Source organism: Pseudomonas sp. F3-2 (genome assembly GCF_038804275.1).
Lineage (GTDB): Bacteria > Pseudomonadota > Gammaproteobacteria > Pseudomonadales > Pseudomonadaceae > Aquipseudomonas.
Map to the genome: position 1 here is coordinate 5,210,779 of NZ_CP152388.1, position 56,057 is coordinate 5,266,835.

The 56,057-nt window shown below is 60.4% G+C and carries 55 protein-coding genes and 1 pseudogene (2 of these 56 only partly in view); 22 read left to right on the plus strand and 34 right to left on the minus strand.

Features of this window, described 5'->3' with window-relative positions:
- A protein-coding gene (locus tag AAGQ88_RS23345; protein ID WP_342653714.1) for a PilC/PilY family type IV pilus protein crosses the window boundary here: on the plus strand, positions 1 to 2,137 show its final stretch. 2,183 nt of this gene lie to the left of the window's left edge; the window shows 2,137 of its 4,320 coding nt (coding positions 2,184-4,320); its start codon lies off the left edge, out of view; its stop codon occupies positions 2,135 to 2,137.
- A 59-nt stretch (positions 2,138 to 2,196) separates the two neighbouring features.
- A complete protein-coding gene (locus AAGQ88_RS23350) occupies positions 2,197 to 2,562 on the plus strand; it encodes a type IV pilin protein (RefSeq protein ID WP_342653715.1) in 366 nt (121 codons plus the stop codon).
- 8 nt (positions 2,563 to 2,570) lie between these two features.
- Here the strand turns inward: AAGQ88_RS23350 and AAGQ88_RS23355 are convergent, their stop codons facing one another.
- The 4 genes from AAGQ88_RS23355 to pilV are packed head-to-tail and all read right to left on the minus strand — an operon-like array spanning position 2,571 to position 4,631.
- Positions 2,571 to 2,993, minus strand: coding sequence for a type IV pilin protein (locus tag AAGQ88_RS23355; RefSeq protein ID WP_342653716.1), 423 nt, complete (start codon positions 2,991 to 2,993; stop codon positions 2,571 to 2,573).
- Between the two features lie 11 nt (positions 2,994 to 3,004).
- A complete protein-coding gene (locus AAGQ88_RS23360; RefSeq protein ID WP_342653717.1) occupies positions 3,005 to 3,493 on the minus strand; it encodes a PilX N-terminal domain-containing pilus assembly protein in 489 nt (162 codons plus the stop codon).
- Between the two features lie 11 nt (positions 3,494 to 3,504).
- Complete coding sequence (locus tag AAGQ88_RS23365) at positions 3,505 to 4,206, minus strand: pilus assembly protein PilW (RefSeq protein WP_342653718.1); 702 nt, start codon at positions 4,204 to 4,206, stop codon at positions 3,505 to 3,507.
- The gene (gene pilV / locus AAGQ88_RS23370) at positions 4,203 to 4,631 is read right to left on the minus strand and encodes a type IV pilus modification protein PilV (RefSeq protein ID WP_342653719.1); all 429 of its coding nucleotides are present in this window, start codon (positions 4,629 to 4,631) and stop codon (positions 4,203 to 4,205) included. Before pilV ends, AAGQ88_RS23365 begins: the two co-directional genes overlap by 4 nt.
- A gap of 195 nt (positions 4,632 to 4,826) precedes the next feature.
- Between pilV and AAGQ88_RS23375 the strand changes: the two genes are divergently transcribed.
- Positions 4,827 to 5,330, plus strand: coding sequence for a GspH/FimT family pseudopilin (locus AAGQ88_RS23375; RefSeq protein ID WP_285426226.1), 504 nt, complete (start codon positions 4,827 to 4,829; stop codon positions 5,328 to 5,330).
- 6 nt (positions 5,331 to 5,336) lie between these two features.
- Here AAGQ88_RS23375 and ispH read toward each other — a convergent pair whose 3' ends face one another.
- The 6 genes from ispH to murJ all read right to left on the minus strand — a co-directional run bounded on the left by ispH (position 5,337) and on the right by murJ (position 12,775).
- A complete protein-coding gene (gene ispH / locus AAGQ88_RS23380) occupies positions 5,337 to 6,284 on the minus strand; it encodes a 4-hydroxy-3-methylbut-2-enyl diphosphate reductase (RefSeq protein WP_093464704.1) in 948 nt (315 codons plus the stop codon).
- Positions 6,285 to 6,366: 82 nt separating this feature from the next.
- On the minus strand, positions 6,367 to 6,834 hold the full coding sequence (gene fkpB / locus AAGQ88_RS23385; RefSeq protein WP_285426225.1) for an FKBP-type peptidyl-prolyl cis-trans isomerase: 468 nt from the start codon (positions 6,832 to 6,834) through the stop codon (positions 6,367 to 6,369).
- Entirely contained in the window at positions 6,827 to 7,339 is a 513-nt protein-coding gene (gene lspA / locus AAGQ88_RS23390) for a signal peptidase II (RefSeq protein WP_342653720.1), read from the minus strand. Before lspA ends, fkpB begins: the two co-directional genes overlap by 8 nt.
- Positions 7,332 to 10,163: an isoleucine--tRNA ligase gene (gene ileS / locus AAGQ88_RS23395; protein WP_342653721.1), complete on the minus strand. Its 2,832-nt coding sequence runs from the start codon at positions 10,161 to 10,163 to the stop codon at positions 7,332 to 7,334. The genes lspA and ileS overlap by 8 nt, the downstream gene beginning before the upstream one ends.
- A gap of 13 nt (positions 10,164 to 10,176) precedes the next feature.
- The gene (gene ribF / locus AAGQ88_RS23400; RefSeq protein WP_342653722.1) at positions 10,177 to 11,112 is read right to left on the minus strand and encodes a bifunctional riboflavin kinase/FAD synthetase; all 936 of its coding nucleotides are present in this window, start codon (positions 11,110 to 11,112) and stop codon (positions 10,177 to 10,179) included.
- Between the two features lie 118 nt (positions 11,113 to 11,230).
- The gene (murJ, locus tag AAGQ88_RS23405; RefSeq protein WP_342653723.1) at positions 11,231 to 12,775 is read right to left on the minus strand and encodes a murein biosynthesis integral membrane protein MurJ; all 1,545 of its coding nucleotides are present in this window, start codon (positions 12,773 to 12,775) and stop codon (positions 11,231 to 11,233) included.
- Between the two features lie 250 nt (positions 12,776 to 13,025).
- Between murJ and rpsT the strand changes: the two genes are divergently transcribed.
- Positions 13,026 to 13,304: a 30S ribosomal protein S20 gene (gene rpsT, locus AAGQ88_RS23410; protein ID WP_007924739.1), complete on the plus strand. Its 279-nt coding sequence runs from the start codon at positions 13,026 to 13,028 to the stop codon at positions 13,302 to 13,304.
- Positions 13,305 to 13,479: 175 nt separating this feature from the next.
- Here the strand turns inward: rpsT and AAGQ88_RS23415 are convergent, their stop codons facing one another.
- From AAGQ88_RS23415 to rplU, 5 genes are all read right to left on the minus strand, one after another.
- Positions 13,480 to 13,950, minus strand: coding sequence for a CreA family protein (locus tag AAGQ88_RS23415; protein ID WP_285426221.1), 471 nt, complete (start codon positions 13,948 to 13,950; stop codon positions 13,480 to 13,482).
- Between the two features lie 28 nt (positions 13,951 to 13,978).
- Complete coding sequence (proB, locus tag AAGQ88_RS23420) at positions 13,979 to 15,097, minus strand: glutamate 5-kinase (RefSeq protein ID WP_285426220.1); 1,119 nt, start codon at positions 15,095 to 15,097, stop codon at positions 13,979 to 13,981.
- An 85-nt stretch (positions 15,098 to 15,182) separates the two neighbouring features.
- On the minus strand, positions 15,183 to 16,406 hold the full coding sequence (gene cgtA, locus AAGQ88_RS23425; protein ID WP_285426219.1) for an Obg family GTPase CgtA: 1,224 nt from the start codon (positions 16,404 to 16,406) through the stop codon (positions 15,183 to 15,185).
- Positions 16,407 to 16,619: 213 nt separating this feature from the next.
- Complete coding sequence (gene rpmA / locus AAGQ88_RS23430; protein WP_093464730.1) at positions 16,620 to 16,892, minus strand: 50S ribosomal protein L27; 273 nt, start codon at positions 16,890 to 16,892, stop codon at positions 16,620 to 16,622.
- A 37-nt stretch (positions 16,893 to 16,929) separates the two neighbouring features.
- Positions 16,930 to 17,244, minus strand: coding sequence for a 50S ribosomal protein L21 (rplU, locus tag AAGQ88_RS23435; protein WP_093464734.1), 315 nt, complete (start codon positions 17,242 to 17,244; stop codon positions 16,930 to 16,932).
- Positions 17,245 to 17,485: 241 nt separating this feature from the next.
- On the opposite strand from rplU, the gene AAGQ88_RS23440 reads away from it, so the two are divergent.
- Complete coding sequence (locus tag AAGQ88_RS23440; protein ID WP_093464737.1) at positions 17,486 to 18,454, plus strand: polyprenyl synthetase family protein; 969 nt, start codon at positions 17,486 to 17,488, stop codon at positions 18,452 to 18,454.
- Between the two features lie 198 nt (positions 18,455 to 18,652).
- Complete coding sequence (locus tag AAGQ88_RS23445) at positions 18,653 to 18,895, plus strand: hypothetical protein (RefSeq protein ID WP_093464740.1); 243 nt, start codon at positions 18,653 to 18,655, stop codon at positions 18,893 to 18,895.
- A gap of 96 nt (positions 18,896 to 18,991) precedes the next feature.
- Here the strand turns inward: AAGQ88_RS23445 and AAGQ88_RS23450 are convergent, their stop codons facing one another.
- From AAGQ88_RS23450 to AAGQ88_RS23465, 4 genes are all read right to left on the minus strand, one after another.
- On the minus strand, positions 18,992 to 19,609 hold the full coding sequence (locus tag AAGQ88_RS23450) for an FKBP-type peptidyl-prolyl cis-trans isomerase (protein WP_093464743.1): 618 nt from the start codon (positions 19,607 to 19,609) through the stop codon (positions 18,992 to 18,994).
- Positions 19,610 to 19,741: 132 nt separating this feature from the next.
- The gene (locus AAGQ88_RS23455) at positions 19,742 to 20,230 is read right to left on the minus strand and encodes a TIGR00645 family protein (RefSeq protein WP_093464747.1); all 489 of its coding nucleotides are present in this window, start codon (positions 20,228 to 20,230) and stop codon (positions 19,742 to 19,744) included.
- Positions 20,231 to 20,400: 170 nt separating this feature from the next.
- Positions 20,401 to 20,733 carry a hypothetical protein gene (locus AAGQ88_RS23460; RefSeq protein ID WP_342653724.1) on the minus strand — a complete coding sequence of 111 codons (333 nt, stop codon included), beginning with the start codon at positions 20,731 to 20,733 and terminating at the stop codon, positions 20,401 to 20,403.
- 184 nt (positions 20,734 to 20,917) lie between these two features.
- On the minus strand, positions 20,918 to 23,350 hold the full coding sequence (locus AAGQ88_RS23465) for an ATP-binding protein (RefSeq protein ID WP_285426218.1): 2,433 nt from the start codon (positions 23,348 to 23,350) through the stop codon (positions 20,918 to 20,920).
- Between the two features lie 274 nt (positions 23,351 to 23,624).
- On the opposite strand from AAGQ88_RS23465, the gene AAGQ88_RS23470 reads away from it, so the two are divergent.
- Complete coding sequence (locus tag AAGQ88_RS23470; protein WP_093464757.1) at positions 23,625 to 24,113, plus strand: DUF3015 domain-containing protein; 489 nt, start codon at positions 23,625 to 23,627, stop codon at positions 24,111 to 24,113.
- A gap of 74 nt (positions 24,114 to 24,187) precedes the next feature.
- On the plus strand, positions 24,188 to 26,047 hold the full coding sequence (locus AAGQ88_RS23475; RefSeq protein ID WP_342653725.1) for a DUF4105 domain-containing protein: 1,860 nt from the start codon (positions 24,188 to 24,190) through the stop codon (positions 26,045 to 26,047).
- A 371-nt stretch (positions 26,048 to 26,418) separates the two neighbouring features.
- Here the strand turns inward: AAGQ88_RS23475 and AAGQ88_RS23480 are convergent, their stop codons facing one another.
- On the minus strand, positions 26,419 to 26,628 hold the full coding sequence (locus tag AAGQ88_RS23480; RefSeq protein ID WP_342653726.1) for a heavy-metal-associated domain-containing protein: 210 nt from the start codon (positions 26,626 to 26,628) through the stop codon (positions 26,419 to 26,421).
- Between the two features lie 153 nt (positions 26,629 to 26,781).
- On the opposite strand from AAGQ88_RS23480, the gene AAGQ88_RS23485 reads away from it, so the two are divergent.
- The 3 genes from AAGQ88_RS23485 to cueR all read left to right on the plus strand — a co-directional run bounded on the left by AAGQ88_RS23485 (position 26,782) and on the right by cueR (position 29,903).
- Positions 26,782 to 27,162, plus strand: a complete 381-nt coding sequence (locus AAGQ88_RS23485; RefSeq protein ID WP_093464765.1) for a hypothetical protein — start codon at positions 26,782 to 26,784, stop codon at positions 27,160 to 27,162.
- Between the two features lie 111 nt (positions 27,163 to 27,273).
- Positions 27,274 to 29,484 (plus strand): heavy metal translocating P-type ATPase, encoded by a 2,211-nt coding sequence (locus tag AAGQ88_RS23490; RefSeq protein WP_342653727.1) that lies wholly within the window; start codon positions 27,274 to 27,276, stop codon positions 29,482 to 29,484.
- Positions 29,481 to 29,903, plus strand: a complete 423-nt coding sequence (gene cueR, locus AAGQ88_RS23495) for a Cu(I)-responsive transcriptional regulator (protein WP_342653728.1) — start codon at positions 29,481 to 29,483, stop codon at positions 29,901 to 29,903. The genes AAGQ88_RS23490 and cueR overlap by 4 nt, the downstream gene beginning before the upstream one ends.
- Positions 29,904 to 29,988: 85 nt before the next feature.
- Here the strand turns inward: cueR and AAGQ88_RS23500 are convergent, their stop codons facing one another.
- Positions 29,989 to 30,924 (minus strand): hypothetical protein, encoded by a 936-nt coding sequence (locus tag AAGQ88_RS23500; protein WP_342653729.1) that lies wholly within the window; start codon positions 30,922 to 30,924, stop codon positions 29,989 to 29,991.
- A gap of 275 nt (positions 30,925 to 31,199) precedes the next feature.
- On the opposite strand from AAGQ88_RS23500, the gene AAGQ88_RS23505 reads away from it, so the two are divergent.
- Positions 31,200 to 32,054 carry a hypothetical protein gene (locus AAGQ88_RS23505; RefSeq protein WP_342653730.1) on the plus strand — a complete coding sequence of 285 codons (855 nt, stop codon included), beginning with the start codon at positions 31,200 to 31,202 and terminating at the stop codon, positions 32,052 to 32,054.
- Between the two features lie 279 nt (positions 32,055 to 32,333).
- Positions 32,334 to 32,618: pseudogene (locus AAGQ88_RS23510) on the plus strand (MerR family DNA-binding protein); the annotation flags it as partial.
- Between the two features lie 220 nt (positions 32,619 to 32,838).
- On the opposite strand, the gene AAGQ88_RS23515 reads toward AAGQ88_RS23510, so the two are convergent.
- From AAGQ88_RS23515 to AAGQ88_RS23525, 3 genes are all read right to left on the minus strand, one after another.
- Positions 32,839 to 33,732, minus strand: coding sequence for a PA4780 family RIO1-like protein kinase (locus AAGQ88_RS23515; protein WP_342653731.1), 894 nt, complete (start codon positions 33,730 to 33,732; stop codon positions 32,839 to 32,841).
- A gap of 238 nt (positions 33,733 to 33,970) precedes the next feature.
- Positions 33,971 to 34,777 (minus strand): helix-turn-helix transcriptional regulator, encoded by an 807-nt coding sequence (locus tag AAGQ88_RS23520; protein WP_342653732.1) that lies wholly within the window; start codon positions 34,775 to 34,777, stop codon positions 33,971 to 33,973.
- A 115-nt stretch (positions 34,778 to 34,892) separates the two neighbouring features.
- The gene (locus AAGQ88_RS23525; protein WP_342653733.1) at positions 34,893 to 36,170 is read right to left on the minus strand and encodes an acetyl-CoA C-acetyltransferase; all 1,278 of its coding nucleotides are present in this window, start codon (positions 36,168 to 36,170) and stop codon (positions 34,893 to 34,895) included.
- A 468-nt stretch (positions 36,171 to 36,638) separates the two neighbouring features.
- On the opposite strand from AAGQ88_RS23525, the gene AAGQ88_RS23530 reads away from it, so the two are divergent.
- From AAGQ88_RS23530 to AAGQ88_RS23560, 7 genes are all read left to right on the plus strand, one after another.
- Entirely contained in the window at positions 36,639 to 37,994 is a 1,356-nt protein-coding gene (locus AAGQ88_RS23530) for a 3-oxoacyl-ACP reductase (RefSeq protein WP_342653734.1), read from the plus strand.
- Between the two features lie 63 nt (positions 37,995 to 38,057).
- Positions 38,058 to 38,915, plus strand: coding sequence for a MaoC/PaaZ C-terminal domain-containing protein (locus AAGQ88_RS23535; RefSeq protein WP_342653735.1), 858 nt, complete (start codon positions 38,058 to 38,060; stop codon positions 38,913 to 38,915).
- A 227-nt stretch (positions 38,916 to 39,142) separates the two neighbouring features.
- A complete protein-coding gene (locus AAGQ88_RS23540; protein WP_093464788.1) occupies positions 39,143 to 39,448 on the plus strand; it encodes a nucleotide pyrophosphohydrolase in 306 nt (101 codons plus the stop codon).
- Positions 39,445 to 40,194: a methyltransferase gene (locus tag AAGQ88_RS23545; RefSeq protein WP_285426206.1), complete on the plus strand. Its 750-nt coding sequence runs from the start codon at positions 39,445 to 39,447 to the stop codon at positions 40,192 to 40,194. The genes AAGQ88_RS23540 and AAGQ88_RS23545 overlap by 4 nt, the downstream gene beginning before the upstream one ends.
- A gap of 20 nt (positions 40,195 to 40,214) precedes the next feature.
- Positions 40,215 to 40,838 (plus strand): DUF4136 domain-containing protein, encoded by a 624-nt coding sequence (locus AAGQ88_RS23550; protein WP_093464794.1) that lies wholly within the window; start codon positions 40,215 to 40,217, stop codon positions 40,836 to 40,838.
- 43 nt (positions 40,839 to 40,881) lie between these two features.
- Entirely contained in the window at positions 40,882 to 41,448 is a 567-nt protein-coding gene (locus tag AAGQ88_RS23555) for a DUF4136 domain-containing protein (protein ID WP_093464797.1), read from the plus strand.
- Between the two features lie 158 nt (positions 41,449 to 41,606).
- Positions 41,607 to 43,469, plus strand: a complete 1,863-nt coding sequence (locus tag AAGQ88_RS23560; RefSeq protein WP_342653736.1) for a pilus assembly protein TadG-related protein — start codon at positions 41,607 to 41,609, stop codon at positions 43,467 to 43,469.
- 33 nt (positions 43,470 to 43,502) lie between these two features.
- Here the strand turns inward: AAGQ88_RS23560 and AAGQ88_RS23565 are convergent, their stop codons facing one another.
- Positions 43,503 to 46,256, minus strand: coding sequence for an ATP-binding protein (locus tag AAGQ88_RS23565; protein ID WP_342653737.1), 2,754 nt, complete (start codon positions 46,254 to 46,256; stop codon positions 43,503 to 43,505).
- Entirely contained in the window at positions 46,246 to 46,704 is a 459-nt protein-coding gene (locus AAGQ88_RS23570; protein ID WP_285426202.1) for a TadE/TadG family type IV pilus assembly protein, read from the minus strand. The genes AAGQ88_RS23565 and AAGQ88_RS23570 overlap by 11 nt, the downstream gene beginning before the upstream one ends.
- 75 nt (positions 46,705 to 46,779) lie before the next feature.
- Here AAGQ88_RS23570 and AAGQ88_RS23575 point away from each other — a divergent pair, with 75 nt between their 5' ends.
- Positions 46,780 to 47,250 carry a prepilin peptidase gene (locus AAGQ88_RS23575; RefSeq protein WP_342653738.1) on the plus strand — a complete coding sequence of 157 codons (471 nt, stop codon included), beginning with the start codon at positions 46,780 to 46,782 and terminating at the stop codon, positions 47,248 to 47,250.
- 150 nt (positions 47,251 to 47,400) lie between these two features.
- Positions 47,401 to 48,168, plus strand: a complete 768-nt coding sequence (locus AAGQ88_RS23580) for a response regulator transcription factor (RefSeq protein WP_342653739.1) — start codon at positions 47,401 to 47,403, stop codon at positions 48,166 to 48,168.
- Positions 48,169 to 48,951: 783 nt separating this feature from the next.
- On the opposite strand, the gene AAGQ88_RS23585 is transcribed toward AAGQ88_RS23580, so the two are convergent.
- The 8 genes in view from AAGQ88_RS23585 to cpaB are tightly spaced (at most 21 nt apart) and all read right to left on the minus strand, a layout consistent with a single transcriptional unit that may run on beyond the window.
- Positions 48,952 to 49,233 carry a DUF3613 domain-containing protein gene (locus AAGQ88_RS23585; RefSeq protein ID WP_342653740.1) on the minus strand — a complete coding sequence of 94 codons (282 nt, stop codon included), beginning with the start codon at positions 49,231 to 49,233 and terminating at the stop codon, positions 48,952 to 48,954.
- Positions 49,230 to 49,958, minus strand: coding sequence for a tetratricopeptide repeat protein (locus AAGQ88_RS23590; RefSeq protein ID WP_342653741.1), 729 nt, complete (start codon positions 49,956 to 49,958; stop codon positions 49,230 to 49,232). Before AAGQ88_RS23590 ends, AAGQ88_RS23585 begins: the two co-directional genes overlap by 4 nt.
- Before the next feature lie 9 nt (positions 49,959 to 49,967).
- Positions 49,968 to 50,855 carry a type II secretion system F family protein gene (locus AAGQ88_RS23595; RefSeq protein ID WP_285424165.1) on the minus strand — a complete coding sequence of 296 codons (888 nt, stop codon included), beginning with the start codon at positions 50,853 to 50,855 and terminating at the stop codon, positions 49,968 to 49,970.
- A gap of 1 nt (position 50,856) precedes the next feature.
- Complete coding sequence (locus tag AAGQ88_RS23600; RefSeq protein ID WP_342653742.1) at positions 50,857 to 51,741, minus strand: type II secretion system F family protein; 885 nt, start codon at positions 51,739 to 51,741, stop codon at positions 50,857 to 50,859.
- Positions 51,742 to 51,759: 18 nt separating this feature from the next.
- Positions 51,760 to 53,022 carry a CpaF family protein gene (locus AAGQ88_RS23605; protein WP_285424163.1) on the minus strand — a complete coding sequence of 421 codons (1,263 nt, stop codon included), beginning with the start codon at positions 53,020 to 53,022 and terminating at the stop codon, positions 51,760 to 51,762.
- On the minus strand, positions 53,022 to 54,218 hold the full coding sequence (locus AAGQ88_RS23610) for a pilus assembly protein (protein ID WP_342653743.1): 1,197 nt from the start codon (positions 54,216 to 54,218) through the stop codon (positions 53,022 to 53,024). The genes AAGQ88_RS23605 and AAGQ88_RS23610 overlap by 1 nt, the downstream gene beginning before the upstream one ends.
- Entirely contained in the window at positions 54,215 to 55,471 is a 1,257-nt protein-coding gene (locus AAGQ88_RS23615; protein ID WP_342653744.1) for a type II and III secretion system protein family protein, read from the minus strand. Before AAGQ88_RS23615 ends, AAGQ88_RS23610 begins: the two co-directional genes overlap by 4 nt.
- Positions 55,472 to 55,492: 21 nt before the next feature.
- Positions 55,493 to 56,057, minus strand: the 3' portion of a protein-coding gene (gene cpaB / locus AAGQ88_RS23620) for a Flp pilus assembly protein CpaB (protein WP_342653745.1). It continues 383 nt past the right edge of the window; only the last 565 of its 948 coding nucleotides appear in the window; the start codon falls outside the window, past its right edge — the gene reads right to left on this strand; its stop codon occupies positions 55,493 to 55,495.

Consider the following 56,057-nt stretch of genomic DNA (forward strand, 5'->3'; position numbering starts at 1 on the left):
TACCCGCTCCGTTACCAACCTCAATGATCCACTGTGGTATGCCGCCAAGTGGGGTGGTTTTGGCGACTCGAAGAACACCAGCAGCAGCGTCCCCGCAGCAGGACAGTGGGACTCGAACTCAAGCGGTACGCCAAATAACTACTTCCTGGTCAACAACGCTTCAACGCTGAAGGATCAGCTGTCGGCGGCCTTCAACCAGATCCTGCAAACCAACACGTCAGTGGCTACGCCTACTGTGCTACCTGCACTGGGCACCGGCAACTCGACAACCAAGTACCTGAACAGCCTGAACGTTGCGACCTGGAGTGGTGACCTGACCAAGACCACCACCTCCTATACCTCCACCAACTCGACCGGCAGCACGGTTCAGAACTGGCAGGCATCGCAGGTAGTGCCGCAGTGGAACCAACGAAACATCCAGATGGCGAATCAGGCTGGCAACGCTTTGCTGCCATTTACCTGGACTAACCTGGGAACGCGATCCTATGCAGGCATCACTAACCTGCAAACGACGCTAACGGCCAATCAGGTCGATTTCATCAAGGGTGATACAAGCAAGGCGACGTCGGACTACCGCCGCCGCGCGTCACTCATCGGTGACCTGGTTAACTCGTCGCCGGTGCTGGTCAATTCCGCGCTGTACGACGCAACGGTGGCCGATACGCTCAACGGCACCATCGGATCCAACACCAGCTATACCGCCTTCAAGACCGCGCAAGCGAATCGACGTGGTCAGGTTTACGTTGGCGCCAACGACGGTATGCTTCACGCATTTCGCGCAGACACCGGCGTGGAAACATTCGCCTTCATACCATCGGCGGTCATTTCGAACCTCAGCGCTCTGACCGACAAGAACTACAACAGCAACTCCGCACTGCACCGCTACTACGTCGACAACACACCCGTGGTCGCGGACGTTTTCATCTCCGGCGCCTGGCGTACGATTCTGGTCGGTACGCTCGGCGCAGGCGGCAATGAGATCTTTGCGCTGGATATCACCAATCCGGACAGCATTACGCTGCTGTGGGAATTTACCGCTCAAAACGACGCTGAACTTGGATCGACATTCTCTATTCCGGTCATTTCAAGGCTGCACACCGGAGAATGGGGCGTCATCGTCGGCAACGGCTATAACGGCAACAATGGAAAAGCTGCGCTGTTCGTACTCAACGCTGCCACCGGCGCGGTCGTCAGCAAGCTGCCCACTTCAGTGGTGGGCAACAACGGCTTGTCCTCGCCGGTGGTGCTGGACGCCAACGCAGATGGTATCGCCGACTATGTCTATGCCGGCGATCTGTTGGGCAACCTGTGGCGCTTCGACCTGATCGGGTCTTCGCTGACGGCCAATGCGACAGCAGCAAGCTTTAAAGTCGCGTTTGCCAACAAGCCGCTCTATACCGCGACGACCAGCGACACTTCCGGCGCAGCGCAACAGTCGATCACTGCGGCGCCGGCCGTTGTTGCGCATCCCTCTGCGGAGGGAACCATCGTCATTTTCGGCACGGGCCGTTATTTCACATCCGCGGATAAAACCAGTACCGATTTGCAGACGCTTTACGGCATATGGGACAAACAGACAGCGGGCCTGGCGGCGGCGTCCACGCCTGCTCTGGCGCGTTCGAGCCTGCAACAGCAGACCATCACTTCTCAGGTGAACAATGCCGTATTTGGCAGCGCTACCAATACCATTCGACTGGTGAGCACCAATGGGGTGGACTGGAGCACGAAATCAGGCTGGTACCTGAACCTGGCGGTAGGCAACTCACTGTTGGGCGAGCGTCTTGTCGATCCACTGAGCATCAGCGGCAGCGTATTGTTCGCGTCTACCCGCACGCCAGTGACTGATGTCTGCAGTCCGGGTGTGGCGGGTTGGGAGTACGGTCTGGACCCGACCACCGGTGGCAGAACCACCTTCACGGTGTTCAACCTGCGTCGTAACGGCACCATTTCGACGGCCGACAATTACAACGACAACGTGGTGAGTGGCATCAGCATGGCAGCTGGCGGCGTGGCTATCAGCTCCACGGGCGATCAGAAAACATCGACGCCTTCGGACGGCGATTCGATCATCGTCAACACTGGTACGGGCTACGTCGGTCGTCAGAACTGGCGCGTCATTCCTTATCCTGCGCAATGAGGCAGTATTCAATGCATCGTTCAAAACACTCGCAACGCGGTTTCACCCTGATCGAGCTGATGATCACCGTCGCCATCGTCGCGATTCTGGCGACCATCGCGTATCCGGCTTATACGAAATATCTGCAGCGCGGTTACAGATCGGAAGGGATTGCGATGCTCAACGATGCAGCGGCCCGGATGGAGCGGTTTTACGCGCAAAACAATAACTATGCACCGGCAGACCTCCTTGCGCTGGGGTTCACCAGTACGGCACCAACGTCACAGACTGGCCGATACCTGTTGAAAATGACCACCGCGACGTCCACAACGTATGCGTTTCAAGTACAGCCGCAGGGTCAACAGGCCAGTGATGCATGCGGTTCACTGACCATCATCCAGGACGGTACGAAAACCGCAGCAGGCGGCTCAGACTGCTTCAAATAAGCCGTCGTTCATCGCCCCCAACAACCCTGCACACTGGCACCGCCCGACATCCCCTCATTATCGCGCCTGCCCGTGTTATCCAGCACGAAGTTCGCGCAGCGGTCGCCAGCCATAGGCGTGCCCGCAATCGGTCGGGCCGTAAGGACGAAAGCGCGCTCGGAGCGCTCTGTCTCGATGGCGTAAAAACGGTTGCCCACGGAGGGTTGGTGGCTGAAAGCCGGCGGCCCCGTGACATCGGAATACTGCCCTGCCCGTGAGTGAAATCGCTCAAGCTTCTGCGCTTCGTCCACCAGCAAGGCGGCGATCTCGGTGCGACGCGCCTTCTTGCTGTACTCGCTGTACTGCGGATAAGCCACCACGGCGAGAATTCCGATGATGGCGACCACCACCAGCAGCTCGATCAACGTGAAGCCTCTGCTGCACACAGACATTGTGCCTCCCCTCATCGCCGTTGCCGCCACATGATGCGGCGCTGCTCGGTGTGCACGCTCTCCAGCACGGTTCGCGACGAGCCCTGAAGGCCCACGGCGGTGACGCGGTACAACGTCCACGGCCCTTCTCCAGGCGCCACGCCTGCCGGAATGTCAGTTTTGCCTAACTGCTGAATGCCATAGAAGCCGCCATTCGCAGCGACCCACTCCACGCCGGACCCACCGGCAGAACCGCCACTGACCAGCGTCAATGCCTCTGGCGGCGGCAGACAGCTGGCGGCAGTCGAGCATTGCTCACGCTCGAAATCGGGTCGGGTGACCGTGGCCTCGGCAATCCGCAGGATTGCTTCGGCGGACTGGAACGAGGCGACGTTCAGTCTGAGGCTGCCCGCGACCTTCTCCTGAAGCGTGGCGTTCTGCATCGACGACGTCGCCAACAGCGTCAGCATCAGCAGAAACACCAGACTGACGATCAACACGACGCCCCGTTGGGCACGCATCTTCAAGCCGCTCACCCAAGCCGGTTGCGAACAGCCGCAACCACGCTGAAGGTCTGCTCCGGCATCCGGGCGTCGGGGTCGAACAGCGTGAGCGTCAGGCGTACGCTGCGTATCAAGGCGCTGTCGGCGTCGGCCACATAGCGCGCGACGCTTTGCTGATCGCGGGAATGGGCCACGCCGAAGAGCACGCTGAACCCGCGAACATGACTGATCAACGGCTGTCCGTTCAGCGCCAGTTCGCCACGCGCCTTGTTGAACTGATAGACCTGTCGGCGGATTGGCAGCGCCAGCTCACCCGCCGCCACCCCGGGCGCCTTGCCACTGGAATACGCCGTCGCCGCCGACACGCAGTCCGTGTGCACCACCCAGGTGTGCCAGGCCCCGCCACCTTCAACCGCAGCGGTCGCCAGCGTCAGCGAACGTCGGTTAGCGTCCCAACTGACCGGCTCGTCAAACGCCTGTGAAAAACTGCCGCCGTTGCTGGCATCCGTCACGTTCGACAGGCAGCCGAACATGCCGGCCAGGCTGATTTCCCGCACGATTTTGCTGAGGATGAAACGGGCATCTTCCTGCATGGCCGCCGAAGACGTCTGACTCAAGTAGGTGCTTTTGGCGCTGACGAATACCTGCATCAGGGCCAGCGACATGACCAGCCCCAGCACCAGCGCCAGGAGGATTTCCACCAGCCCGAATCCTTTCAACCGCGCCTTCATGGTCGCGCTCCCGGCTCTGCGGAAACCCTGCTGCTCAGCGTCCAGGTCTGCGTGTCGGCCATGTCCTGCCCGGCTCGGGAGTCGTTCCAGGTCAGCGTCATGCGCACCGACGAGCCTTGCTGCGCAATGCTGGCTTGAGCATCGTCGCCGAGCCTTTGCCGCAACTGGGTGGCGAAATCGAACAGGTCCTGATCGCGAGGCACATCAGGATTTTCGGTGACGGGGGCCTGGTCCAGCGAGGCCAGCGCGTAATTGCCCTCAGGGTTGGCGCGGATGCGCTCGAATAAGTCATGGGCAATGAAACTGACCTGCAGGCTGCGCGCCGAGCTGTCGGTGTATTTCAGCGCGCCGAGCTGCAGCATCGCGCCCCCCAGTACGCCGAGGCTGAGGATCAACAGTGCGACCAGAACCTCAATCAACGTCATCCCAGTCTGACTCGATGCTGCCTGCATTCAACACCTCCAATTCCCTGTGCAGCCCCCAGTGAAGTCGACACACGGAAACTTGCCCGATGGATGTGTAACGGCGGCTTGCGGACATATCGGCTGACACCCTCAGGGTTGCCAGGGCAACGGCAGTGACGTCTGCTTGGGCGCGCCACGGTCAGGGAGATCGGTCACATGAAGCAACGAGGTCTGACGCTCATCGAGCTGCTTGCAGGACTGCTCATGCTCGGGATTCTGGCGACGCTTGCCGTTCCCGCATTCGGCGCGCTGGTCGATTCACAGCGACGGCAGGACACCGCCCATCAGTTGGCGAGCGGACTGCGAATGGCCCGCTCCGAAGCCATCGTGCGCAGTCAGCCGGTGATCATGCAGGCACTGGAGAATGACTGGAGCCGAGGCTGGCAGGTTTTCGTGGATAACAATCAGAATCAGTTTCGCGACGATGATGAAACGTTGCTGGCCGAGAAAGCAGGCCAGCGCAACGTAAGGGTGGTGGGCAACAGCAAGGTGATGACGCGCATCGGTTTCGACAACACCGGGCGCTTGCTCAATAACGCTAACGGCACGCTGGCGGTGTGCTTGAAAGAATCAGCCGCCAGCCATTATCAGGTAGCGATCGCCGTTACCGGGCGGGTCAACCTGCGCAAAGAGGGTTTCACCCGTGACCCGTGCGCATGACGCCGATTACTGAACCTGCTTGACGCGCAGTTCCTTGGGCATGGAGAACGTGATGTTTTCTTCACGTCCCGCCAGCTCGTCGGCCCCTGTCGCACCCCACTCGTGCAGCTGCTGGATCACGCCGCGCACCAGCACTTCCGGAGCCGAAGCACCTGCCGTAATGCCGATGCGCTCGACACCGTCGAACCAGCTGCGCTGCATGTCTTCAGCGCCATCGATCAAATAGGCCGGAGTCGCCATGCGCTCGGCCAGTTCGCGAAGACGATTGGAGTTAGAGCTGTTCGGACTGCCGACCACCAGCACGACGTCGCACTCGTCAGCCAGTTGCTTGACCGCGTCCTGACGGTTCTGGGTGGCGTAACAGATGTCGTCCTTGCGAGGACCGCCGATCGCCGGGAAACGCGACCGAAGGGCGTCGATGACCCGACTGGTGTCGTCCATGGACAGCGTCGTCTGGGTCACGAACGCCAGTTTCTCAGGGTTGCGCACGTTGAGCCTGGCGACATCGTCCTCGTCCTCGACCAGATAGATCGCGCCGCCATTGCTGGCGTCGTACTGGCCCATCGTGCCTTCGACTTCAGGATGGCCTTCGTGCCCGATCAGGATGCATTCGCGCCCGTCACGGCTGTAGCGTGCGACCTCGATGTGAACCTTGGTGACCAGTGGGCATGTGGCGTCGAACACCTTCAAGCCACGGCCGGCGGCTTCGCTGCGCACCGCTTGGGACACGCCGTGGGCACTGAAGATGACGATGACGTCGTCAGGCACTTGATCCAGCTCTTCGACGAACACCGCGCCACGGCTGCGCAGGTCTTCGACGACGAATTTGTTATGAACCACTTCATGACGCACGTAGATCGGCGGGCCAAACACTTCCAGCGCACGATTGACGATTTCGATCGCACGGTCCACCCCGGCACAGAATCCACGTGGGTTGGCGAGCTTGATTTGCATGATGTGCCTCGTATCTACGCGCAATGAAACATAAAAACGAAAAGGCCCCGAGCCATGTCGGGGCCACAGACTCCCTGATGTCTCAGAGCGCCCTCACCTCGAAGATTTCCACTTCGAAGGTCAACGTTTTGCCGGACAGCGGATGGTTGAAATCGACGGTGACCTGCTCATCGTCGAACGTTTTCACCACACCTGGCAATTCAGTATTGGCCGCATCGTTGAAGATCACCAGCAGCCCTTCGGCCAGCTCCATGTTCTGGAACTGCGAGCGGGGCATGATCTGCACGTTCTGCGGGTTGGGCTGACCGAAGGCGTTTTCCGGCTGGACCTGGAGGGTGCGCTTGTCGCCGGCCTTGAAGCCGAAGATGAGCGCCTCGAAGCCAGGCAGCAGGCTGCCATCGCCGACTTTGAAGGTGGCCGGCGCCTTGTCGAACGTACTGTCGACCGTGTCGCCATTCTCCAGGTGCAGCGCGAAATGCAGGGTGACTTCCGTGTTCTGACCGATGCGTGTTTCCTGTGCAGCGTTGTCGGTCATCGACTGTTCAGTCATTGACGGTTTCTCCAGTTTTCTTGCTTTTGAACATGTCCAGAGCAAGCATGATCGCGCCGACGGTGATGGCGCTGTCCGCGACATTGAAGGCCGGGAAGCCGTGTTCTTTCCAATGCACGAAGATGAAGTCTATGACGTGGCCGATGAAGATCCGGTCGTAAAGATTGCCGAGCGCTCCGCCCAGTACGAGGGCAAGGGCAATCGCAAGCCAGGTCTCGTGACGCCCCAGGCGCTTGAGCCAGACGACCAGCACAATGCTCACCACCACGGCGATCAGCGCAAACAGCCAGCGCTGCCAGCCGGAACTGTCGGCCAGAAAACTGAACGCAGCGCCCGTGTTGTAAGCCAGCATCCAACTGAAGTAACCAGGAAGGATGACGATCTGCTCGTACAACTCCAAGCGGTTCTCGAAGTAGAACTTGCTGGCCTGGTCAATGACCACGACCAGCACGCTCAACCACAGCCAGCTCAAGCGACCCATACGGCCAGCCGACGCATTAGGCATAGTGACGAACCTCGCCAGCACCGCTGATGTTGTCGACACAACGACCGCAGATTTCCGGATGCTCGGCATGAACGCCGACGTCCTCGCGGAAGTGCCAGCAACGTGCGCACTTGGTGTAACCGGACTTGACCACTTTGAGCTTCAAGCCGGCCACTTCGGTGACCACGGCGTCGGCCGGTGCGCTGACGAACGGCGCAACGCTGGCCTTGGAGGTGATCAGCACGAAACGCAGTTCGTCACCGAGCTTGCCCAGATCGGCGGTCAGGTCGTCTTCGGCGTAAAGAGTCACTTCAGCCTGCAGGTTGCCACCGATGGCTTTCGCCGCCCGCTGGTTTTCCAGTTCCTTGTTGACCGCGGTCTTGATTGCCATGATCCGATCCCAGTAGGCGCGGTCCAGCTCGAAGCCTTCCGGCAGCTCGCTCAGGCCTTCATACCAGGTGTTGAGCATGACCGACTCGTTGCGCTCGCCCGGCATGTATTGCCACAGCTCGTCCGCAGTGAATGCCAGGATCGGCGCGATCCAGCGCACCAGCGCTTCGGAGATATGGAACAGCGCGGTCTGGCAGGAACGACGCGCCTTGCTGTCGGCGCCGGTGGTGTACTGGCGGTCCTTGATGATGTCCAGATAAAAGCCGCCCAGCTCCTGCACGCAGAAGTTGTGCACTTTGGAATAGACGTTCCAGAAGCGGTATTCGCTGTAATGCTCTTCCAGCTCACGCTGCAGCAACAGGGTGCGATCCACCGCCCAGCGATCCAGCGCCAGCATCTCATCGGCAGGCAGCAGGTCGGTGGCCGGATTGAAACCGGTCAGGTTCGAGAGCAGGAAACGTGCAGTGTTGCGGATACGACGGTATGCATCGGCGCTGCGCTGCAGGATGGTTTCCGACACGGCCATTTCGCCCGAGTAATCGGTGGCCGATACCCACAGACGCATGATGTCCGCGCCCAAGGTGTCGTTGACCTTCTGCGGCGCAATGACGTTGCCCAGCGATTTGGACATCTTGCGGCCATTCTCGTCGACCGTGAAGCCGTGGGTGAGCAGTTCGCGATACGGTGCATGCCCGTCGATCGCGCTGCCGGTCAGCAGCGAAGAGTGGAACCAGCCACGATGCTGGTCCGAACCTTCCAGATACAGGTCGGCGCGAGGACCGGTCTCGTGGCCCATCGGATGCGAACCGCGCAGAACGTGCCAGTGCGTGGTGCCCGAATCGAACCAGACATCCAGGGTGTCGGAAATCTTGTCGTACTGCGAGGCTTCGTCGCCCAGCAGTTCAGCGGCGTCCATCTTGAACCAGGCTTCGATGCCTTCGTTCTCGACGCGCTTGGCGACTTCTTCCATCAGCTCGACGGTGCGTGGGTGCAGCTCGCCGCTCTCCTTGTTCAGGAAAAACGGGATCGGCACGCCCCAGTTGCGCTGACGGGAGATGCACCAGTCCGGACGGTTGGCGATCATCGAATGCAGGCGCGCCTGGCCCCAGGCCGGCACGAACCGGGTTTCTTCGATGGCCTTGACTGCGCGGTTGCGCAGCGTGTCGCCCGAAGTCGGCTGTTTGTCCATGCCCACGAACCACTGCGCAGTGGCGCGGTAGATCAGCGGCGTTTTGTGGCGCCAGCAATGCATGTAACTGTGGGAAATGGTTTCGGTATGCAGCAGCGAACCGACTTCCTGCAGTTTTTCGATGATGGCCGGGTTGGCTTTCCAGATGAACTGGCCGCCGAAGAACTCGAGCGATTGCGCGTAGACGCCATTGCTCTGAACCGGGGTCAGGATGTCGTCGTTGACCATGCAGTAGCGCTTGCAGGTCACGAAGTCGTCTTCGCCGTAGGCGGGCGCGGAATGCACCACGCCTGTGCCGGCGCCCAGTTCGACGTATTCAGCCAGATACACCGGCGACAGACGATCGTAGAACGGGTGGCGGAAATTGATCAGTTCCAGGGCCGAACCCGGAGCGGTGGCCAACACCGTGCCTTCGAGGTTCCAGCGCTTGAGGCAGGCTTCGACCAGCTCTTCGGCCAGCACCAGCAGGCGCTCACCGGTGTCGACCAGCGCGTAGTTGAACTCGGGGTGGACGTTGAGCGCCTGGTTCGCCGGGATGGTCCACGGGGTGGTGGTCCAGATCACGATCGCGGCAGGTTTGCTCAGGCTCGGCAGGCCGAACGCGGCGGCGAGCTTGTCGGCGTCTGCAATCGGGAAGGCAACGTCGATGGTCGACGACTTCTTGTCCTGATATTCGACTTCGGCTTCGGCCAGTGCCGACGCGCAGTCGAAGCACCAGTTGACGGGCTTCAGGCCCTTGAACACGAAACCGTGCTTGACCATTTCCGCCAGCGCGCGGATTTCTCCGGCTTCGTTGGCGAAGTCCATGGTGCGGTACGGATTGGCCCAGTCGCCCAGCACACCCAGACGGATGAACTCGGACTTCTGGCCTTCGATCTGTTCGGCCGCGTAAGCACGGCACAGCTCGCGGGTCTTGTCCGCAGGCAGGTTCTTGCCGTGGGTGACCTCGACCTTGTGCTCGATCGGCAGACCGTGGCAGTCCCAACCCGGAACATAAGGCGCGTCGAAGCCCGAAAGGGTCTTCGAACGGACGATCATGTCCTTGAGAATCTTGTTGACCGCATGACCGATGTGGATATTGCCGTTGGCGTACGGAGGGCCGTCGTGCAAGACGAACTTTGGACGATCCTTGCCAATTTCACGCAGCTTCTGGTACAGGCCAATGCTGTCCCAGCGCTGCAGAGTTTGCGGCTCGCGCTGGGGCAGGCCGGCCTTCATCGGGAAGGCGGTGTCCGGAAGATTAAGCGTGGCTTTGTAGTCGGTCATTTCAAGCTCTAAGTTAGCGGTTGACCATGCCCCAATGGGCACGGGCGGCAGCGACATCCGCATCGATCGCCGTCTTCAGCGCCTCAAGGGAGGCGAAACGCTGCTCATCACGCAGCTTTTGGTGGAATACCACCGTCAAACGCCGGCCATAGATATCGCCGGCAAAATCCAGAAGGTGAATCTCAAGGTGAGGACGTCCGTCCCCTGCCACGGTCGGGCGCACGCCGATGTTGGCGACGCCGGGCCATACCTTGCCGTCGATTTCGGCACTGACCAGATACACACCGGTCAACGGCACGCGACGACGCTTCAATTGCACGTTGGCTGTAGGCGTGCCCAACTGGCGCGCCAGTTTCTGCCCATGCAGCACACGTCCGGATATCTCGAACGGTCGGCCCAACAGACGCGCGGCCAACGCGAAATCGGCGGCAGCCAGGGCGTTGCGGACCTGAGTGCTGCTGACACGGCCGCCGTCGATCTCCACGGTCTGCGCCGCTTCGACGGTGAATCCCTTTTGCGCGCCGACCTTCATCAGAAAGTCGAAATCGCCGACCCGATCACAGCCAAATCGGAAGTCGTCACCCACTTCCAGGTGTTTCACACCCAGGCCGTCTATCAGCACCGTGTCGACGAACTCGGCGGCGCTGAGCTTGCTCAGGCGATGGTTGAATGCCAGACAGAGCACCAGATCGACGCCTTCGGCGGCGAGCAGATCGAGCTTGTCACGCAGCCGGGCCAGACGCGCAGGAGCGGTCTCGGGCGCGAAGAACTCACGCGGCTGCGGTTCGAAGATCACCACGCAACTGGGCAGGCCCAACTCCACGGCACGCTCACGCAGTCGCGCCAGGATAGCCTGGTGACCACGGTGAACACCGTCGAAATTGCCAATGGTGGCGACGCAGCCCCGATGCTGGGGGCGCAGATTGTGAAGGCCTCGAACCAGCTGCATAACGCGCTTCTTGCTCATAAAGTGGCCGATTATAACCACACACCGTCGTCAACGACAGGCGACAGATCCGGGCAAACCGCAACAATCGACGTTAACCGGCAAAAACCGACGACTGATCCTACAAGATCGCCTTGCGGGCGAAATGCCTGAGGCGGAAACCCAACAGCAGCAATGTCCCGAAATACGCGCCGATACCGGCAGCCACCAGCGCGCCCAGCCGCAGGAAGCGCTGGAGCATCTGCCCGTCTGACCAGGAAGGCATCACCTGCATCAGCCCCAGCAGCACGGCAGACATCACCGACACCGCAACGACCAGCTTGATCAGGAAAATCGCCCAGCCTGGCTGCGGCTGGAACAGATCCTGCCGACGCAACTGCCAGAACAACAGCGCTGCATTGAGGCAGGCCCCCATGCTGATCGCCAGCGCCAGACCGGCGTGGGCCAGGTGAATGACATAGACGAACAGCACGTTGAACAACTGGGTCACGATGAGGGTGAAGATCGCGATCTTCACGGGCGTGCGAATATTCTGCTGCGCATAAAAGCCCGGCGCGAGGACTTTGATCACGATGATACCGAGCAAGCCGACCGAATACGCCACCAGCGCCCGCTGAGTCATCGCCGCGTCTTCGCCATCGAATTTGCCGTACTGAAACAGCGAAACGGTCAGCGGCTCGGCGAGCAGGCCCAACGCCAGCGTACACGGCAGCACCAGCAGGAAGCACAGGCGCAGCCCCCAGTCGAGAATCCGCGAATATTCATGGCGATCCTTGCTGGCGTAGGTCTTGGAAAGAATCGGCAGCAGAATTGTACCCAGCGCAACACCCAGCACGCCCGATGGCAGCTCCATCAAACGGTCGGCGTAATACATCCACGACACTGAACCGGCCACGAGAAACGATGCGAAAATCGTGTTGATGATCAACGATATCTGGCTGACTGACACGCCGAGCATCGCCGGCAGCATCTGTTTCATCACCCGCCACACGCCGGTATCGCGCAGGTTGATGCGCGGCAGAACGAGCATTCCGATCTTCTTCAGATGCGGCAGTTGATATAGCAGTTGAAGCAATCCACCCGCCAGTACGGCCCAGCCCAGGGTCATGACCGGCGGATTGAAATACGGGGTGAGGAACAGCGCAAAGAAGATCATCGCCAGGTTCAGCAACGTCGGCACGAACGCAGGGACCGAGAAGCGATTCCAGGTATTCAGGATGGCGCCGGCCAGCGAGGACAGCGAGATCAGCAATATATAAGGAAACGTCACGCGCAGCAGGTCGGACGTCAGCTGAAACTTTTCGGGGGTGTCGGCAAAGCCGGGCGCAGTCGCCCAGATGACCCACGGTGCGAAAATGATGCCCAACACCGTGACCAGCGCCAACGCCAGGGTCAGCATCCCCGTGACGTACGCGACAAAGGTGCGAGTGGCCTCCTCGCCCTGCTGGCTTTTATATTCAGCCAGAATCGGCACGAACGCCTGCGAGAAGGCGCCTTCGGCGAAAATCCGGCGCAACAGGTTGGGCAGTTTGAAGGCGATGAAGAAGGCATCGGTCGCCATTCCGGCGCCAAACGCCCGGGCGATGATCGTGTCGCGGACAAAGCCCAGCACCCGCGAAAGCATTGTGATGGAGCTGACGGCGGCTAGCGATTTGAGTAGGTTCATCTAAAGGTTGTGCGCCCGACCAAAGGAAGCGCCAAAGCGCGATCCATTTATGCGATACTCCGCGCCGCAAAACAGCACTGAGCCAAAAACCGCGAGTTTACAGGTCGTACGCCGGAAAGAAATCACCTCGGCATCACACTGCGACCACTCAGCGGAACGCATCAACTGCCCTTGACAAGCATCAAACTCATCGGCATGATTCGCGGCCTATTTTGTTAGCTATTTCCCAAGTCTTTCGAGGAGCTCGACGGTGGCAAACTCACCTTCCGCCAAAAAACGTGCAAAACAGGCTGAGAAGCGTCGCAGCCACAACGCCAGCCTGCGTTCCATGGTTCGTACCTACATCAAGAACGTAGTCAAAGCCATCGACGCAAAAGACGCTGAAAAAGCGCAAGCTGCTTATGTTCTGGCCGTGCCAGTTATCGACCGTATGGCCGATAAAGGCATCATCCACAAGAACAAAGCTGCTCGCCATAAAGGCCGCCTGAATGGCCACATCAAGGCTCTGAACCTTGCTGCTGCAGCCTAAGCGACCCGCTTGTTAAAAAACCGACCTCAGGGTCGGTTTTTTATTGCCTGCGATTCTTGCGCCTGATCAGCTCATGACTTGCTGCAACACATGGAGAAACGCGACTTGCCTGCGCCAGGCCCGAAGGCCTCAGCCAGCTATTGATGCAAGCCGCGGCCTCCATTCGAGCACGCCATCAAGGCGCGGGCGCTGGGGACCACGGCAGAATCGGAATTGCCGTCACCGCATTCTGTGGACTGCCCTCGATCACACGATCGCTGTAAACAAGGTACACCAGCGTATTGCGCTTCTTGTCCAGGAAACGCACCACCTGCATGGTCTTGAAGACCAGCGATGTGCGCTCCTTGAAGACCTCATCGCCATCCTTGAGCTCTTCCCTGAAGTGAATCGGCCCAACCTGGCGACAGGCGATGGACGCCTCGGCCCGATCTTCCGCAAGACCCAGCCCGCCTTTGAGCCCGCCGGTCTTGGCGCGGGACAAGTAGCAAGTCACCCCGTCCACCTTGGGATCGTCGAATGCCTCGACGACGATCCGGTCATTCGGCCCGACAAACTTGAAAACCGTCGACACCTGACCGATCTCTTCGGCCGATGCCAGCAAGGGCAGCATCAACAATGCACCCACCATCCCTTTCAGCGCTCGCATCACAACTTCCTTCTATCAGTGACCGGATTCAGACCAGAATCAGGTTGTCGCGATGAACCAGCTCCGGCTCGGCCATGTAGCCCAGCTCCTTGACGATCGCATCGGACGGCAAACCGATGATCTTCTGCGCTTCCAGCGCACTGTAATTGCTCAGGCCACGCGCGATTTCTCGCCCGTCGGCCGCCACGCACACCACCATTTCACCGCGGCGGAAACTGCCCTGCACAATCTTCACACCCACGGGCAACAAGCTTTTGTTGCTCTCGGTGAGGGCCTTCACGGCACCATCGTCGAGCACCAGCGTGCCTCGGGTCTGCAGGTGCCCTGCCAGCCATTGCTTGCGTGCGGCGAGCATGCCGCGCTCAGGAGACAACAACGTACCCAGACGCTCCCCAGCCTTCAGACGCGCCAGCACCCGCTCGATGCGGCCACCAACGATCACCGTGTGCGCGCCTGACCGCGCTGCCAGCCGCGCCGCACGCAGCTTGGTCTGCATGCCACCACGCCCCAGCGCCCCACCAGTGCCACCGGCAACGGCGTCCAGCGCAGGATCATCGGCACGCGCCTCGTAGATCAGTTGTGCCTCGGGATTGTTGCGAGGATCGGCGTCGAACATGCCGTCGCGGTCAGTCAGAATGACCAACAGATCAGCCTCGACCAGGTTGGCGACCAGCGCAGCCAAGGTGTCGTTGTCGCCGAAACGAATCTCGTCAGTAACGACAGTGTCGTTCTCATTGATCACGGGCACGACACCCAGCTCGACCAGCGTGCGCAGCGTGCTGCGTGCGTTGAGGTAGCGCTTGCGGTCGGAAAGATCGTCATGGGTCAGGAGAATCTGCGCCGTATGCCGCTGGTATTCCGCAAAGCTGGACTCCCACGCCTGCACCAAGCCCATCTGACCGATAGCCGCAGCCGCCTGAAGCTCATGCATGGCACTCGGTCGTGCAGCCCAGCCCAGACGACTCATGCCGGCAGCCACCGCGCCGGAGGAGACCAGAACCAGTTCGACGCCCGCCTCGTGCAGCGCCACCATCTGCTCGACCCAAACACCCATCGCGTTGCGGTCCAGACCCTTGCCGTCCGCCGTCAGCAGCGCACTTCCGATCTTGACAACCCAACGCTGGGCACCTGTCACCTTGCTCCGCATGATCTTTCAACCTTAAGCCAGAGAATCCGAATTCGACATACTAAAACGCCGCTATCAAAGCGGCGTTGTAGTTTACTTCACTCGATCATTCACGGACGTAAATGATTTCCGGACCATCTTCATCGTCTTCGAAATCATCATCCCAATCGTCATCGCCCATGTCGTGCACGCTCTTCACGCCACTGCGGCGCAGTGCACGCTTGTCGTCCAGCGCTTGCAGCTGAGCACGCGCCTCGTCTTCGATACGCTGATCCAGCTCGGCCAGCTCTTCGGCGTAGGCCGGATCATTGGCCAGACGGTCGGCGCGATCTTCGAGGTAACGCATGATGTCGTGGCTCAGACGCTCGGTGCCCTGTTTGGCAATTGCCGAAATCATGTACACCGGGCCAGTCCATTGCAGACGCTCGACAATCTGCGCCTTGACCGCTTCATGCTGATCTTCCGGCAGCATGTCGCACTTGTTCAGCACCAGCCAGCGATCGCGATCCGACAGCCCCGGGCTGAACTTGACCAGCTCGTTGACGATGACCTCGGCAGCATCGGCCGGATCGGACTCGTCCAGCGGCGCCATGTCGACGAGGTGCAGCAACAGGCGAGTACGCGCCAGGTGCTTGAGGAAGCGAATACCCAGGCCTGCACCATCGGACGCACCCTCGATCAGCCCCGGAATGTCAGCGATCACGAAGCTTTTCCAGCGATCGACACTGACCACACCCAGGTTCGGCACCAGCGTGGTGAACGGATAGTCGGCAACTTTCGGCTTGGCGGCCGAGACCGAACGAATGAAAGTACTTTTGCCTGCGTTCGGCAAGCCCAGCAGGCCAACGTCCGCCAGCACTTTCATTTCCAGTTTCAGGTCACGCTGCTCGCCCGGCTTGCCCGGCGTGGTCTGACGCGGCGCGCGGTTGGTACTGGATTTGAAGCGGGTGTTACCCAAGCCGTGCCAACCGCCTTGCACCACCAGCAGACGCTGACCGGCTTTGGTCAGGTCACCGATGATTTCCTGGGTGCTGGCATCGATCACGGTCGTGCCGACCGGCACGCGCAGGATCAGGTCTTCACCTTTGCGACCTGTGCAATCGGTGCTGCCGCCATTGGAGCCACGCTCCGCATCGAAGTGACGGGTGTAGCGATAATCGACCAACGTGTTGAGGTTCTCGTCGGCGACCATGTAGATCGAGCCGCCGTCACCACCATCACCGCCGTTCGGGCCACCGTTTTCGATGAACTTTTCGCGACGGAAGCTCATGCAACCGTTGCCGCCGTCACCGGCTTTCACCCGAATGGATACTTCATCAACAAATTTCATAACGCACGCCTCCCGTCACAAAGACGAGCAAACAACATAAATTCATAAGGCTCTTGCAAAGATGAGCGTTGCGGTACCGATCAAAAACCAGCGCTTCACACCACAACGGCCCACACAAACAGCTTTGCAAGAGACTCACCCAACCAATTTTGCACAGTCCCTACAAACGAAAAAGCCCTGTCGCGAGACAGGGCTTGATCTGCTAACGCAAGATTATGCCGCGGCTTGAGCCTTTGGCACGATGCTTACGTAGCGACGACCGAAGGCGCCTTTAACTTCGAACTTGATCACGCCTTCGACTTTAGCGAACAGGGTGTGATCCTTGCCCATACCAACGCCGTAGCCAGCGTGGAATTGGGTGCCGCGCTGACGCACGATGATGTTGCCCGGAACGATTACCTGGCCGCCATACATCTTCACGCCAAGGCGTTTGGCTTCTGAGTCGCGACCGTTACGGGTACTACCACCAGCTTTTTTGTGTGCCATGAGTTCAATACTCCTATTAGGGTATCAGGCTGAAAAATCAGGCCTGGATACCGGTGATTTTGATCTCGGTGAACCACTGGCGGTGGCCCATACGCTTCATGTGGTGCTTACGGCGACGGAACTTGATGATGCGGACTTTATCGTGACGACCCTGGGAGATCACTTCAGCCACAACGGTAGCACCGGCAACGACTGGAGCGCCGATATTGACGTCGTCACCATTGGCAACCAGCAGAACGCGGTCGAAGGTAACGGTTTCGCCAGTAGCGACTTCCAGTTTTTCAATTTTCAGGTATTCACCTGGGGCGACTTTGTACTGCTTGCCACCAGTAACGATTACTGCGTACGACATGGTATATCTCCGAAAATCCTGCTCACCCAGCTCTTTATAAGAAGAGTATCGGCTGGCATGGCTGCATGAGGCTGGAAAGGCTCGTCATGCAATTGCGTAAGGCAGGTGCTGCCCAGGAAAGTTAGGGTGCGCGATTGTACGCAAGCCGCGAACGCCTTGCAAGCTGCGTTACGTCACGCCTTGACAGGGTGGGGCCTGCAACCTAGCATGCCGCGCAACCCTTCTGGAGCACGCCTCGCTGATGCAACCCCAAGCCTTCTACCGCGCTGTGGCGGACGACTTTACAGCCGTCGACCACATTATCAAGAAGCAGCTGACGTCGCGCGTGCCGCTGGTCTCGAAAATCGGCGACTACATCACTTCCGCTGGCGGCAAACGCCTGCGCCCGCTGCTCGTTCTGCTGTGCGGCAAGGCACTGGGAAGCGGCGGTGACCATCTGCGCCTGCTGGCGGCAACCATCGAATTCCTGCACACCGCGACCCTGCTGCACGACGACGTCGTCGACATGTCCGGGATGCGCCGTGGCCGCTCGACCGCCAATGCGATGTGGGGCAACGCGCCAAGCGTGCTGGTCGGTGATTTCCTCTATTCGCGCTCGTTCGAAATGATGGTCGAACTGGGTTCGATGCCCGTGATGCAAATCCTGTCCAAGGCAACGCGCGTCATCGCTGAAGGCGAAGTCCTGCAGTTGTCCAAGGTGCGCGATGCCAGCACCACCGAAGAAACCTACATGGAAGTGATTCGCGGCAAGACAGCCATGCTGTTCGAGGCCTCGACTCACAGCGCCGCTGCACTGGCCAACGCCAGCGCCGAACAAAGCGAAGCGCTGCGCACGTTCGGTGATCATCTGGGCGTTGCATTCCAGTTGGTCGACGATCTGCTCGACTACCGTGGCGACGCCGAGACCCTGGGCAAGAACATCGGCGACGACCTTGCAGAAGGCAAACCGACGCTGCCTCTGATCTACACCATGCGCGAAGGCACGCCGGAGCAGGCGGCTCTGGTACGCAAGGCGATTCAGAAAGGCGGCCTGGAAGATCTGGAAAGCATTCGCGAAGCGGTCGAGCAGTCAGGCTCGCTGGATTACACCGCGCAACTGGCTCGTGATTATGTCGCCCGCGCCATCGCCTGCCTGGATGTCCTGCCAGCCAGCGAGTACCGCGATGCGCTGATCGAGCTGAGCGAGTTCGCCGTCGCCCGCACTCACTGATCCCGCTCGGCACCTAAAGAAGCCCGTCCAAGCGACGGGCTTTTTTGTACCCGCACGGATCATCGACCTGCGGCACGCCGCAGCAGCGAACAGCTGACCCACATCAACACCGGCGCAAAGATGCGAATTAATCTCAAATAGATCCTTGCTATTCTTCAGATAAGAATTATTCTCATTGAAACCTCAAGGAGAACGAACATGACTTATTTGATAGACGCCTGGCTGGATCGTCCACACCCTTACCTGCGAATCCTGCATCGCGAAACGGGTGAAGTGTGTGCGGTATTGCATGAGGACGCGCTGGATGAATTGCGGGATCAGGGTGACCTGGATGTGATCAGCCTGAGTTCGTGCGAACCTGGCATTCAGAAGGAAATGGTGCGCAATCTGTTTCTGTTCTGCTACGCCCGGGCGTTGCGCCCGACGCTGGAACTGCATTGATCATGACGACGGCGCCAACATTGCCGAGCGAGCCCTGCAGCCTGCTCGGCAATCATTCAGCCTGACGCTTGAGCCGTACGGCTCAGCTGTCCCGCCTTACAGAACGTCCAGCAGCTCGACGTCGAATACCAGAACGCTGTGTGGAGGGATGCTGCCCACGCCCTGTGCGCCGTATGCCAGCTCGCTCGGAACGTACAGGCGCCACTTGCTGCCGGCCTTCATCAGTTGCAGGGCTTCGGTCCAGCCAGCGATCACGCCACCGACCGGGAATTCAGCTGGCTCGCCACGATCGTAGGAGCTGTCGAAGACAGTGCCATCGATCAGCATGCCGTGGTAGTGGGTGCGCACGTTGCTTTCGCGCGTCGGCTGAGCGCCGTCGCCTTGGGTGATGACTTCGAATTGCAGACCGGATTCCAGGGTGGTCACGCCTTCACGCTTGGCGTTGTCGGCCAGGTAAGCCTTGCCAGCGCCGGCGGCGGCTTCAGCCTTGGCAGCCGCTTCGGCTTGCATGATGTCGCGAATGACTTTGAAGCTTGCAGCCATTTCTTCCTGGCTGACGCGGCTCGGCTTGCCACCGAATGCATCGGTCAGGCCCGCGAGAATGGCGTCAAGGCTGACACCCGGTGGCGGGTTGTCGCGCAGCTGGTCACCCAGCTGACGGCCGATGCCGTAGCTGACGCGAGTTTCGTCGGTGGACAGATTGACTTCGGACATGACACTGCTCCGCTTATGGAGCACCCGCAGGTGCCCCGAACCAAAAGGCCGAGCAGCCTAGCACAAGGAGGCCGGAGCGGTAATGGTCAACCCGCGCTGCGCACGGCATCACGCCGCGCACAGGCCGGGCCGTCAGTGCTTGGTGACTTTATCCAGATAGCCCATTGCAAACGCCGAGACCACAAACGTCATGTGGATGATCACGTACCACATCAGGTACTGAGGCTCGATGTTCTTGGCATCCATGAACACCCGCAACAGGTGGATGGAGGAGATAGCGACGATGGACGCGGCGACTTTCATCTTCAGGGAGGATGAATCCATCTTGCCCAGCCAGTTGAGTTTTTCCTTGTCCTCGTCGATATCCAGCTGAGAAACGAAGTTCTCGTAGCCGGAAATCATCACCATCACCAGCAGTCCCCCGACCAGCGCCATGTCGATCAGCGACAGCAGCACCAGAATCAGGTCTGACTCGGCCAGCGAGAAGACGTTGGGGATGACGTGGAAGATTTCCTGAAAGAACTTCAGCGCCAGCGCCAGAAGTCCCAGCGACAAACCGAAGTAGATGGGGGCCAGCAGCCAGCGCGAGGCGTACATGGCATTTTCGATAAAGCGTTCCATTGAAACTCACAGTTGATTGAAAGCTGCCGAGTATAGGGCGATCGCTGCGCGCTACAAGCCGCCCTGACAACACTCGAAACAATTAGCCGACATAACGCTCGCCGAAAGCGCCGTGGTGCCCTGCACGCGCAGGAACACATCCGGCGCATTCATCCTGCTGCCGGCACACCTCAATTGACGGGAGTGCTGCGCTGTTGTTGAGAGGGATCGCCGTTGATTCGTCGGAGTTCGCCCTGCAGATGCAGGCTCCAGATCGGGATTTCCTCAGCCGTCTGATAGCCATGAAGAGCAAGGCTTTCGGCAATCGCATCGAGCACCGACTCGGCAGCGACCGGACCATGAAACGGTCCCTGAGCCTTGAGCGCCGAAGGCTGCTCTCCTGACATTCCCGCTGCGAAGAGCAAGGTCCACATACCATTATCGCCAGACAGCGGGCGTACGACACATTCGATTCGGGTCACCAGACCCAGGCATTGGCGAGTAAGACAGAGGCTGCGCGGCATGGCGAGCTCCTCATTGATTGCAGTATTCACTCCCTTGAACGGCGAAGAGAGCGCGTCAGTCCCTTTGACAACTGCTGTAACACGACAATATCGAAGAAATGCCCAGTAAGAAAAGCGTGAAAATAAAAAGGGCGCCGAATGGTCATTTTGCCACTAGGCGCCCCTGTTAGTTGACGTCAAACAGTCAACTTTTCAGCTCTGGTTGTAACTGTGGCGCCTCTTTTTCGAGCTCCTTGAGGTCCTCTTCGCTGAGCATTTCGGCGATATCGCGCAGTCGATCCACCACGCGGCCGTTGACCGAGTTTTCCGGGAACTGGCCGTCTTCGTCCGCTTCGCCCACAGGCTCGCCCACCAGCAGGCTCAAGGCCTCGTCCACCTGGCGCACCGCGTAGACGTGGAACTGCCCGGCACGAACCGCCTGCAGCACACGCTCATCGAGCATCAACGTGGCGACGTTCGCCTGAGGGATGATCGCGCCCTGATCGCCCGTCAGCCCCCGCGCCTCACAGAGTCGGAAGAAGCCTTCGATTTTTTCATTGACCCCGCCCACCGCCTGCACTTCGCCAAACTGGTTGATCGAACCGGTGATCGCGAAACACTGTTTCAGCGGGGTCTTGGACAATGCCGAAATCAGCGTGCAGACCTCGCCCAGAGAAGCGCTGTCGCCATCCACATAGCCATAGGATTGCTCCAGCGCGATGCTTGCGGAAATCGCCAGCGGGAATTCCTGCGCGTAACGGCTGCCCAGATAACCGGTGAGGATCATCACGCCTTTGGAGTGGATCGGCTGGCCGAGGTTGACCTCACGCTCGATGTCGACAATCCCGCTGCCGCCCGGGTAAACCGTCGCGGAAATCCGCGCCGGCACACCGAACGCCGAGTCGCCGACCTCAAGCACCGTCAGGCCGTTGCACTTGCCAACGGCAGCGCCATCGGTGTCGATCAGAATGATGCCGGCGAGCATGTCGTCGAGAATCCGTGCCGACACCCGCCCGGTACGCGTGGCCTTGGCTTTGAGCGCGCGCTCGATATGGCCTGCATCGGTGCGCTCGTCATTGGCCAGGCTGCGAATGAAATCCGCCTCGCTGACCAGTTGAAAGAGGTCACCGATACGCGCCGACAACCGCCCCTGATGCTCGGCAAGCCGGGCACTGTAAGTGGCCAGACGCGCGACAGCGTCGGCAGTCAGCGGCGCCATGCCCTCCTCCGAAGTCCGGGTTTTGAGCAACTGGGCGAACTGCTCCAGGCTCTCATCGACCATCGGGATGTCTTCATCGAAGTCCACCAGCACGCGGAACATCTCCTGGAAGTCAGGATCCAGGTCTTGCAGCGTGTAATACAGCGACCGCGCGCCGATGATGATGACTTTGACCTGCAGTGGAATCATCTGCGGGGTCAGGGTCACGGTGGCGAGGCGACCCAGCTCGCCCAGCGGCGACTCCATCTTCAGCTTGCGCGATTGCAGCGCGCGTTTCAGAGCGTCCCAGACGAAGGGCTCGCTGAGCATCTTCTCGGCTTCGAGCACGAGGAAACCGCCATTCGCGCGATGGAACGCGCCCGGGCGCAGCTGCCGGTACGTGGTGTAGAGCGCGCCTTGATCGGTGCTGTATTCGATGCGGCCGAACAGGTTGTCGTAGGTCGGGTGTGGCTCGAAGACCACCGGCGCACCACCACTCGCCGAATGACCGACGACAAGGCTTGGGCAGTATTGCTCTTCGAGCAGCTTGCGCGCCTGAGCGTCGGCTTTGCTGTCGTCGACCAGTTGCTCGACCACGGTTTTCAGCAGATTGACCTGCACGGCCTGCAGGTAAGCGCAGACCGCGGCGTTCTCGGCGTACTGCTCGGACAACGGCGCCAGCAGCGGCTGCAAGGCCAGGATGATGGTCTCTTCATTCAACTGGCGCATCTGATTGTTGGACTCGCGCTTCCATTGTGGAAGGCTGGCGAGCTCTTCATTCAGGCGCTCTTCGAGTGCAGAGATGTCGCTGTGGAAACGCTCGCGCTCGGCTTCCGGGAGCTGTGAAAACTCGGCTTCATCCAGCGCTTTGCCATCCAGCATCGGGGTGAAGGCGATGTTGCTGCTGTCGCGGTACAGGGCGATGTCTTTTTCCAGCGCCAGACGCTCGATGACGTCCAGTGCGCGGTCGTACCGCTGATTGAAGGCGCGGTCGATCGAGCTTTTCTTTTGCTGGTAGGACGGATGCTCGAACACGGCAGGAAAAGTCGACAGCAAGTTGTCGATCAAACCATTGATGTCGGCGATGAACGAACTGGCGCTGCCGGGCGGGAGCTCCAGTGCGCGGGGCTCGCGCGGCTCATCGAAATTGTTGACGTAGACCCAGTCCGACGGGGTCTGCATGCGCTTGCCCTCAGCTTTGAGGTAGCGCTTGACGAAGGAGAAGCGGCCCGTGCCGGGCTCGCCCATGACGAATACGTTGTAGCCGGGGCGCGGCATGGCGACCCCGAACTGAAGCGCCTCGACCGCTCGTTCCTGGCCGAGCACGCCGCGAAAGGGTTCCAGATCGTTGGTTGTCGTGAAGCTGAACTGTTCAGCGGAAAAGGGACGGGTAAGCGCTTCGGGCGCGAGTCGCAGGCTGGCAGCAACAGGATCGGGCATCGGACATCCTTACATCAGGCGGGGCAGATGGGGGCATTCTGGCGCTCGCCGCACCAGACTGGCAAGGCAAGAGACGGCGGAATGTTTTTCTACCTGACGAACCCGCCTACTCTCCCCAACGGCGCTGGACTACATGCAACAATCTGCAATAAACCACGGAACGTTCAGAACGTGCCTAAACTCCAACCTGCGCGGTCGGTACAAATCGAATAACCGACCCGCCCTGGCGCTTGCCAGGATCCGACCCTTGGTTGAAACAACAGAGACTAAAGCTATGAAACGGATTCTTCTTGGTACTCTCTTCGCCGCTGTGTCCATCAACGCCATGGCTCAAGCGCCTGGCGGTCCGGACTGCGGTTGGGGCAACATGCTGTTTGAAGGGCAACGCGGCACTCCGGCTCACTTCCTCGCTTCCACCACCAACGGCACCTCTGGTAACGCCACATTCGGTATGACCTCGGGCACCAACGGCTGCTCCACCAACAGCGCGCTGACTTATGGCGGTAAATCCTGGTTTGCCATGAACGGCATGATGGACGAGCTTTCCAAAGACATGGCGATGGGCCAGGGCGAAGCACTGACGACCTATGCGGTCGTACTGGGCGTTGCACCGGAAGACCGTGCGCATTTCGCCGCAGTCACCCACGAGCACTATCAGCAAATCTTCAACAAGGCAGACGCCACCGCTGAAGATGTTCACAGCAACACCCTCGACGTACTGAAGAACGATCCGACTCTGGCTAAATACGCAAGCCAGGCCTAAAGTCGTGCCACCTGCCTTCCTCCCGGAAGGCAGGATTTCACTGTCATTGCCCACTTCTGATTAGTTGCCAATCTATGCTCAAACGCCTTGCCTGGCTGGCGCTCTGTGTCTGCGCCCCGCTGTATGCCGCGCCTCATGTCGACAATGATCGTTTGCAGCAACTGGCCCAATCCAGATTCTGGATTTCCATCGGCCATTACGAAGCCGGCAAGCTCGGTGGCTGGCGAAGCTACGTTGATGACCCGAAATTTTTCCTCGCTGCCAACGGTGCTCACGACCCGAAGGCCGAGCTGGCCGCGACCCTGGAGGCGATTTATCGCCCCGTGGTGCGAGGCAAGGAAGACCTGCATCCGCAATGTGTTTACCCCTCGCGCACACGCTTTCTGCGCGACGAATTGAAGCTTGCCGATCTGCCCGCCGTCGACTGCAAGGAGTTCAACAAATGGTTCTCCGACGTCGCCCCGGACAGCACGGTATTGATCTTTCCGGCTGCGTATCTCAACAGCCCGTCTTCGATGTTCGGCCATACGCTGTTGCGCATCGATCAGGCTGACGTGCAGGCCAACAAAACCGCGCTGCTCAGTTACGCGATCAACTTCGGCGCCTACATCGAAGGTTCGGACAACAGCATCCTGTACGCCTGGAAAGGCCTGATGGGCGGCTATCCCGGGCTGTTCGCGCTGGTCCCTTATCAGGAAAAACTCTCCGAGTACCGCAGTCTGGAAAACCGCGACCTGTGGGAATACCGCCTTAACCTGACGCCAGAAGAAACCCGGCGCATGGTCGAGCATGTGTGGGAACTCAAACAGATTCGCTTCGGCTATTTCTTCTTCGACGAAAACTGCTCGTATCGCCTGCTGGAGTTGCTGCAGGTGGCCCGTCCGAGCCTGAACCTGACGCCGCAATTTCGTCTGACCGCGATTCCGACCGACACCGTTCGCGCCGTCAAGGACGCAGGTCTGGTGGAAAAAATCGACTATCGGCCCTCCAAGGAGCGCGAGCTGCTCAGCCGTGCCGAGCCCTTGAACCATGACGAGCAACAGTGGGTGCTCAAGGTCAGCGCCGACCAGCAACAAATGCAGAGCGCTGATTATCTGGCCCTGCCCAAGGACCGACGCGCATTGATTCAGGACGCGGCGTATCGACTGGAGCGCTACCGTGCCAATGGTCAGGAGCGGGATTCGGCGCGAGCGCAGCGCAGTTATGACTTGTTGCGGGCCATCAGCACCAACCCGCCCCCGGCGCTGGAAATCGAGCGCCCCGGATTGCCTGAGGACGGTCACGAATCGCGAACCTGGCAACTGGGCGCAGGCACCCGTGACAACGAGGCTTTCGCCGAGTACGGCCTGCGCATGGCCTATCACGACTTGAACGACAACGCTTACGGATTTCCGTTGGGCGCTCAGATCGAGATCCTCCAATTGAAGTTGCGCCAGTACGAGGACAGCCGCTGGCAGGTGCAGCAACTGGACCTGGCGACGATTCGCTCGCTCACACCGCGCAATGACTTGTTGCAGCCGTGGTCATGGCAGGTCGCGGGCGGCCTGGAGCGCGTGCTGGGCAAGCACGGCGACGAGAATCTGGTAAGCCACGTCAACGGCGGTGCTGGCGGAACCTGGAAACTGGGTGACGACGTGCTGGGCTTCGCGCTGGGCACCGTGCGGATCGAGCACAACAACGACTTCGACGCGCTGGTCTCACCCGCCGCCGGTTTCGACACCGGCGTGCTGTGGCGCAACGGGCTGGGCAACCTCAGCCTGGAGACCAAGGGCGACTATTTCACCAACGGCGAAGTGCGACGCACGATCAGTCTGAATCAGCAGTGGGAACTGTCCCGTAACCTTGGGCTGCGCCTGAGTGCGCAACGCGAATTCAGTCAATTGAGCTCGCCGGTGAACGAGGTCATGCTGGAATTGAAGTGGTATCACTATTGAGTGGCAGGTTTCTGATTTTCAGCGCAACGACCGACGCCTTCCCGGCTGAAGCCGGTCCTACGAACGTACGCGGCGTTCAGTAGGACCGGCTTCAGCCGATCCTAGTAGGACCGGCTTTAGCCGGGAAGAGCCCAAGCCGGTTTCGCAGGTGTACGCGCGGTTGTAGCCGACCCTTAGTAGGACCGGCTTCCGCCGGGAAGAGGCCAAACTGGCCACGCAGTTTACGCGGTGTTTTAGCCGCCCCCAGTAGGACCGGCTTTAGCCGGGAAGAGCCCAAGCCGGTTTCGCAGGTGTACACGCGGTTGTAGCCGATCTTTAGTAGGACCGGCTTCAGCCGGGAAGAGGCTAAACCGGCCACCCTCAGTGCAAAGTCACAGCGCCTGCTGAGTATGCATCGCGCTATAGCCTTCCTCCTCGATCAGTCCGACCACCCGCTCCGCCGGCAGCTGGCTTTGCACCTTCACTTCTCCCTTCGCCAGATCGACCTGCACCTGCGCCGACGGGTCTTGACCCTGAATAGCATCGGTAACGGCACGCACGCAGTGCGCGCAGGTCATGCCTTTAACGTTGAATACCTGCATGGGTGACTCCTCATTCCAGTGAAAAACAGTGAATGACGGCATCTTCGACCTTCCCATCATAGGAAGGTCAAGTTTCTGGTCAATCTGCCGGGCTGGTATTCCGCGATGCCCTGAGCCAAAGTATTTCATCCACGAATATCAGGAGAATCGGCCATGCGCTGGTCAGCCTTCCGCATCGCAGGTTTCATCGGCCTGCTGGCTTCCGCTTCCTGGGCTCAGGCCGATCAGGACTACGGCGTGCTCATCATTTCCCGTGAGCGGCTGGAAGTCGCAACGTCCTGCGAGATCGGCATCTACATGCAAGACCAACTGGTCGGTCGCCTGTTCCAGGAAGAATCCCGCTCATTCAACCTGCCGGCGGGCGACCTGTCCGTTCGCCTGCGCGTACTGCCCGGCCAGATGCCCGGCTGTTCGCCAGGCATTGAGGCGCAGAACAATACGCGCCTGCATATCAATGCCGGCGACGTACTCAAATACCGCATCGCGTCCGGCCCACAGGGCATGTATCTGAAGAAGGCCGATCTGAATTACTGAGGGCTTGGGGCACACGCCGCCCTACTGCTAGCTCTGTGGAAAATCGGGACTTGACCTTGCCAACGTGGCAAGGTTGATCCTTGTGGGCAACAGCCTCAAGGAGTGATCTCCATGTCCAGTCCCGTCACCTTCGATCTGCCGATCACCGGCATGACCTGCGCCAGTTGCGCGGGTCGTGTCGAACGCGCGTTGCGCAAAGTCCCCGGCGTGCAGAGCGCCACCGTCAACCTGGCCAACGAACGCGCTCACGTCGAAATGCTCGAGCAGGTCGACCCTGCCAGCCTCATTGCCGCTGTCGACAAGGCGGGCTACGGCGCCAGCCTGGCGCAGGACCCTGCAACACAGGCTGCCGATCAGCGATTACGTCACGACAATGAGCGCTGGCATCTTTTGCTGGCCATCGCGCTGGCGCTCCCGCTGGTGCTGCCGATGTTGGTGCAATCTCTTGGCGTGCACTGGATGCTGCCGCCGTGGGTTCAGTTTCTACTGGCAACACCCGTGCAGTTTTTTCTCGGCGCGCGTTTTTACGTCGCGGCTTACAAGGCCGTTCGGGCGGCCGCCGGCAACATGGACCTGCTCGTTGCACTGGGCACCAGCGCCGGTTACGGCTTGAGCCTTTATCAATGGTGGGTCGCGACGCCCGGCAGCATGCCGCATCTGTACTTCGAAGCGTCGGCGGTGGTCATCGCGCTGGTACTGCTCGGTAAATACCTGGAAAGCAGCGCCAAACGCCAGACCGCCAGTGCAATTCGAGCGCTGGAGGCTCTGCGGCCTGAGCGGGCGATTCAAGTCATCGCCGGCCAAGAGCGTGAAGTGGCGATCAGCGCGTTGAAGGTCGGCGATCAGGTGCTGGTCAAGCCCGGCGAGCGATTTCCGGTGGACGGCGAGGTCATCGAAGGTCAAAGCCACGCTGACGAAGCGCTGATCAGCGGCGAAAGCCTGCCCATTGCCAAGCAGCCCGGCGACAAGGTCACCGGCGGCGCGATCAATGGCGAAGGTCGGCTGCTGGTGCAAACCCGCGCCCTGGGCGCCGAATCAGTCCTGGCGCGCATCATCCGGTTGGTCGAAGAGGCGCAGTCGGCCAAAGCGCCCATCCAGAAGCTTGTGGACAAAGTCAGTCAGGTGTTCGTACCGGTCGTGTTGCTGATCGCCGCAATCACATTGATCGGCTGGTTGCTCGCAGGCGCTTCGCTGGAAGCTGCGCTGATCAACGCCGTCGCGGTGTTGGTCATCGCCTGCCCTTGCGCACTGGGCCTGGCCACGCCGACCGCCATCATGGCCGGCACCGGCGTTGCGGCACGCTACGGGATTCTGATCAAGGACGCCGAGGCCCTGGAGCGCGCCCACAGCGTCACCGCGGTGGTCTTCGACAAGACCGGCACACTCACTTCCGGCACGCCGCGCATCGCCCACATGACGGCCGTCGACGGCGACGACGACATGCTGTTGCAACAGGCGGGAGCACTGCAGCGCGGCAGCGAGCACCCACTCGCCAACGCTGTGCTGGATGCGTGCAGTGCGCGCGGGCTCAAGCCTGAGCAAATCGAGAACAGCCGCTCGCTTGCCGGACGAGGCATCGCAGGCACGCTGGATGGCCGCGACCTGGCACTGGGCAACAGGCGCCTGCTGGAAGAAAGCGACCTCGGCATGGGCGCGCTTGCACACACCGCACAACAGTGGGAAGCCGAAGGCCGCACGTTATCGTGGCTGATCGAACTGAAACCCGCGCGCCGGGTGCTGGGCCTGTTCGCGTTCGGGGATACCCTGAAGCCTGGCGCCGCTCAGGCCATCGAACAACTGACCAGTCGCAACATCAGCAGTCATCTGCTGACGGGTGATAATCGCGGCAGCGCGAACGTCGTCGCACAAGCACTGGGGATCACCGACGTCCACGCCGAAGTCCTGCCCGCCGATAAAGCCGCGGCCGTCGTCGCACTGAAAAAAACCGGCGTGGTGGCCATGGTCGGCGACGGCATCAATGACGCACCGGCCCTGGCTGCGGCGGACATCGGCATCGCCATGGGCGGCGGCACCGACGTTGCCATGCACGCATCGGGTATCACCTTGATGCGCGGCGATCCAAGGCTGATTCCGGCGGCGCTGGACATCAGCCGCAGGACCTACGCGAAGATCCGTCAGAACCTGTTCTGGGCCTTCGTCTACAACCTCATCGGCATCCCGCTCGCGGCGTTCGGTCTGCTCAACCCGGTGCTGGCGGGCGCCGCAATGGCCCTGTCCAGCGTCAGCGTCGTCAGCAATGCCTTGCTGCTCAAAACCTGGACAATGACCGGGCACACGTCCGATCAAGGAGACGCGCCATGAACATCGGCCAAGCAGCAAAGCAAAGCGGCCTGAGCGCCAAGATGATTCGCTACTACGAATCCATCGGCCTTCTGCAAGCCGCAACCCGCACCGACAGCGGCTATCGCCTGTACAGCGCCAACGACCTGCACACCCTGGCCTTCATCAAACGCTCCCGCGATCTCGGGTTTTCCCTGGAAGAGGTAGGCAAGCTGCTCACCCTGTGGCAAGACCGTGGCCGAGCGAGCGCCGACGTTAAAGCATTGGCGCACAAACATATCGTCGAGTTGAACCAGAAGATCGAAGAGCTCGCCGGACTGCGGGACACGCTGCAGGACCTTGTGGAGCATTGCCAGGGCAATGACCGACCGGACTGCCCGATATTGAAGGATCTGGAGTCGGGTGGGTGTGGTCGCCCAAAGATTCCTTGTGACGACTGATCTCGCAATGGCTGTAGGCAGTGAGGCAGTCAAGACCTGCTGACGATTGCGCGTCAGCAATGAATCTAGACTTGACTGGAGGTTCTCACTTATTGGGACTAACCGGCGGCATAGTCTCCGTCTGATCCCCAGGCAGATATTGGAATGTGGTCGACTCCCCTGCATTCCTTGACAACCTGATACTGATAATCGGGATCCATCTGCCGTCGGTAGTCCATAAGTCCTGCTGGTTTCGTTGCGCCACCGTCTTACCGTCGCTGCCATCAAGATAGAAAAACGCCTCCAAAGGCAGAGTTTTTCCTAGATTATCTTTCCAAGCGTCCACAATGAATTCGTTTTGCTCGTTAAAAGATTCTGCTCCCATCAACTTCATCGCGCCGACCCCTGCGGCAAATGCCGGACCGGCTAGCGAATTACGGTTATCGGTGACATCAAAACCGCATTGATAAGAATGTCGACTAGACGAATGGGCATTGTAATGCGTCCAGAATTGCGCGGCGGTGGTCACATTCTGCAAGTGACAAGGTCCACTTCCCGCAAAACCCGGAAACTCTCCACATCCGTTGTCGGCCCGAAGGCTTGTACCAGCATCTATAGGGAAAAAACAGAAAATTTCCGGATGCAGCGAAGTGTTCGCATAAAAATACGCGTTAAATATGAAACCATTAGTGTATTCATAAGCGAGCTTGTTAAAGGTGGAATCAGCCCTCAGGTAAGAAAAGGACACGCCGCCCTTTGCGATTGAAGCTGGGCTATTATTCCATACGTGATAAGTCGGATTGCTGGAGGTTCCTCTAATCATCACGCCACTGCACAGGAAAGCGGGCTGCGAGTCAGTGCCGCAATTCGTTCGCACATCAGCGTAACGACTGGTGAGATGGCGGGCAACGTCCTCCCCCGAATCCTCCTGGATGACCGGAGTTTGTGGAACAGGTTTAGGCTGAGTGGCGTTATCGATCGTTGCGCACGATGCAATTAACGCAATGAAAAAGCAACCAAACAAAGCTCTTATTTTTAACATGATGCGGGCCTCCTGGCGCCTGATCATAGTCATCTAGCATCGACTTGAAATAGTCGCATGCAACTTAGTGGTTAATTTAAAACTTCAAACCCGACTCCATCTTTCACTTAAAGCCCATCAAAAGCCACTGTCGCAATTGACAGTATTCAAATCCTTTCGAAATAAACATCGACAGCCTAATTTCGAATAGCTCTATTAAAAATTTGCCACATCAAAAAATTGACAACCTTAGACCCCCGGCTTATACCTTCATTACCACAGAGGAGGGATGCATCATGAAACAACCGACTCCAATTATTCACCAGCCACCCACAGCAGAAACAGTTGACCTATACGATGGCGATAAACTTTTAGGCGCCGCGACGTTAGACGGAAATGACTGGTCGCTGATCGTAGAAAACCTTCCCCCTGAACTGCACACTTTCACCGCACACTTTGCCGGTGCCAAGTCAAATAAATGGACTGTGACAGTGACGGAGAGTAATTTGAATTTGCCGGTACCTCATGTAAATGGGGCGACCCCAGGCCTGCCCAATAGTGAGCGATTAGATTACTACACGATCAACGACGACATTCAGGTTGTTATTCCTGACTATGGTATCAAGCTTGGGGATTCAGTCGGTCTATACTGGACGGGCAGGGGCGGCATCAACCTTTTTTCGGAACAAACGGCGGCGGAGAACCCGCCTGCACTCCTGCCATTTTCAATATCAAAATACCAAGTCATTGATGCCATTCTCACAACTGCAGTAATTTACTACACCGTGAAACGTAAAGATGAAGCGCAAGTGCATCCTTCGCCGACACTGATCCTTACAGTCGAGGGACATACATTTCCGGTAAATGCCCCGACTATCAATGGTGCCCACGACAATCTCAGGGTATGGAAGCAAAATGAGTTCAATAACGGAACCACTGCAGGCGTTCGCGCTATTGGCCCTGACGGCGACGAGTGGTCGGCAGACTCCACACCGGCGTTTGGCGGTAATGACTATTTAAACTTCGAAATCGATCCTTCATGGCTGGCCCGGAATCGAGGGAGGTCGGCGATCTTCAACTGCTCCATCAGGTTAAATCCATCGGATCCCCATTACCTTTTTTCGCAACTGCTGAGAATTCAGGCTGTGTAGAATACCTGAACGGCCCACATGAAATTTTTATCAAACTCTCTTGGCGTAATTCAAAAGCAAACACCAGAAGTGTAGTATAGATGTCTTCAGGCGATATCAATTAAGCTTTACCCCATGCATCGCTCACACACAGGTAAAGTTAAACCGTCTACCTTGCTGAGAGTCACTCAAGACTCAGGGCCCAGCCTAGTGCACTTTTTAATTTATGAGCCATAAACGGGGTACGGCTGAAAGGATTTAGGCATCACCGGCGCCCCTGTCGAATTTCTGCCGATCGCCAACGACCTGCACACCCTGGCCTTCATCAAACGCTCCCGCGATCTCGGGTTTTCCCTGGAAGAGGTCGGCAAGCTGCTCACCCTGTGGCAAGACCGTGGTCGCGCGAGCGCCGACGTTAAAGCATTGGCGCACCAACATATCGTCGAGTTGAACCAGAAGATCGAAGAGCTCGCGGGACTGCGGGACACGCTGCAGGACCTCGTGGAGCATTGCCAGGGCAATGACCGACCGGACTGCCCGATATTGAAGGATCTGGAGTCGGGTGGGTGTTGCGCTCCAAAGTGAGCGGAGAATATACCGAGCGTTAAAACACTTCGCGATAACCACTATCGCCAATCAATATGAAGCGCGGGCGCAATAACGCCAGCGCTGGTCTATCCCTTTAACTCAGGGAGCAAAACTGACATCGACTCCAGGCTGTGAGGGCTATATAACCGTCGTTCCAAAATGGATTAAGGCCTTGATATGAAAAAACGCCAAGCAGTGATGACTTGGCGTTTTCGGTTTACTGCATCCACGGCGGAGGCGGTTCTTCGGCTTCATCGGACGGGGCGTCATCGGCGTTGCGGGCGGCCTGGCGGCGCGCTTCGTCACGTTGCGCCGCTTCGATCTCGCGCAGCACGCTGTTGACGTCGGCGACGTCATCGGGATCTGCGAACACACCGGTCAACACCGTGGCCGGGGACAGCGTGCCTGCCTCGTAATAGGACCACATTTCCCGAGCGAAACGGGTTTGCTTCAATTCAGGCGCAAAGCGACCGAAGTACGAAGCCATGTTGCCGACGTCGCGCTCCAGCATGCTGAATGCGTGGTTGTTGCCTGCGGCGTCGACCGCCTGAGGCAGATCGATGATGACCGGGCCGTCCGGAGACAGCAGCACGTTGAACTCGGAAAGGTCACCGTGCACCAGTCCGGTACACAGCATGAGCACGATCTGCTGAATCAGAAAGGCGTGATACTCGCGCGCCTGATCGGGCTCGAGGGTCACATCGTTCAGACGCGGCGCCGCATCGCCATACTCGTCACTGACCATTTCCATGAGCAGCACGCCTTCAAGGAAGTCGTACGGTTTGGGGACTCTCACACCGGCATTGGCGAGCCTGAACAGCGCGGCCACTTCGGCATTTTGCCACGCGTCCTCGGCCTCCTTGCGGCCGAATTTCGACCCTTTGGCCATGGCTCGAGCATCACGGCTGTTGCGGACCTTACGGCCCTCCTGATACTCCGCAGCCTGACGGAAACTACGTTTGTTCGCCTCCTTGTAAACCTTCGCGCAGCGCAGCTCTTTGCCACAGCGCACCACATAAACAGCTGCCTCTTTGCCACTCATCAGTGGGCGCAGCACCTCGTCTACCAGACCGTCCTCGATCAGGGGTTCAATGCGTTTTGGAGTCTTCATCAGCTTTTATTCTGGGTCCTTCGTTGCCAAACACGCGATTGCTGCTCGTTATACGGCAATCCTTTGCCAGCGAGTAGGGGGTCAGGCCGATTGAATCCGTTCGGTTGGTCCCAAGACATGACCTACTCCTTGGCAAGCAGCTTTCATGCCCGCAGATCGATACCGGCCGAATTGAAACGCCAAATTTCGACGATCGACAGACAGCGGTAGTTTTTCGGCCACACGGGCACTGTATGGTTCAGATGCTGAAGAGCTCCCCTGGTGTCGTACCAAAAAAACCCTTGAAAGCGGCAATGAAAGCAGAGGTTGAATCATATCCGCACATCAGGGCCGTGTTTGTCACACTCTCACCCGCCTGCAGCGGATTGAGCGACGACAATAGCCGAGCTCTCTGGCGCCAACTGCGAAAGCTAAGTCCGGTTTCACGTTGAAACAATCGCGTCACGGTTTTTTCCGACATGTTTAACCGTACCGCCCAGCTGGAGAGCGAGGACGATAGATCGGGTGTCTTGATCAATTCGTCACACAGCTTCAACAAATGTGGGTGACGAGGCAACGGCAGCGAAAACCCTACCTCGGGTAGAACAGCAAGCTGGTCGAGCAATACTCGAACAAGCCGAGACTCACTGCTGCCAGCCTCAGGATAATCAGCCGGCAATTGGCAGAACGCCTTGATCAATTCCCGTGCAAGAGGCGTGACTTCCAACACTCGACAGTGCGACTTCGCCCAAAGGCAGTCCTGCTTGCGCACGTACAGGCTACGCATCTCGGCACGCGTCGACGTCACCACCTCATGATCCAGTCCAGCCGGAATCCACACTCCCCATTGCGGCGGCGCGAAAAAGCTGCCTTGTTCGGTATGTACCCCCAAAACGCCACTGATAGCGTAGGAAAACTGCACCCATTCATGACGATGAGTCGGCGTCCACGAACCAGCGCTCAGGCTTTCGGCCCTGGCGTAAAGCGGGCGCGGCAGATCAGTCAGCTCAGGAAGCTGGCGCTGAGTTTCGGGGTTACGCGATAGGCGAAGTCCGCTGTGGGGCATATGTGTGCCTTTTGTCAGAAGACGAGAGTTTACGCCCCCGCTCCAAAATTTTGGCGGTCGCAGGACGCCGTATCGTGCCTGGAGTGAGACAAGCGCATCTGGTGTACGAACGCCCTCAACGCTCAAGTATCGCCGTCACCCCCTGCCCGCCCGCCGCACAGATCGAAATCAGCCCGCGTCCCTGCCCCGCCACGCTCAGTAACTTGGCGAGGTTGGCGACGATGCGGCCGCCGGTGGCGGCGAAGGGGTGGCCGGCTGCGAGGGAGCTGCCTTTCACATTCAGCTTGTTGCGATCAATCGCCCCCAACGGCGCGTCGAGACCTAGCCGGGTTTTGCAGTAGTCCGGGTCTTCCCAGGCCTTCAAGGTGCACAGCACTTGAGCGGCGAAGGCCTCGTGGATTTCGTAATAATCGAAATCCTGCAGCGTCAGGCCGTTGCGCGCCAGCAAGCGTGGAACGGCGTAGACCGGCGCCATCAGCAAGCCCTCTTCGCCGCGCACGAAATCCACTGCCGCGGCTTCGCCGTCCCGCCAGTAAGCCAGAACCGGCAAGCCGCGCTCGCGCGCCCAGTCTTCGCTGGCCAACAGGACGAGCGAGGCGCCATCGGTCAGAGGCGTCGAGTTGCCGGCCGTTAACGTCCCTTTCGCGCTGCGCTCGTAGGCAGGCTTGAGCGAGGCGAGCTTGTCCAGCGAGGCGTCGGCGCGCAGGTTGTTATCCCGTGTCAGGCCGCGAAAGGGCGTGAGCAGATCGTCCTGCCAGCCTTCCGCATAAGCGGCGGCCATTTTCTGGTGGCTCTCCAGCGCCAGCTGATCCTGTGCATCGCGCGGAATGTGCCAGGTCTGAGCCATCAGCTCGCAGTGCTGGCCCATGGACAAACCGGTGCGCGGCTCGCCGTTGCGCGGGAGTTCGGGCTTGAGGTTATGCAGGCGCAACTGGCTCAGCGCCTTGAGCTTGTCTGCCGTGGTCTTGCTGCGGTTGACCTGCAGCAGTATTTGCCGAAGGTCTTCATTCACGCCAATCGGCGCATCGGACGTCGTATCGACGCCACCGGCAATACCGCACTCGATCTGGCCGAGGGCAATCTTGTTGGCCACCAACAGCGCTGCTTCCAGGCCCGTGCCGCAGGCCTGCTGAAGGTCATAGGCTGGCGTTTGCGGGGAAAGGCGTGAGCCGAGCACGCACTCGCGGGTCAGGTTGAAATCGCGGGAATGCTTGAGCACTGCGCCCGCCACCACCTCCCCCATGCGCAAGCCGTGCAGGTTGAAGCGTTCGATCAGGCCCTCCAGCGCGGCGGTCAGCATGTCCTGATTACTGGCGGTGGCGTACGCGCCATTGGAACGGGCGAACGGGATGCGATTGCCCCCGACGATGGCCACGCGACGTGTCTGACTCATTGAAATCTCCTTTTTCTTTTCTGGATATTGCAGGCATCGGTGACGCAAACACGGCCGTATCGGGCCAGACGCTGTGCAGCCTGTCCAAGAGCGATCGCGAGCAAGCTCACGCCCACCGGATATCAGTTGGTTGAAGGTCCAATTTTTCCCAGACCCTGAGTTGTTGCACCTGCCGTAGGAGCGCGCTTGCCCGCGATCTGCCGGGGACCGGCAGCAAAACCGAAGAACGCGGTGTGTCAGGCATAACGCGGTGGTTGATTTTGCGACTGCTGCGCAGCCTTCCCGGCTGAAGCCGGTCCTACAGACGCTGCAAGCTTCCCGTAGGACCCGCCGGGTGTTATGCCGTAGGTCGTAGGGCGTGTTAAAGACAGCTGGCTCACCCTACAAGCTTTGGCAGCTAACAGCGTAGGACCTATTACCTACCAGCGTGGTCCACTGGTTTGAACCCAGACTCAAGGAGAGTGTTCCATGGCATCCGATCGCTACATTGACTTCGCCAACTCGGACATCGGTCGCAAGCTGGTCGGAGCTGTCGGGCTGCCCGCCCCTGCACGTCTGGAACGCTGGCAGGCCGGGCGTCTGCGGCCGGTGGAAGGGGCCTTGCTGTTGAGTGGTGGCCCGCTGGCCGAACACGTGAGCAGCTTTGCGCCGCGCATGACCGACGTGCTGCTCAGCTTCGGCGGGGCGTTGACGGGCGCTCATCCTTGGTCCGCGGAGCAAGGATCCAAGGTCAAGGCCGTGGTCTTCGACGCGAGTGAATTGCGCCACGCCTCACAACTGTCACAGCTGCGGGAGTTCTTTCAGCCGATCCTGCGCAAGCTGGAGAGCAGCGCGCACATCGTGATTCTCGCCCGCGCCCCTGATACGCAGAGCGATCCCCTGGCAGCCAGCACTCAGCAAGCCATCGAAGGCTTCAGTCGCTCGCTGGCCAAGGAGATGCGCAACGGCAGCACGGTTCAGCTGTTGCAAGTGGAAGACGGCGCCAAAGACCAGCTCGAAGGGGCACTGCGCTTTTTCCTTTCGCCTAAAAGCGCGTTCATATCCGGGCAGGTGATCCGCCTGAGCGCCTGTTCTCATCAGGTGCAGGACTGGAGTCGCCCGCTGGCCGGACGCAAGGCACTGGTGACCGGCGCCGCACGAGGCATCGGCGCCGCGATTGCCGAGACCCTTGCCCGGGATGGCGCCAATATTGTGTTGCTGGATGTTCCACAGGCCAAGTCGGACCTGGAAGCCCTCGCCGCACGTCTTGGCGGTCAGGCGTTGGTGCTGGATATCTGTGCGCCGGACGCCGCCAGCCAGTTGATCGAACACATTCCCGGCGGGCTCGACATCGTCGTGCACAACGCCGGCATCACGCGGGACAAAACGCTGGCGAACATGACGAGCGACCTCTGGGATTCGGTCCTCAATGTCAATCTGAACGCCCCACAGGTGCTGACTCAGGCGCTGATCGATGCGGGTGCATTGCACGACAACGGCAGCGTGATTCTCATGGCGTCGATCAGCGGGCTGGCGGGCAATCGCGGGCAGACCAACTACACCACCAGCAAAGCCGGACTGATCGGGCTTGCACGTGCATTGGCGCCATCGCTCAAGGCCCGCGGCATCAGCATCAACGCAGTGGCGCCTGGCTTTATCGAGACCAGCATGACGGCGCACATGCCATTTGCCCTGCGTGAGGCCGGGCGGCGCATGAGTTCGCTGGGCCAGGGCGGCTTGCCGCAGGACGTCGCCGAGGCTGTGGCGTGGTTGAGCCAGCCGGGTTCAGGCTCAGTCAGCGGGCAAGTGCTCCGCGTCTGCGGCCAGAGCGTCATCGGCGCCTGAACCTTCTATGCTGCAACTGCAGCGCAGCCGCTGATAACGAGTCTGTAGAACGGGAGAAACTCGATGAGTGCACATTGGCGCTATCTGGACGCCCCACCGGCATTGCCCGGGCTGTTCATGCAGGCCGCGCTGCGCCGCAAGGTCAGCGGCACGCAACTGCCCGACCAGGGCCTCAGATGCTGGGTGTCGGTGGATCCGGAGAAGGTCAGGGCCTTTTCCAAGGTCTGCGATTACGTGCCCGGCAGCCTGCTGCCGCCGACGTATCCCCATGTGCTGGCGTTCCCGTTACAGATGAAACTGCTGACGGACAAGGAATTCCCGTTTCCTTTGCTGGGGCTGGTGCACCTGCATAACCGCATCAGTATCCGCCGCCCGCTGGGGAGCGTGATCAAGGCGCAGGTCAGTGTGCGGGTGGCCCATCTCAAGCCCCATGCAAAGGGGGCGACGTTCAGCCTGATCACGCAGATCGAAGACGCGCTGGGCCTGCTTTGGGAGGAAGATAGCACGATGTTGTGTCGCGGCGTGCATATCGAGGGTGAACCCGAAGCGGTGCGTGAGCCCGAGCCACTGCCGATGACGGAGTTGGCGACGTGGTTCGCGCCGTCCGACATCGGGCGCCAGTACGCCAAGGTGAGCGGCGACTACAACCCGATTCATCTGAGCGATGCCAGCGCGAAACTGTTCGGTTTCCCCAAGGCCATCGCTCACGGGCTGTGGATAAAAAGCCGGGCACTGGCCGCATTGGATGATCACCTGCCCGCTTCGAATGTGGACATCTCGGTCGAATTCCAGAAGCCCGTGCGTCTGCCCAGCGAAGTGACGCTGTCGGCCAGCGCGGCCGGATCCCATGGTCAGTTGAAGGTTGAAGGCAAGGAAGGGATCGTGCACATGACGGGGAGCTGGCAGCCAGCGTCGGAGTAAGAGTCATGCTTGCGTAGGAGCGTGGCTTGTCCCGCGATCTGGCGCGAAGCGGCAGCAGATCTGTCGGTCGCGTGGCATCAGGCAAAATCTATTCGCCAGTTTTGCGGCTGCTGTGCAGCCGATCGCGGGACAAGCCACGCTCCTACAGTGCGTATACCGCTACCATCACGAGCGCTTGATTCTGCGTCTCATCCCCCTGAAGCTACGCACCTTCAGGAGACCTGCCCATGAACCTCGACGAACTCACTCAACGCCTGCATCGCATCCGCGATACCAACGACTGGCGACAATTTCACAGCCCGAAGAACCTGGCGATGGCGGCCAGCGTGGAAATGGCCGAGCTGGTCGAGATTTTTCAGTGGAAAACCGAAGACCAGTCGCGTCAGTTGCCAGCCGATGAACTGGCGCATGCAGGTCAGGAGGTGGGCGATATCGTGTTGTACCTGCTGCTAATGTGCAGCGAGCTGGGATTGGACATGAACGAAGTCGTTCGCGCCAAGCTGGCCGACAGCGAACAGCGGTTCAGCAAATGAGTGACCGGCACTTCGATCAGTTGGCGACGCGCTTCGCCGAAAAAATCTATGGCGGCGCCAAAGGCGCGATCCGGTTGGCCGTGTTGCAGGCGGACCTGACGGAAAGCCTGCCGGACCGTCCGCTTCGCGTACTGGATATCGGCGCCGGGCTGGGTCATATGTCGTTGTGGCTGGCAGAGCGCGGGCATGAGGTCACCCTCGCCGAACCCGCCGAACCCATGCTCGAGGGCGCCCGTCAGCGTTTCGCCGACGCGGGCCAGAAGGCCACATTCATCCAGGCGCCCTGGCAGGATCTGCCGTCGCAACTGAGCGAGCCTTACGATCTGGTGATCTGCCACGCCGTGCTGGAATGGCTGGCCGAGCCGTTCACGATCCTGCCGGTGCTGCGTCAACTGACCCGAAACGATGGCTGGTTGTCGCTGGCGTTCTATAACCGCGACGCACTGGTTTACCGCAATCTGCTCAAGGGCCATTTCAAGAAAATGCGCCGCAACACCCTGGCCGGTGAAAAACAGAGCCTGACCCCGCAACAACCTCTTGATCCGCGCGAATTAGCGGCGCAACTTGGAGGCATGTGGCGAGTCGAAACCCAGAGTGGCGTTCGGGTTTTTCACGATTACATGCCAGTTGAGTTTCAGGCCAGGGCCGAACTCGCAGATTTGCTGGAAATGGAGCTCGCGCATCGGCGTCACCCTAGTTTTGCCGGACTGGGACGTTATCTGCACTGGATGTGCCGACCTGTTTGAGGCTATCTGCGGAGACCATCATGAAACGCTGCCTCGCTTTGCTCACTGCCTGTCTTGGTCTGGCTGCCTGTCAGAGCCAGAATCCTTACACCGCCGTTTCTGCCGCCATTCCACCGGCGCCGCCGCAAGCTGCCAATGCCATCGACATGACGGCGTACCCCGCAGCGCCCCGGGATTTCGGGCGCTATCGCAACTGGACCTGGCTGAACGGGCAATTGCCGCCCGGCACGATGTGGGCCGACTCCTCTCAGGTGGCCGAGGCCATCAGCAATGGCCTTGATCAGCGCGGCCTGCGCCCTTCGCAGAACCCGCAAGGCGCAGACCTGCGCGTGACGGCCAATACGCGGATGGAAACCCGGCTGCGTCAGGTGCGCGACGATTATTACGATCCTTACTACGGCGGCGCCGGGGTGGGCTATTACGATGGCTATCGGCGTGGTTACGGCGGCTACGCCAGCGTGCCGATCGTGCGCACGTATCAGGAGCAGGTCGTTGTCGTGAGCATCAGCATGTTCGACGCCCGCAGCGGCCAGCCGGTCTGGAGCGCCAGCGCCGAGACCAGCAGCGGCGGCGATCAGTCAGACCGCGCCAAGGCGCTGCGCCAGGCGGTGCAACGCGCCTTGACCGCCTACCCGCCGTCCTGATCCACGCTGTTTTCTCATCAGTCAGTGCTTCTGGAGAATCATCATGTTCCGCTGTATCGCAGTCGTGTGTGTCGCCCTGTTGCTCAGCGCCTGCCAGACCGATCGGGTCAACCGTGACTTCGACGCGCAGCGGGATTTCGGTGGCTATCGAACCTGGGCCTGGAAAGAACCCGGCCTGCAATATCAACCTGACGATCCCCGCATCAAAAGCGACCTGACCGAACAGCGCATTCGCCAGTCGGTCGGCGAACAGCTTGACCAGCGCGGGCTGCGCATGGCGGCACCCGGCGCCCGTGCCGATGTGCAGGTGCAGGCGTGGCTGATCGTCGAGAATCGCCAGCAAATGGTCACCACCAACTATGGCGGTGGCGGCTATTGGGGCAATCCGTGGGGCGGTTACTGGGGTGGGCCAATCGGTTCCGAGACGCGTAACGTCGATTACAAGGTGTCGACGCTGCAGATCGACATGCTCGATGGCAAGGACGGCAAGCTGGTCTGGCGCGGCAGCACCGAACAAATCGTTAATGACGGCACCGCCAACCCGGCAGCGCGTGAGCTGGCGTTGCGCCAGACCGTGCAGAAAATCCTCCAGCAATACCCGCCCCGATAGTCGCCCAAATAGTCGCCGCATCCCTGCACCGCACGCTGCAGACGCAAGCAACGATACCTGCTTGAAGCCTGTAGCGTGCCGCTTGTAACTGCCTGCACGCCAACTACACTCCCTTCAAACTCGGGTGAGTAGCGACGGCTTTGCCGAAGGAGTGCTGGATGTCTCCCCTGATGTACTGTGGCCCCCGGCGGGATCGGCAGCGGGGCGCGATCGGACTGCTCGCGGCGCTGACCATGGCGCTCGCACTGATGTTCATGCTGGTGGTGATCGACAGCGGCCGTCTGTTTCTCGAGAAGCGCAATCTGCAGCGCGTCGCCGATATGGCCGCACTCGAAGCGGCGAGCCTGTTCGGCGCTTGCAGCGGCGGCAATACCGCCACCGGCTACGCCACGCAAAGCGCAACGCGCAATGGCTTCACCGTCAGCGACAACACGCGCAGCATGACCACCCGCTGCGGAACGCTGACCAGCGATGCCAATAGCCGACGGGTTTTCACAGCCGATGCGAGCAAAGCGGACGCGATTCAGGTGATCGTCAGCCACACGGTGGCGCGCAGCATCGCCGCAGGTATCGGCGCCCTGTTCGACAGCGAGCCGACTCCGGCGGACATCCAGCTGAGCGCCGTCGCAGTGGCAACGCCGCCTTTGCCACCACTGGCGCAACTGACGATCAACAGCACCCTGGCCACCGTCGACAGCACCCAGGCCGGCCTGCTCAACACGCTGTGGGGCGGACTGCTCGGCGGCACGCTCAATATCAGCGCAGCGGGTTGGAATGGCCTGGCGAACGCCAACATCAACCTGCTCAACTACCTGGACCGTCTGGCCCTCGATATCAATGCCAAAGCGGGCGATTACACCTCGCTGCTGGCGACCAACATCTCCATCAAACAGCTGCTCAGCACGGCAGCGACGGTTCTGCCGCAGAACGACTCCGCCGTGCAGGTCGCGCTCAATGGCCTGGGCGCGGTGAATACCATCGCCAGCGGCACCACCATCAAGCTTCAGAACCTGCTGAACCTGCAAACCGGCCTGCCCTCCGCGGGCCTCAACACCAACCTGAACGTCTTCGGTCTGGTTCAGGGCTTCGTGCAGGTCGCCAACAGCAACAGCGCGCTTTATGCCACCGTGCCTGCCAACGTACTGGGGCTGGTGGGGCTGACCACCAAAGTGAAGATCGTCGAAGCGTCACAGCTCTCTGCCGCCGGGGATCCGCGACTGGCGACCGCCAACAGCAACGACCCGAACCAGATCTACGTGCGCACCGCGCAAGTGCGGACGCTGACCACTGTGGACCTGAGTTCGCTAGGCCCTGCGCTCAATCTGGCGAGCAGCACGATCAGCCTTTTGCTGGCGCTGCTGAACGCCGATGTTCAGATCGCGCCTGCACCGTTGACGCTCGACATCAGCCTGGAAGCCGCAAGCGCGAACAGCCACGTGACGGGTTTTACCTGTGCTTCCGATGCGACCAAGACCCTGGCTGCGGACACCAACACGGCGCTGATCAAACTCAAGATCGGCAAGATCGATGGCAGCGTCTGGAGTTCGTCGCTCAAGGACCTGCCGTCACCTCAGGAACTGGTGTTGTTGAACGTGCGCACCGGAACGCCGCGAGTGGATTTCGGCGGCGGAGGCGCCGGGCTGATGGTCAATCTCCCCGTTGCGGCAAACCGGACCATGCTGAACTTCACCGCGCCGGCACAAATCGGAGCACCGCCCTCGCCCGTGCTGGCGCTGAACGGCGACCCCAATATCGTCACCAAACTGGGGACCGGCCTGAACAATCCGCTGGTGTTGCACACAGCGAGCAACAGCGGCCTGCTCGGGGCCGTGCTCAATCTGGTGACTGGGGCAATCAATGTGCTCGTCAGTACCGTGACCGGATTGCTTGGCACACTGATCGGCCCGCTGCTCGATCCGCTGCTGAACATCGTCCTGAAGAATCTCGGCGTGAACATCGCCAACGTCAACGTGGGCGCGAACCTCAGTTGCCACCCCGCACAGGCAGTGCTGGTGATCTGAAAGACGAGGTACGGCGGCGCAGGTGAATGGCGCTCACTCGCGCACGATCGGCAAGGCGATCCGGAAGCACGCACCCTCGCTGGAGTTACTGACGCTCAGCCGTCCGCCCATTTGCTCGACGATGCCGTAGCTCACCGACAATCCCAGCCCGGTGCCGACGCCGACAGGTTTGGTGGTGAAAAACGGCTCGAAGATACGTTCCAGCAGGCGCGGGTCGATGCCGCCGCCGTTGTCCTCCACGACCAGCCAGAGGGTCTGCGCATCCTGCTCCACGGTCAGGGCGATCCACGGCTCGAAGCTGCGGTCTTTCTCCTGCCTGGACAGCAGCGCGTCACGAGCGTTAACCATCAGGTTGATCAACACCTGCTCCAGTTGATCGACATGCCCACGCACCTGCACGCGAGGTCCCGCATCACCGACCCGCAGTTCCACGCCCTTGCCCTTCATGCCCTCGGCGAGCATGTTCAGCGTGCCTTCCACCGCGTCGATCGGGTCGAAAAGCTGCTGCTCGATTTCCGACCGCCGACCGAACACGCGCATGTGATTGACGACCCGCGCCGCGCGCTGGACCTGGGTGTCGATGCGGTTGAGTTTGTCGGTCAGATAGTCGATTTCCACCTCACCATTGCTCAGCCGTTTGAGCACGTTCACGACCGCCATGCGCATGACGTTGAGTGGCTGGTTGATCTCGTGTGCAAGACCGGTTGCCATCTCGCCCAGCGTCGCCATCTTGGCGCTCTGGTTGAGCTGCATGCGGGTACGGCGAATTTCAGTATTGTCCCGCGCCACCGCCTGAATCTCGATCAGCTTGCCGCTTTCATCAAAGACGCCGCGATCAGCCCAGACCCACCAGGCATGCTCGCGGCCAGGCAGCTCTAGGCAGACTTCGGCGTTGCCCATCGGCGACTCGGGGGTCAGCTCGGCGATGCGTTTGAGGAAAGCGGCCTTTTGCTCGGCGGAAAACCACTCGCCCAGATTCACCCCGGGCAATTGCTGCGGGGTGCACTCCAGATAGTCCGCCAGCGGGCGGTTGCCGAAGCTGAGCACCAGATCCGGCGTGTAGCGGCAGATCATCGCGGGAGAGTCCTCGACCAGAATCCGATAACGCTCCTCGCTCTCGCGCACCCGCTCAGTCGCCTGCGTGGCCTCGGTAACGTCCAGCCACAAACCCACGGCTTCGACCGGCATACCCAAATCGTCGCGCAGCAACCGCGCCTCGTCGAGAAGCCAGTGATATTCGCCCTTCTTGTCGCGCAGCCGGTATCGACAACTGACAACGCCTTCGCGCAGCAACTGCCGCGTGCGCTGGAACCAGATGTCGCGGTCTTCGGGGTGAATGTATTGCGTGAGCAGGCCGTCGCCGCATTCGGCCTGAGTCCAGCCCAGCAATGGCGTCAGGCTGGCGCTGAAAAAGGTGGGCTCGAGGCTGCCCTGGTCGTACTCCAGCACGTAAATCACCGCAGGTGAGCTGGCGATCAGGTTATCCAGTCGCGCATGGGCGGCGGCCGCTTCGGTTTCCTGATTCTTGATGTCACTGACGTCAAGCATGAAGCCCAACACCCGACGCGTTTGCCCGCTGCCCAGCGCTTGCCCCTGAATGCGCAACCAGACCGGTGCGTCGCCGTCCTGCTGTTGCAGCCTGACGCACGCCAGCATCGGCGTGCCGTGGTCGCTGAGCAGGGTCAGGCGGCTCTCGAATTCATGTCGATCAGCGGGATGGATGAGCTGCAGCCATTGTTCGAGGGACAGGACATCGCTTTGCTCAGGCAGGGCCAGGGTTCGCGCCAGCTGTGGCGCCAACTGCACCTCGCCGCTGTCCGGCAGTAATTCCCACCAGCCCGTTCCCAGCAAGTCCTGCAAGACCGCCAGACGCTCCAGTTGATGCCGGTGCGCCTGATCGGCCTGGCGATACAGAATCGGGCCGGCAAGCGCCGAACACAGGTTCATCCATTCACGATCGCCCAGGTCGGGCACCTGCCCGGCGGCGTTGTAGAAACCAAACAACAGCCAGGCCTTGGCAATGCCTTCCTTGTGGTGCGGGACCAGAAAACCTTCGGTATTGCCGAAGTCATTTTGCAGATGTGCCAGAGGGCTCTCACGCTCGAAATCGATCTGATGAACCACCGTGCCGGCGAGCGAGTCCAGATCGGTTCCCAGCCGCTGCCCGTCCTGCCATAACTGCGGCGCGGTGTGCGCGTTGTAATGCGCGTAGATGCGCCACCCGGTGGCGCCGGGCTCGGGCAACGCGAGCGCCAGACAAGGCACGCGGTAACTCTGCGCCAGCTCTTCGAGCTGCTCGGCGGCGACCGTTTGCAACCGGTCCAGATGACAGCCGCGAACCTTCTCCGCCAACTGCCCCGCCAGACGCAGACACTGCTGACGGCTTTGAGCAATGTTCGCCTCTTCCATCAAATCGCCGATGTCGAGCAACTGCAGCAGCCAGTGCTGTCCCTGAGCCTGAACCCAGCCCCGCGTGTGCAGAATCTGACCGTTGGGCCGCTTGAAATCCAGATCGAGCATGTGGCCCAGCCAGTCCTGCGGAACGCCTTCGACCACCAATGCGCTGCTGGGCATCAGGTAACCCAGCAGACGCTGCGCAGGCACCGGCGCTGCGGCAATCCCCAACGCGGCACGCATCGGTTTGCTGATACCCGTGACGCGCCCTTCCTCGTCCAGCTGCATGTGCCAGTCTGCACTGAACGAAGCAGGCTCCACTTGCGCGGGCAAAGGCTGCGGCGGCGCGTCGGCGCGACCGAGCCAGCGGTTGATGTCGTTTTTAAGGGGCAAGTTGCAGGCTCGCTTCAGCAGTGAGAGAAGGGGGCAGATTGGGCACGTCGCCGATCAACGGAAGCGTCAGCACCGGCATGACTTGAGTCAGCTTGCTCTTGGGGTATTCAATCCTGACCTTCAGCAGTTTGCCGTCGAACGTGACAGCGGTATTCGTGCCGACGCTGAACCCGAAGGCGGAGGGAATCCAGGCCAACTGTTTGTTCAGCGCATCGTTGGCCTGGCTGGTCACCAGTCCCTTGTATCCAGCGACGCTGGGGCTGATGGCAACGCTCTGGCGCACCGCTTCGGCGGCGGCATTGTTGAACGATTGCATCATCAGCAGCGGCAGGCTGTAAGCGACCAGCCCATAGAAAACAGCGAAGAAAATCACGAAGACCAGCGCAAACTCGATGGCAGCGGCACCGTTTTGCCTGGATGGAGAAAAGTTGCGGGAAATCCTGCGCATGCCGACGTCTGCCCTGACAGTGCTACCTTGCAAAGAGCATAGATTCTTTCCAGAAAACAGGACGTTTTTTACTCAATGAATTTACTTTTCCTACTGCTCTGGTTCGCCCTGTGCGCGGACCAGGACGCCCGCGCCAGACGGGTTTCAAATGGACTGAGCTTTGCGGGAGGGCTGATCGCGCTGGTCTACCTGCTGATAAACGGCCACGGCTGGCTCGGCGCGCCGATGGATCAGGCGGGTTGGGCGTTGTTGCTGACACTGGCCATGACCTTGCCCGGTTATGCCCTAAACCGATTGGGCGCAGGCGATGTAAAGGTTCTGATCGCCGTTGCCCTGGCCAGCGACAGCCTGCACATTCTCGGGACGTTCATCGGCGCTGGCGTGACGAATGTGATCTGGCTGCTGACGCGTCAAAAAATCGCGCCCGTTATGGGTCAACGACTTACACGGCGTTATCCCGGTCTGTTGTCGACGACGTCAAACAAGCATCCATTCGTGCCGTTCCTGTTCCTGGGTTTCGCCATGACCGTGGCCTTTATCCACTAGTCGTGTGGCCGGTTCACTCTATGTACATCGTCGGTAAGTGCGGCTAGGTTTATCCGTACGCCCGGACAGTGAAGTCCTTCTGGATGGCCGTGATGATGGACAACATGGCACCGGGTTTCGGTCAGTTGTAGCCGCAGCAGGGAGTAGCGAGTGAACAAGTTTTCGGCTGTAAAAGTGCTGGTGGTCGACGACCAGCCACTCATCGTCGACGAAATCAGTGAGTTTCTGGAAGGCAGCGGCTATCGCTGTGTCTCCTGCTATTCAAGTCGCGAAGCGCTTGAGCGGTTCCGCGACGACGCCGAGATCGCCATCGTACTGTGCGACCTGGACATGCCGGGCCTCAACGGCATCGAACTGGTCGAAGCGATGAAGCTGCTGGCGGGCAAGACGCGGATCTTCGAGTCGATCATGCTCACCGGCCAGGCTGAGAAGCAGGACGTGATCAAGGCCTTACGGGCGGGCATCGCCGATTACTACCAGAAGCCGGTCGACCTCAATGAGTTGCTGGTGGGCGTGCAGCGGCAGGAAGAGTCGCTGGCGGAAAGGGGCAAAAACGTCCAGCACCTGGGTCACCTCAACGACAAGCTGCAATTTCTGGCCGCGTCGATCGACGACCTCTGCCAGGACCTGGACAGAACCCGGCGATTCGCCCAACCCGTGCTGTCCGAAAGCGACAGCGAATTCGAAATGCCCGCCATCTTCGAGCAGCTGTCACCGCGTCAGCTGGACGTCGCCAAACTGGTCGGCAAAGGCCAGACCAACTACCAGATTGCCTGTGAGCTCGGCATCACCGAAAACACCGTCAAACTGTATGTGTCGCAGGTGTTGCGGCTGACTCACATGCACAACCGCACGCAACTGGCGCTGGCCATGTCGCCCAACAACGCCTTGGCCCGCGGGCGCGTGACGGCGCATTGAACACCTCTGACGGCCTCCCGCCAAGCTGCTCCTGAACGGCACGTTCTGACGCTGACAAAAGGAGCAGCTTTCGGGCGAGTGCAACGGGGAAGTTGAGGGTGTCTGACGTGACGCACAACCCTGTAGGAGTGAGCTTGCTCGCGAAGACTCACGCCTGCCCGCTGCATCTCCAAAGCCTATACCGGCCTCTTCCCGGCTGAAGCCGGTCCTACAGATACCTCAAGCTCTCCGTAGGACCGGCTTCAGCCGGGAAAGCGTCGGGTGGTACGCCGTAGATCGAAGGGGCGTTAAAGACTGTTGGCTCGCTCCCAGATGGATCTCCTGGCCTCCCGAATTCCCCGGCCAGCACAAATCCTGTAGGAGTGAGCTTGCTCGCGAAGATTCACGCCTGCTGCCTCTCCACAGCCTATACCGGCCTCTTCCCGGCTGAAGCCGGTCCTACAGATATCTCAAGCTCTCCGTAGGACCGGCTTCAGCCGGGAAAGCGTCGGGTGATACGCCGTAGATCGAAGGGGCGTTAAAGACTGTTGGCTCGCTTCCAGATGGATCTCCGAGCCTCCCGAATTCCCCGGCCAGCACAAATCCAGTGGGAGTGAGCTTGCTCGCGAAGATTCACGCCTGCTGCATCTCCACAGCCTATACCGGCCTCTTCCCGGCTGAAGCCGGTCCTACGGACGCCGCAAGCCTTGTAGGACCGGCTTCAGCCGGGAAAGCGTCGGGTGGTACGCCGTAGCTCGAAGGGGGTGTTTTCGTAGGGCCGGCTTTAGATTTATCTGAATCAAGTCAATTGCCGCCGGAGCCGCCATTCGACACTTGTCCACCTGTGTCCTGTTTGAAGAATTCAGGAATCGGATGCTGATAGCTGTTCAGCCAGCGTTGCATGCTCAGGTCGCGTTCGATCGGGCTGGAAGGCTGTGGGATGGGGGACGCCGCCCTGCCGCTGGCCTGCAATTGCAGCCAGGCATCGGTCTGCTTCTGCGTGTCGGAGGACGGCCCGGGCTCGATGGCGTGCACCAGGCCTGCCGTGGCCAGCAGGCAACATCCCAGTAATGAAGTGCCTCTCATGGCTGTCTCCCTGCAACGACGGTGGAATCAATCACGGCTGCCACCTTGTCGGCCTTGACGGGCGAGCTGCCGGGAGCGGATTTGAGTTGGTCGGCACGCGCCTGCGCGGCATTGACCTGATCGGGTGTCAGCCCTGCCCGCGACACCAGTTCGGCTGCATGCGTCCAGTCATCCTGGTAGATCAGCAACGTCACCAGGTTCAGTGCGGCGAGCGAGTCCGACTGCTTCAGTTCGATGGCGGTCAGGAACTGAAACCGTGCCTGTTCCAGCTTCAACTGGTTGAGGTAAACGACGCCCAGATCGTTGCGAATTTTCTCGTCGGTGGGTGACAGCTTCACGGCGGCCTGCAGGTGCATCAATGCCTGACCGTTGTCCCCGCGCGCCGCCGCCAGTTGCCCCAGACCGTGTTCGCCCTCAGCCGCGCGGCAAGTGCCGAGCAGGCTTTTGTACAGCGGCTCGGCCTCGTTGCTGCCCAGCAGACGCAGCACCCGGGCCTTGCGCAGCCTGACGTCGGCAAGGTCCGGCGGGAGGCTTTCCAGATGCGCGAGGCTGGCGTGCAGGCGTCCTTCGTCGGCCATGTCCTGAGCCATGTTCAGCGCCAGCTCCTGGTCGGACGTCGGCTTGCCACAGCCGCCCGCATTCGTCCCCGCCAGCCAGCGCGCGCTGCTATCGCTCGCGCAGCCGCTGAGCAGGACCAATCCCAATATCGCGATGACACTCTTCATACGAGCTCCCTAATTGGCAGACAGCGCTTTGCCGATTGCAGTGAATCCCGGCCCCGCGATCACGATCAGCAGGGCGGGAAACAGAAACACCATCATCACCACCGACATCTTTCCCGAGAGCTTGGAGATGTACTCCTGCAAGCGGGTCAGGCGTCGATCGTCGATCAGGTCCTTGAGCGACAGCAGCGACTTCATCGCGCCGCCGCCCTGGTGGATCAGCTGATTGAGGATCACGCAGGTGTCGCTGAACTCATCCACCGCCAGCATGGCCGCGATCTTGTTCAGCTCCTCGCCCAGTTCCAGCCCGGAATCGACACGCACCAGCAACACGCGCAGCTCCGAGGACAGCACCGGCAGCAATTCCCGCCCTTCGTTGCTGAGCACGCGCAGGGCTTGTTCCACGGCCATACCGGACTCGAACAGAATGCGCAGCAAAGGAATGAACGTACCGATTTCAGCACCTGCTCGCTTCTGCCGGTGTGCAGCGGCCGAGGCCAGAATGCGCTTGGGCGCCAGATACCCAAGCCCCAGCGCGAACATCGGTGCCATGAGCGGGTAAGCGGTGTCAGCGAAAAACAGCGTCTGCACCAGCATCACCACACACACCGCCGCAATCGGCACACCGATCTGCAGCGCCGCGAACAGCGAGCGCTGGCTCGCACGACGCCAGCCCAGCCGGTTGAGCAGGATCTGCGTTTCGCTGTCCAGGCTGACCGAGCGCTGCCCGAAGCGGCTGTCGCCCAACAGCCGCAGCAGGCTGCCGACCCGGCTGTCGCGCGCGACCTTGCCTTGCAAACGGGAGATGACGTGACGGTCGTTGCGCCGTTGCCGGGCGACCGACAGCAGAAGAAAGAAACCGGCGGCGGCAAACAGGAAGGCGCTGAGCAGCAAGGCCATGTCAGATACTCTTCAACATGCGCCACAGCGCAAGACAACCCAGCGTCTGCATCGCGAACGCAACCATCAGCATTTTTTGCCCGGTGGTGTCGTTCCACATGTGCAGCAGATAACTGGGATTGACCACCATGAAGTAACCCACCATCGCCACCGGCAGCGACGCCAGCACCACCGCGCTCATGCGTGTTTCACCGGTCACGGCGCGCAACTGCCGGGCGCCCTGCTCGCGCTCGCGGATCAGCCTGATGAGGTTTTCCAGCAGCTCACTGGCGTTACCGCCATAACGGTGGTTGACCCTCAGCCCCAGCGCGAACAGGCGGAATTCCTCACGCTCGTAAAGGTCGGCGAAGTCCTGCACGGCATCGGGCAGGCTGATGCCCATCTGCACGTTGCGTCTGATCCGGGACATCGCGTCACTCAAGGGACTGGCCGATGCGTCGATGCCGAGCAACACCGCATCACCCAGCGTGCGGCCTGATTTCAGGCTGCGCACCGTGTGGTCGAGCAACTGCGGCAGCTGCGCGACCATACGGCGCGTCCTGCGCTGATAACGAATGCCGACGAAAAAGCGCAGCGCGATCACGGGCAGCAACACCCCAAGCACTGCACCGAAGCCGTCGTAGAGCAGATACCCCAACAGCACCGAGGCCAGCCAGATTGACAGCGCAAGCGGCAGCCGTTCGGTGGGTTTGCCCAGGCCTGCACGCAGAAACGCCCGTTCCAGCCGTGCAAGGCCGGGCCGGGCAGTCTTGGGCTCAGGCTGCCCGAAAGCCAGACGTGCCATGATCCGCTCATTCGCCCCTTTGTTCAGGCCACGATAAAACAGGTACATCGACACGCCCATCAGCAGCATGAAAATCAGTCCGAGGACGATGGCTCCCTTCACCTCAGTCTCCCCTGCCCGCTAGTAATCGAGCTGGCGCAGCTTGTCGCCCGCCGGATTGATGGCCTCGCGAAGAAAGCCGAAGCCGCTTCGCCGGTCCAGTCTGAACAGGGTGTTGGTGACGTAGACGTCGTCGCGCGTGCCCACCACTTCCACCACTTCGCTGACGCAGCGGCGGCCATCGGGCATGCGCGTCAGCTGGATGATCACGTCGAGCGCCGCGCAAATCATCTGCCGCAGCGTTTTCTCGGAAATGTGCCGCCCGGTCAGGCCCACCAGCGTCTCGAGACGCAGCAGCGCATCCTGAGCGTTGTTGGCGTGCACCGTGCTCATGGAGCCGTCGTGGCCGGTGTTCATCGCGGTCAGCACGTCGAGGACTTCGACGCCACGGATTTCGCCGAGAATGATGCGGTCCGGGCGCATCCGCAGGGCGTTGCGGATGAGATCGCTGGCGCGCACTTCGCCGTGACCTTCGGCATTGGGCGGACGGGTCTCCAGCCGCACCACATGAGGATGCGCCAGTTGCAATTCAGCGACGTCCTCGATCGTCACCAGACGCTGTTGAGTGTTGATCAGCTGGCTCAGGACGTTGAGCATGGTGGTCTTTCCGGTGCCCGTCCCGCCGCTGATCAGGATGTTGCAGCGCTTGCTCACGGCGCTCTCGAAGAAATCGAAAATCGGCTGGTCGATCGTCTGCATCGCCACAAGGTCTGCGCTTTTGAGCATGTCCTTGCGAAACTTCCGGATCGACACACAGGGCCCGTCCAGGGCGATGGGCGGGATGATTGCGTTGACCCGGCTGCCATCGGGCAGACGCGCATCGACCATCGGCGACGACTCGTCCAGACGCCTGCCCATCGGCGCCAGAATCCGCTGAATGACCCGTTCGACGTGGTGAGAATCGATGAAGCGCAGATCGGAATGATGCAGGACGCCCTCGCGCTCGATGAACACCTTGTTGGGCCCGTTGACCAGAATTTCAGTGACCGACTTGTCTCGAAGCAGCACCTCCAGCGGGCCGAAGCCGGTCAGTTCGTCGACCAGTTCTTCAGCCAGACGCTCCATCTCGTAGCGAGAGATGGCCAGACGCAGGCGGGCGACGTATTCGGCGACCTTGTCAGTGACAAACTGCGCCAGCGCCGGACGCGTTCCTTCCAGCAGGTTGCGTCCGCTCTCCTCAATGGCGTCGATGATGTAGCGGTGCAGAACCAGCTTCAGGCCTTGCCCGTCGCCACCACTTTCCTGAGGTCTTGAGGACACGCCGAACAGCTTTTCGCCTTTCATTATTTGCTCCTCAACAGTCGACTGAGCCAGCCGCTACGGGGCTTGTCGGCAGCTTCGGAATGCGTCGCCAGACGCTCTCCAAGATGACGCAGGCCGGTACTGAGCGACTCGCGCGGCGACAGCTCGAACAACGAAAGGCCTTGATTCTTGGCATTGAGCCGCAGCTCGGGACTCAGCGGCAACACCGCCATGGCCGGCAGGCCGAAGGTCTTTTCCAGCGCGTCGGAATTGGGCGTGACTTGGCGCAAGTACTTGTCCACGAGCAGGCCTGCGTGTTGCAGCTTGAGTCCCTTCTCGCGCCACAGGTTGAGGATTGCCAGATTGCGTCGGCACTCGATGATGTTCTGGTCGGTGTACCACAGCAATTGGTCGCAGTGAGCGACGAAGGTGCGCAGCGATTCGCTGTCCGGCTGACCGACGAGATTGACCACGACGTGCTGGAAATGCTGACGCAGCGCGCTGAGGAGCATGTACAACTCGGCGGCGCTGGTGTGCTCCAGCGACTGATCATCTTCGGCGTACGCCAGAATGCGCAGCTGGCTGGGGTGGGTCGTGAAGGCGCTGTCGATGAGGGTCGAATCGAGCCGACGCAGGTGGCGCACGGCGTCGCCAAAATTGAACGACGACTCCAGGCTCAGCATCGCCAGACTGTCGCCTCGCGGCATGCCCAGATCCAGCAACAGGGTGCGCTGCCCTTTTTGCTGCGCCACCAGCGCCAGATGCGCCGACACCAACGCGCCATCGCCATCGCACTGGCAACCGTAGATGACCGTCAATCCGCCCATATTGGGGTTTGGCATTACCGCCGGCAGGCGCTTGCTCAGGCGTCGCACCAGGCCGGCGACTTCACTTGAGCGCGAGCCGTAGGCGACGAAATCCCGAGCGCCTGCGCGCATGGCGTTAAGCACCAACTGATTGTCCATACCGTCGCCGAGCGCCACGATGGCAAGCATTGGCTTGGCTTCGAGGGCTCCTTCGATCAACGCGCTCTGGTTCATCAGATGCTCGCGATCCAGCCCCACGAACACCACGCTGGCGAAGGTCACGTCCACCAACGCCAGCAGTTCATCGAGGCTGCCGGTGCCGGCACTGACGACTTGTCCCAAGGGCGCCAGCGCGCCTTGCAACCACTCGAAATCCGTGGGATTGCGGGTAATGGCCAGAAATGTCTGGCTCAGGCTCGGTCCCTGACTCATTGCGATAACCCGCCCCGGCGATCGAAATTGCCGTTCTCGAGGAAATACATCTTGAAGAAGTTCGGATCGTAATTGCGCAGGCCCTCGCCCGGCAGTGTCGGCAACTGCGCGTTGGCGGCCAGCGGCTGAACCAGATGCGGCGTGACGATCATCAACAGTTCGCGCTCGTCACGATTGATCTGCGAGCTGCGAAACAGCGCGCCGAGAATGGGCAGGTCGCCCAGGCCTGGAAATTTGTCCACGCTCGCGACATTGCGGGTGTTGATCAGACCGCTGATGACGAAGCTTTCGCCGTCCGCCAGTGAGATGCTCGTGTCGGTACGACGCACGTTCAGCGCCGGCACGGTGGTGCCGGCGATCGTCACGCCGTTCGAGAAGTCCAGTTCGCTCACCTCCGGCGCGACTTTCAGGGCAATGCGATTGCTGCCGACCACCGTCGGCGTCAACGTCAGGCGCACGCCGTATTCCTTGTATTCGATGGAGATGCCATTGCCTTCGCCATTGGGTACCGGCACCGGGAATTCGCCGCCCGCCAGAAAGCTCGCGCTCTGTCCGCTCAGGGCCACCAGGCTCGGTCGCGCCAGGGTGTAAGCGAACCCGCTGCTTTCCATCGCGTTGAGCATGCCGAGCACCTTGCTGCTGCCACCGCCCCAGACGATGTTGAAATTGTTGTTGTTCAACGGAATCGCCGGACGCGTGCCGCCGACCGTTCCGGGCGTAACGGTGACGCCGGGAACGGTGCCCGGCGAGCCGAACAGAAAGTTGTTGGAGCCTTTGCCGAAGATCGAGGTGCTCGCCTCCTTGAGCTTGTTGCGACTGACCTCGACAAAGCGGATGTCCGTCTGCACCTGGCTGGGCAGCAGCGGATCCTCGGAGGGAGGAAGATTGGGGTCGGTCATCGCTGAAATGGCCGTCCCACGCACGAACACCATGCTCTGACGCGGCGAGGACGAACAGGCGGTCCAGACCATCAGGCTGGTGGTGCCCGCGCCAACGCCGGTCAACAGAAAGCCGCCGTTGTCATTGCCGTTGACGTGGACATCGGCGATCTTCGGATCACCCACCGCCAGGCGCGTGATCGCGACCGGCGAACGAATGTCCTGCTGGACGCCCTGACCGATCTCCATGACCGAGGGCGCCGATGACAGTCCCGCGCAGCCGCTGGGCGCGGCCACGACAAATCCCTGATACCCCCCGACAGACAAAAAGGCTAACGCGAAGTGCTTGAAAACCGGCTTGAAACGGCTGCTCATGAATGTGCAATCCTTGCTCGATCAGGGAGTTTGCTGCGAAGTCTGGTTGCCGCGAATGATCTCGACCGGGCGCGGGCCACGGGGCGCGCCGTCAGTCACCGGCGAGCCCCGCGTTGAGCCCAGGCTCAGTTGATTGAAGTGGGTGATGTTGCGATTGGCGGTATCCCGCTGCGTGGCAATGTTGCCGTCGCCCGCCCAGTAACGTTGCAGGTTCTTCTCCTCGGCACTGCGCACGGCCAGCCGCAGCGGCCCGGCCTGCGAGGCGAGCATCAGCCGGTTGAGCAATTGTTCCGGCACTGCAAGCACGACGCTGCGGGCATTGGACCTGAGGGTCTGCTGTTGTTCGTGATCCTGCCGACTGACACTCAGATCGTCCTGGCCCGGATTCACAGGTCCCATCAAGGCGCCGACGGTCAGCACGCGCAAGGCCGGGACGACGGTCTGCGCGCTGCGGTCGTTGTTTGCCGGGTCGGGCGGAAGATAGAGCAGCACATCAACGTAATCGCCAGGGCTCAACTGCCCTCCCGCCCCGATGATTTCATCGACGCCAAGGGCCAGCGCGCGTTCGCCCGGGCGAATCATCCGG

Bases quoted from the DNA above. Each gene is read 5' to 3' on its own strand.
- AAGQ88_RS23350 (WP_342653715.1), top strand. From the start codon at position 2,197: ATGATCACCGTCGCCATCGTCGCGATTCTGGCGACCATCGCGTATCCG.
- AAGQ88_RS23355 (WP_342653716.1), bottom strand. From the start codon at position 2,993: ATGTCTGTGTGCAGCAGAGGCTTCACGTTGATCGAGCTGCTGGTGGTG.
- AAGQ88_RS23360 (WP_342653717.1), bottom strand. From the start codon at position 3,493: ATGCGTGCCCAACGGGGCGTCGTGTTGATCGTCAGTCTGGTGTTTCTG.
- AAGQ88_RS23365 (WP_342653718.1), bottom strand. From the start codon at position 4,206: ATGAAGGCGCGGTTGAAAGGATTCGGGCTGGTGGAAATCCTCCTGGCG.
- pilV (WP_342653719.1), bottom strand. From the start codon at position 4,631: ATGACGTTGATTGAGGTTCTGGTCGCACTGTTGATCCTCAGCCTCGGC.
- AAGQ88_RS23375 (WP_285426226.1), top strand. From the start codon at position 4,827: ATGAAGCAACGAGGTCTGACGCTCATCGAGCTGCTTGCAGGACTGCTC.
- ispH (WP_093464704.1), bottom strand. From the start codon at position 6,284: ATGCAAATCAAGCTCGCCAACCCACGTGGATTCTGTGCCGGGGTGGAC.
- fkpB (WP_285426225.1), bottom strand. From the start codon at position 6,834: ATGACTGAACAGTCGATGACCGACAACGCTGCACAGGAAACACGCATC.
- lspA (WP_342653720.1), bottom strand. From the start codon at position 7,339: ATGCCTAATGCGTCGGCTGGCCGTATGGGTCGCTTGAGCTGGCTGTGG.
- ileS (WP_342653721.1), bottom strand. From the start codon at position 10,163: ATGACCGACTACAAAGCCACGCTTAATCTTCCGGACACCGCCTTCCCG.
- ribF (WP_342653722.1), bottom strand. From the start codon at position 11,112: ATGCAGCTGGTTCGAGGCCTTCACAATCTGCGCCCCCAGCATCGGGGC.
- murJ (WP_342653723.1), bottom strand. From the start codon at position 12,775: ATGAACCTACTCAAATCGCTAGCCGCCGTCAGCTCCATCACAATGCTT.
- AAGQ88_RS23415 (WP_285426221.1), bottom strand. From the start codon at position 13,950: ATGCGAGCGCTGAAAGGGATGGTGGGTGCATTGTTGATGCTGCCCTTG.
- proB (WP_285426220.1), bottom strand. From the start codon at position 15,097: ATGCGGAGCAAGGTGACAGGTGCCCAGCGTTGGGTTGTCAAGATCGGA.
- cgtA (WP_285426219.1), bottom strand. From the start codon at position 16,406: ATGAAATTTGTTGATGAAGTATCCATTCGGGTGAAAGCCGGTGACGGC.
- rpmA (WP_093464730.1), bottom strand. From the start codon at position 16,892: ATGGCACACAAAAAAGCTGGTGGTAGTACCCGTAACGGTCGCGACTCA.
- rplU (WP_093464734.1), bottom strand. From the start codon at position 17,244: ATGTCGTACGCAGTAATCGTTACTGGTGGCAAGCAGTACAAAGTCGCC.
- AAGQ88_RS23440 (WP_093464737.1), top strand. From the start codon at position 17,486: ATGCAACCCCAAGCCTTCTACCGCGCTGTGGCGGACGACTTTACAGCC.
- AAGQ88_RS23445 (WP_093464740.1), top strand. From the start codon at position 18,653: ATGACTTATTTGATAGACGCCTGGCTGGATCGTCCACACCCTTACCTG.
- AAGQ88_RS23450 (WP_093464743.1), bottom strand. From the start codon at position 19,609: ATGTCCGAAGTCAATCTGTCCACCGACGAAACTCGCGTCAGCTACGGC.
- AAGQ88_RS23455 (WP_093464747.1), bottom strand. From the start codon at position 20,230: ATGGAACGCTTTATCGAAAATGCCATGTACGCCTCGCGCTGGCTGCTG.
- AAGQ88_RS23460 (WP_342653724.1), bottom strand. From the start codon at position 20,733: ATGCCGCGCAGCCTCTGTCTTACTCGCCAATGCCTGGGTCTGGTGACC.
- AAGQ88_RS23465 (WP_285426218.1), bottom strand. From the start codon at position 23,350: ATGCCCGATCCTGTTGCTGCCAGCCTGCGACTCGCGCCCGAAGCGCTT.
- AAGQ88_RS23470 (WP_093464757.1), top strand. From the start codon at position 23,625: ATGAAACGGATTCTTCTTGGTACTCTCTTCGCCGCTGTGTCCATCAAC.
- AAGQ88_RS23475 (WP_342653725.1), top strand. From the start codon at position 24,188: ATGCTCAAACGCCTTGCCTGGCTGGCGCTCTGTGTCTGCGCCCCGCTG.
- AAGQ88_RS23480 (WP_342653726.1), bottom strand. From the start codon at position 26,628: ATGCAGGTATTCAACGTTAAAGGCATGACCTGCGCGCACTGCGTGCGT.
- AAGQ88_RS23485 (WP_093464765.1), top strand. From the start codon at position 26,782: ATGCGCTGGTCAGCCTTCCGCATCGCAGGTTTCATCGGCCTGCTGGCT.
- AAGQ88_RS23490 (WP_342653727.1), top strand. From the start codon at position 27,274: ATGTCCAGTCCCGTCACCTTCGATCTGCCGATCACCGGCATGACCTGC.
- cueR (WP_342653728.1), top strand. From the start codon at position 29,481: ATGAACATCGGCCAAGCAGCAAAGCAAAGCGGCCTGAGCGCCAAGATG.
- AAGQ88_RS23500 (WP_342653729.1), bottom strand. From the start codon at position 30,924: ATGTTAAAAATAAGAGCTTTGTTTGGTTGCTTTTTCATTGCGTTAATT.
- AAGQ88_RS23505 (WP_342653730.1), top strand. From the start codon at position 31,200: ATGAAACAACCGACTCCAATTATTCACCAGCCACCCACAGCAGAAACA.
- AAGQ88_RS23515 (WP_342653731.1), bottom strand. From the start codon at position 33,732: ATGAAGACTCCAAAACGCATTGAACCCCTGATCGAGGACGGTCTGGTA.
- AAGQ88_RS23520 (WP_342653732.1), bottom strand. From the start codon at position 34,777: ATGCCCCACAGCGGACTTCGCCTATCGCGTAACCCCGAAACTCAGCGC.
- AAGQ88_RS23525 (WP_342653733.1), bottom strand. From the start codon at position 36,170: ATGAGTCAGACACGTCGCGTGGCCATCGTCGGGGGCAATCGCATCCCG.
- AAGQ88_RS23530 (WP_342653734.1), top strand. From the start codon at position 36,639: ATGGCATCCGATCGCTACATTGACTTCGCCAACTCGGACATCGGTCGC.
- AAGQ88_RS23535 (WP_342653735.1), top strand. From the start codon at position 38,058: ATGAGTGCACATTGGCGCTATCTGGACGCCCCACCGGCATTGCCCGGG.
- AAGQ88_RS23540 (WP_093464788.1), top strand. From the start codon at position 39,143: ATGAACCTCGACGAACTCACTCAACGCCTGCATCGCATCCGCGATACC.
- AAGQ88_RS23545 (WP_285426206.1), top strand. From the start codon at position 39,445: ATGAGTGACCGGCACTTCGATCAGTTGGCGACGCGCTTCGCCGAAAAA.
- AAGQ88_RS23550 (WP_093464794.1), top strand. From the start codon at position 40,215: ATGAAACGCTGCCTCGCTTTGCTCACTGCCTGTCTTGGTCTGGCTGCC.
- AAGQ88_RS23555 (WP_093464797.1), top strand. From the start codon at position 40,882: ATGTTCCGCTGTATCGCAGTCGTGTGTGTCGCCCTGTTGCTCAGCGCC.
- AAGQ88_RS23560 (WP_342653736.1), top strand. From the start codon at position 41,607: ATGTCTCCCCTGATGTACTGTGGCCCCCGGCGGGATCGGCAGCGGGGC.
- AAGQ88_RS23570 (WP_285426202.1), bottom strand. From the start codon at position 46,704: ATGCGCAGGATTTCCCGCAACTTTTCTCCATCCAGGCAAAACGGTGCC.
- AAGQ88_RS23575 (WP_342653738.1), top strand. From the start codon at position 46,780: ATGAATTTACTTTTCCTACTGCTCTGGTTCGCCCTGTGCGCGGACCAG.
- AAGQ88_RS23585 (WP_342653740.1), bottom strand. From the start codon at position 49,233: ATGAGAGGCACTTCATTACTGGGATGTTGCCTGCTGGCCACGGCAGGC.
- AAGQ88_RS23590 (WP_342653741.1), bottom strand. From the start codon at position 49,958: ATGAAGAGTGTCATCGCGATATTGGGATTGGTCCTGCTCAGCGGCTGC.
- AAGQ88_RS23595 (WP_285424165.1), bottom strand. From the start codon at position 50,855: ATGGCCTTGCTGCTCAGCGCCTTCCTGTTTGCCGCCGCCGGTTTCTTT.
- AAGQ88_RS23605 (WP_285424163.1), bottom strand. From the start codon at position 53,022: ATGAAAGGCGAAAAGCTGTTCGGCGTGTCCTCAAGACCTCAGGAAAGT.
- AAGQ88_RS23610 (WP_342653743.1), bottom strand. From the start codon at position 54,218: ATGAGTCAGGGACCGAGCCTGAGCCAGACATTTCTGGCCATTACCCGC.
- AAGQ88_RS23615 (WP_342653744.1), bottom strand. From the start codon at position 55,471: ATGAGCAGCCGTTTCAAGCCGGTTTTCAAGCACTTCGCGTTAGCCTTT.